We start from the raw sequence: 57,671 nt of genomic DNA on the forward strand, positions 1-57,671 counted from the left end.
GTGGTGCCGATCGACTACAACGACGACGATGCGCAGCGCGCCGAATTCTACAAGCTCGTCGCGGGCAAGTCGCTCGCGCAATTGCGCGCTTATTGGCCGAAGCTGATCTTCACGGGACGAGGCGTGCCGCCGCGCACGGCAGCGGACGCTCGGGCCGTCAAGAAGATCGTTGCCGCGTCGCCGAACGCGATCGGATATATCGACAGAAGCGAATTGGATTCAAGTGTGAAAGCAGTGCTGACCCTGCACTGACCGCTACGAATGGCGGAGAAGATGGAGACCTTGAAAACGGCTCGAGGTGGAAGCAAGGCCCGTATTGCAGGCCTTGCGCGCGACATGGCGCGGCGCGCGACGCGCCATGTGCCCCCGCGCTTTCTCGAGGCCTATGTTTTCTTTCCCTGCGTGACGCTGATCTTCCTGCTGGTCTTCTGGTGCTCGGTTGCTTACACGATCCGCATGGAATATGAGACAGCGGTGAGCGCCGCGGCGGAGTCGAGCCGCCAGCTGGCGGACACTTATGAAGCGCAGGCTGTGCGCAATCTCGCGGAAATCGACCGTACGTTGAAGATGGTGGCGTACGCCTACGCAACGAAAGGGGACCACGCGCTCGAAGAGATGGAGGACAGGCAAATGCTCCCTCCGGCAATCGTATTTCATGTGGCCATTGCAACGAGCCGCGGCGAGGTGATCGCGAGCTCGCGGAAGCTACCGGAGCCGCGCGTCGGCAGCGAGCCGTTCTTCAAGGCAATGTCAGGCAACGGCGGCGATGCGCTTTTCATCGGTCAGGTCGAGCGCAATGCTGGCTCGGGCGCCCCCGAGATCGTCTTCAGCCGACGACTTGCGGACGCGAGCGGCCGCTTCGCGGGCATCGTCATGTTGACCGTCGACCCATCGTACTTCGCGAGTGCTTATGACGCCGCTCAAATGGGCCGGCATGGCTTTCTGGGTCTGCTTGGCACGGACGGCATCATGCGCGTGGAGCGTGTGGGCGACGACATTTCGTGGGGCGCGGCGGTCGCGGTGCCGCCCGCCCGCGGCGTATCGGGCAAGCCCGGCGTCATGCCCTGGGATGCCGGCGTCGCACGTTTCACCAACGTGCGCGCGTTGCACGGCTTCCCGCTCGTCGCCATCGTCGGGCTTTCTCGCGAAGAGGCGCTGTCGCGTTTTCGCCGCGATCGGCAGCTCTATGTGTTGTCGAGCGCGGCCGGCAGCATGCTGTTGCTGGTTTTAACGGCGATCCTGAGTGCGAAGAGCTGGGCGCTCGCGCGCGACCGCGCGCGGACCGAGGAACGGATTCGCCATATGGCGACGCACGATGCGCTGACCGGATTACCGAACCGCTCGCTGCTGCGAGACCGCTTGGATCAGGAACTGGAGCACGCGCAACGGCACGGCTACGCCGTCACCGTCGTCTTCATCGACCTCGACAACTTCAAGCTGATCAACGACAGCCTTGGACACCGTGCCGGCGACGAGTTACTGAAGGCGGTATCGAGCCGCATGCGGTCGTGTCTGCGCCAGGCGGATACCGTCGTTCGCCTTGGCGGCGACGAGTTCGTGCTCGTGCTCGGCAACGAATCGGCGGATGGTCCGGGTGCCTACCTCGCGATCGAGCGCGTGCGCGAAGCGATTTCCGAGCCGGTCGAACTGGTCGGGCAGACGTACCAGGTGACCTGCAGCATGGGGATGGCGAGCTATCCGATCGACGGCAATGACGCGGAAACGTTGCTGAGTCACGCGGACGCCGCGATGTATCGCGCGAAGGAAGTGGGCCGCAACAATAGTCAATGGTATCGCCCGGAGATGAATGCCAGGCTGCGCGATCGCCTGCGTCGGCAAAAGCAGTTGGGCGAAGCGCTGACCCGCGACCAGTTTCGCGTCGTGTATCAACCGCAGGTCGACGCACGCACGCGGAACATCTTGGGTGTCGAAGCATTGCTGCGCTGGGACCATCCTGCCGACGGCCCCATATCGCCGATGACGTTCATCCCGTTGGCGGAGGAAACGGGGCTGATCGTGCCGATCGGCGAGTGGGTATTGCGTTCGGCGTGCCGCCAAGGCGTGCGGTGGCGGCGCGCTGGCTTGCCTCCCATCAGGATCTCGGTCAACGTATCGGCCAGACAGTTTCTGCACGACGGCTGGGCACAGACGGTGGCTAGTGCACTCGAGGACAGCGGATTCGATGCACGTCACCTCGAACTCGAGCTGACGGAGAGCCTCATCATGCAGGATCTGGACCGCTGCGTCGAAACGATGAAGCGGCTGCAGGAAATGGGCGTTCGATTCTCGATCGACGATTTCGGCACCGGATATTCGAGTCTCAGCGCGCTCAAGCATTTGCCGATCGCCCGGCTCAAAATCGACAAATCGTTCGTTCGCGAGCTGCCGCAACGTGAGGATGACAGGGCGATCGTCATGGCCGTGATTTCGATGAGCCGGCGCCTGAACTTGAACGTAATTGCGGAAGGGGTCGAGACTCAGGCTCAGGTCGACTTCCTTTGCGAGAACGGCTGCGACGAGATTCAGGGCTACTACTTCAGTCGGCCCGTGACGCCCGCCGAAATTGGGGCGATGCTGGCGGTGCAGCCCAGCATCGCAAGCACACGGGAAGATGCTTGATGGAAGCAGCCGCGCGGCGCGGCCTTCGCGATCGGCAAAAACGACGATGCCGCCCGAAGGCGGCATCGCTTCGCTCGGCCAACGTCAGCCTGGCGCTTACTGAATCTTTGCTTGTGCGCGCAGATTCTGTTCGAACGACTGCAGCTTCTCCTGCTGCATCTGCTGAACGATCTGCTGTTTGACCTGATCGAGCGGCGGAGGCGTGACGGGCCGCGAGTCGTCGAGACGAATGATGTGCCAGCCGAACTGCGTGTGCACCGGCTCTTGCGTCATCTGCCCCTTCTGCAGCTTCTCGGCCGCCTGGGCGAATTCGGGCACGTAGGCACTCGGGTTCGACCAGTCGAGATCGCCGCCGTTCTTGGCCGAGCCCGGGTCCTTCGAGTACTGCTTGGCGAGATCCTCGAACTTCGCGCCACCCTTGATCTTCGCGATGATGTCCTTCGCCTGCTGCTCGTTGTCTACGAGGATGTGGTGCAAATGCAGCTCGTTGCCGCCCACTTGCTTCACGAGCTCGTCGTAGCGCGCCTTGACTTCGGCATCGCTCGGCGTGTTTTTCTTCACGAAATCCTCGATGAGCGCGCGCAGCACGACGGTTTGCTGAGCCACGGCGACTTGCGCCTTCACGTCGGCGCGCGTCGGAATGCCTTCGCGAGCCGCTTCCTGCATGAGGATTTCACGATTGATGAGCTCGTCTCGCACGGCTTGCTGCAGTTGGGGGCTGTCTTGCTGGCCCTGCTTCACGAGCTGACCGATCAGCGCGTCGGCGCGCGATTTCGGAATGGGCGTGCCGTTGACGACGGCAATGTTCTGCGCGAAGGCCGGAGCAGCCGCGAACGCGGCAAGCAATACCCAAAGTCGGGTTTTGTTGTGGATCATCGGACGTTTCCTAGCGTTCCAAATGGGAAGGATTCGATCAGAGACAGCCCCCGGTGCTTTTGTTTCCTTCCTGATACGGGGGCGCTTATGACATTTCATCTATGACGCCGATGAAGGCGCATCGGGCAACTCGGCGAACTCTTCGGGCGTGTACGCCATGATCGCGAGCGCATGGATGCCGCGCTGCATCACGTCGGCCAGCGCATCATACACCAGGCGGTGCCGCGCGATGCGCGCCTTGCCGCCGAAGGCGGCCGCCACCACGGTGACGGTGTAATGCCCGCCCGCGGCCGCGCCCGCATGGCCCGCGTGCTGCGCGCTGTCGTCGCGGACAGCGAGCCGCGACGGTTCGAGCGCCGCGCCGATGCGCGCCTCGATGAACGCGGTGCGCTCGGCCGGGGTTGCCGTCATGAATTGCTCGGCGGACACAGCAGTCATCGTCACTCCTCCTTCATGTACTTCGCGAGCCACAGGCTCTGGGCAACGATGAAGAGCACCATCGCGCCCGTCGTACCGAAGAGCTTGAAGTTGACCCACTGCGACTCGGTGAAATTGCCGACGACGTAAAGGTTAACGATGCCGAGCGCAACGAAAAAGAGCGCCCAGGCGACATTGAGCTTATCCCAGACCGCGTGCGGCAGCGTGAGCTGCTTGCCCATCATCGTTTCGATCAGATTCTTGCGAAAGCCGTAGCGCGCGACGAAAAGCCCGGCGGCGAATAGCCAGTACAGCGCGGTCGGTTTCCATTGGATGAATTTCTGATCGTGCAGGACGAGCGTCGCTCCGCCGAAGACGACGATCACGCCCAGGCTGACCCAGAGCATCGTGTCGACTTTGCGGTGCCGAAAAGCCACCCACGCGACTTGCACGAGCGTCGCGGCGATCGCGACGGCCGTGGCCGTGAAGATGCCCCAGAGCTTGAACGCCACAAAAAAGAGGATGATCGGGAAGAGATCGAAGAGAAATTTCATCGGACTGTACGAAAGGCTTCGCTGTTCGGGCCGGGGCGGATTCGACGCACATTGTCGGCAAAAAGCCGCAGGCAGGCGCACGATTTCGTGCGCCTGCCCGCGGACTTGGGCCGCGCTATTACAGCGAAGCGTACGATCCGCGCTACTTGGGCTCGAATTGTAGCGCAGCCGAGTTGATGCAGTAGCGAAGGCCCGTGGGAGCGGGGCCGTCCTCGAATACATGGCCGAGGTGCGCGCCGCATTGCTTGCAGCGGACTTCGATCCGAAGCATCCCATGCGAGCGGTCGGTCCGCTCTTCGATCACCTCGCCGTTGATCGGCTTGAAGTAGCTGGGCCAGCCGCAGCCGGCGTCGAATTTCGTCGACGACTCGAAGAGCGGCGTGCCGCAGCAGACGCAGTCGTAGACGCCGCGCTCCCAATGATCCCAGTAGCGGCCCGTGAACGGGCGTTCGGTCGCGGCGTGCCGCGTGACTTCGTATTCGACGTCGCCGAGTTCGCTGCGCCAGTCGTCGTCGGACTTACGGACGGCATAGCCGTCACGGGGCGCTTCGCTCGTTTCGGGGAGATCGCGGGGATCGGTGTGTTCAGTCATGGTCGATATGTCTCCGTTTTGGCATGTTCGCCGCACGGTGCATATACGCACGCGAGCGGCGCATGGATGCGGTGCGGTCGTTGCGCCCTATGACGAGCAGCTGACCGACAGCGTGCCAGCCCAGTCGGGCGGCAGCGCCGCATAGGCCTCGAATTCGGGCTGCTCATCGAACGGGCGGCGCAGCACGGTCAAGAGGCGCTCCACCTCCGAGAAGTCCTTTTCCTTCGCGCGTCGGATCGCCGTTTCCGCCAAGTGGTTGCGCAAGACGTATTTCGGGTTCACGCGGTTCATCGCCTCGCGTCTCGCCGCGTCGTCGCGCGGATCGGTTGCGAGCCGCGCGCGGTAATCGGCCGCCCATCGATCGAATGCCTCACGGTCGATGAACAGGTCGCGTACCGGTCCGTCGCTGCTCGCGTCGTGCTTGGACATCGTCGAAAGACGACGGAACGTCGCCGTGAAGTCCGCACGGTTCTTGTGCATGAGCTCGAGCAGGCGGTCGGCGAGCACATTGTCGCCGGGCTGCGCTTCGGACAAGCCCAGCTTGTCGCGCAAGCGGCGCTCCAGCGCGGGCCCGAAGCGCGCCTTGAACGTTTCGAGAGCCTGTTGCGCATCGGCAACCGACCGTTCGGGCCGCACCGATTCGTCATGGTGCGCGCCGATCAGCGGCAGCAGGCCTTGCGCGAGACAGAAGCAGTTCCAGTACGCGATCTGCGGCTGCATGCGGTACGCGTAGCGCCCCTGCGTGTCCGAGTGATTGCAAATGTGGTTCGCATCGAATGCATCGACGAAGCCGAACGGTCCATAGTCGATCGTCAGGCCGAGGATCGACATGTTGTCCGTGTTCATGACGCCGTGGCAAAAGCCGACCGCCTGCCATTGCGCGATCAGCTCGGCCGTGCGAATGACTACCGCATCGAGCAAGGCGAGGTAGGGATCCTTCGCTTCGCGACACGCCGGGTAAAAGCGATCGATCACATGGTCGGCGAGCTTACGCAATTCGTCGACGCGATCCGCGGCGTAAAAATGCTCGAAGTGTCCGAATCGGACAAAGCTCGGCGAAACGCGCGTGACGACGGCGGCCGTTTCGATCTCCTCACGCCGCACCGGCTGGTCCGACCCGATCACGCAGAGTGCACGCGTCGTCGGGATACCCAGGTGGTGCATCGCTTCGGAGCAGAGGAATTCGCGGATCGACGAACGCAGCACGGCGCGGCCGTCGCCCATGCGCGAGTAGGGCGTGCGCCCGCTGCCCTTCAATTGCAGCTCATTGCGCACGCCGCGGTGTTCGAGCTCGCCGAGCGTGAGCGCACGGCCGTCGCCGAGCTGGCCGGCCCAGACGCCGAATTGGTGGCCGGAATAGACAGACGCGTAGGGCAGGGCCTGCGCGGGCCATTCGCGCGTCGGATTGCCGCAGAAGAACGCGGCGAAATCGGGCTCGCCCACCATCGACGGATCGAGACCGAGCGTCGTCGCGGCATCGGCCGAGACACCCACGACATAGGGATCGGGCAGCGGCGCGGCAGGCAAACGCGTGTAAAAAGCGGTGCCCAGACCGGCGAACGAGCCAGGGCGTGCCGCCGCCAACGACTCGGCCAATCTCGCCAACACCCCGGTGGGCTCGGCAACGGTTGCGGAAAAAGACATGAGTGAGACCTCTCGACTTCCTCGTATTGTAAGCGGCTGCTTCGCGACGCGTATTCGAGCCGGACGGCCCGTCGCACCATCGAATCGCACGAAAGCCAGCCGTGGCCGGAGCGGATGTCGTCGCGGTAAACGCTCAATAAACGCTCGCTTGGCAAGATGCGCGGCGGTAGGCGTACGCGCCGCTCGCTCGTGCCGCCACTCGGCCAACGCGACCGAGTCGACTTCCAGGACCGTCGTCGATGAAAGAAAAGACCGGAAACCGGCACGAATATCCACGCAAAACGGGGCGGGGAAAGCACCATGCGCACGCACATGAACATGTGCAGACAGACGCGCATGGTGAAGGGCCGTTCCCGCTGCGGCCGATCGTCGCCGCCGCGTTCGCCGCGGCGAGCGCGCTCGGCTGCTTGCACGCCGCGGCCGCGCCAGCGGGCGGCCAGATCACTGCCGGCGCCGGCACCATCAATGCCGCGCCCAATGCAGCGGGCGGAGCCACCACCATCATTCAGCAAGGCAGCAATCGTCTCGCCATCAATTGGACCAGCTTCGATATCGGCAGTCAGGACTCCGTGACATTCGCGCAGCCGGGGAGCAGTGCGATCGCGCTCAATCGCGTGACAGGCCAAAGCCCTACCCAGATCCTCGGCACGCTCAACGCGAACGGACAGGTCTTCATCCTCAACCCGAACGGCGTGCTCTTCGGGAAATCGGCGCAAGTCAACGTCGGCGGGCTGCTTGCATCGACGCTGAACCTGTCCGACAGCGATTTCCTCGCTGGAAAATTCCGCTTCACCGATAGCGGCGGCACCGGGCGCATCGTCAACGAAGGACAGATCACGGCGAACGGCGGCTATATCGCGTTCATCGCGCCGCACGTATCGAACCAGGGTTCGCTCATCGCCGATAAAGGCACAGTCGAACTCGCGGCCGGCTCCGCAGCCACCGTGACGCTCGCCGGCGATCAACTCGTCTCGCTGACGATCGACCAAGGCACGCTCGACGCCCTTGCCGAAAACGGCGACTTGATCCGCGCGGACGGTGGCGTCGTCATCCTCACGAGCAAGGGAAAAGACGCCGTTTTGTCGGGCGTCGTCAACAACACGGGCGAAATCGTTGCGCGCACAGCCCTCAACGTGGGCGGCACCATCAAGCTGATCGCCGACGGCGGCACGGCGCTCGTGGGCGGAACACTCGACGCATCCGCGCCGAACGGCGGCAACGGCGGCACGATCGAAACATCGGGCGAGGCTTTCCAGCTGCAACCGGGCGCGACCATCACGACGCATGCCACGAACGGCCAGAGCGGCACGTGGCTCATCGATCCGTCGGATATCGTCGTCGCCGCCTCGGGCGGCGATATGACAGGGGCCCAGCTCTCGACGCAACTCGGGAACACCAACATTCAACTGCAGACGAGCTCGGGCTCGGGCGGTGTTGGCGACATCACCATCAATGACGGCGTGGTGTGGAATTCAGGCAACATGCTCACGTTGACGGCCGACCACGATATCAAAATCAATGCTTCGTTGGACGGCGGCGCAACAGGCTCGATCGTGGCCAGCGCGACGCACGACATCGCTTTGGTGGCGCCGCTCGTCGCACGATCGCTCACTGCTGACGCCGGGGGAACGCTCGCGACGAACGAGCCCATTTCGCTAACCGGCACGGGGTCGCTGACGGCAAGCGGTGCCATCACGCTCGGCGCGTCGGTCACTGCGCTTCAATCGCTGAACGTAACGTCGGGCAGCAGCATCGCGATCGACGGGCCGATTATTCTCGATGCCGGCAGCGGCACGCTCACGCTCTCGGCCACCGGCACGATTTCCCCCTCGTCGATGGCTTCGATCACCACTCACACGTTCGACCTCCAGAATGGGGCATGGGTACAAGTGGGCGGCGGGTTCCTGCCGGGGTTCAACGCTTCGAATTTCGTTGTCGGCAATGGCGCATCGTTCCTGCGAGCACTGAGCGGCAGCGGGACGTCCGCCGACCCCTATATGATCGGCGACGTGTACGGTCTCCAAGGGATCGGCACTTCGGTGCCGTTGCTGGCCGATTCGTACAAGCTCGCGAACTCGATCGATGCGAGCGGCACATCGAATTGGAACGGCGGCCTCGGCTTCGCGCCCATCGGCAACGGTGTCGAAAACGCATTTCTAGGCACGTTCGACGGCAACGGCAAGACGATCACGGGGTTGACGATCAACAACCCCAACAACGAAAACATCGGCCTCTTCGGTTTCGTTCGAGACGGCTCGATATCGAACGTGTCGCTAACCCACTTCAACGTCACCGGCTCGCGGTTCGTCGGCGCGCTCGTCGGCATCAATCAAGGCGGAACGATCTTGAACGTCTCCGTCGACAACGGCACGGTAACGGCCACGTCGAACACGCTGCTCAACGATACCAGCGGCAATACGAACGTCGGCGGCTTGATTGGAGAGAATCTTAGCGACGGCTCGTCGTTTCCGGCAGCAATCACGAACGCGGCCGTGGGCTCAGGCGTGACGATCACGGCATCCGGCCTTGGCAGCATGATCGAAGGCCAGGCGGGAGGGCTCGTTGGCTGGAATAGGGGCGGGGTGATATCGCATTCGGGCTCGGCCGCTTCCGTCACGGGAGACAACCTCATCGGCGGCCTCGTCGGCCTGAACGACGGCTCGATCACGATGAGCAGCGCAAGCGGCGCGGTGACGGCCACCCAAAATGCCGCGGGCGGGCTGGTAGGCCAAAACACCGGAACGATCGCCGGATCGTCCGCCACAGGAACGGTCAACAGCAGTCAGTACGCAGGCGGCCTCGTTGGCCTCAACGGCACCGGTGGTCAAATCGTCTCATCATGGGCAACCGGCGCGGTATCGGACCTTCAGACCGCCGGCGGTCTCGCGGCCCAGAACGACGGATCGATCGTGCAATCGTTCTCGAGCTCGGCGGTCACCGCTTTCGCCGGTGACGTCGGCGGCCTCGTGGGCCTCAATAGCGGCACAATTGCCGACAGCTACGCGCTCGGCCTCAGCGCCGCCAGCAGCGGGGTGGCCGGCGGCCTCGTGGGCGACAATGAAGCGTCGATCGCAACGAGTTACGCGACGGGCTTCGTATCCGGGCGCGAAGCGTCGGGCGGCCTCGTGGCGCTCGCCGGTTTCGGGTCTTCGGTCACCCGCAGCTATTGGAACATCGATACGACGGGGCTCAGCACGAGCGCCGGCGGCACGGGGCTCACGAACGCCCAGATGTTGTCGAGCCAAACGTCGAGCTTTTCGGGGTTCGATTTCAGCAGCGTCTGGCGCTTCATTCCGGGCACATCCTATCCCTATCTCGTCTCGATCTTCTCGAGCACGCCCACGGTATTTTCCGGCACCTACACGAACACATCGGGCGCCGTGCAATCCGCCAAGACGCTCGACTTCGCCGCGCACGACCAATTGATCGCGAGCCTGACGACCGGGGCGAACGGTTTCTACTACCTGATGCCGCCTTCGACGGCATTCAACGGCACCACGGCGATCGTCGCGTTCTCGCCGACGAACGTGCCGGGCCCGGGAACCGCGCTCGGCGCGGCTGAGACCTCTGGCGCCAGCGTCTCGATGAATCTGCAGGACAACGTCGTCGCGTTGGCGGGATCGGGCGTGACGCTCGGCGATATCGCATCGGCGCTCGGCAACCCGTTCTCGGGCGGCGCCGTTTCGTCGGTCGCGTCGCTCGTACCGGCCGTTTTGACGAATCTGCAATCGAATGCATTGGCGACCGCAAACGGCGTATCGCTCGCATCCGCGCCCGGTACGGAGCTCGATCTGACCGTGGACACGTCGATCTCGGCCGCCGCAATCAGGCTCGGTTCAGTGAGCGGCAGCGGCGCCGCGCTCACGCTGCAGACCTCGGGCGGCGATATTACGCAAGGCGGCGCATTCACGCTCGGCACATTGGGCATTCCGAGCGCAGGCAATGTAACACTCGACGGTGCGAACCAGATCGGCACGGTGGCGGCGATGGTCAGCGGCTCGTTCAGCCTGAACAACGCAAGTCAGCTCACGGTGGGTCAGGCGGGATCGACGAGGGGTATTACCGCCGGAGGCACTGTCACGCTGACGAACCCCGGCTATACAACGACGCTCGCCCAATCGATCGACTCGTCGGCGAGCGGCGATGCGGTCATTCTCGTGAGCGCCGGCTTCGCGAACCTTTTTGGTCCGAGTGTCGTCACGACGAACGGCCGGTGGCTCATCTATACGACGAGTCCCGATGCCGATTCGTTCGGGGGGCTGCAAAGCGGCAACAGCGCGTTATGGGCCCAAACCTACAGCCCGGGCTCGAGTGTCTCGGCGAGCGGCAATCGGTATCTCTTCTCGACCGATCAAGTCATCCTCGTCAACGCGAATCCAAACCAGAAGATGGCCGGCCAGACCGCGCAGGAGAGCGCGACGTTGTCGCTCAAATACGCCGGTTCGAGCTACGGCGATGCATTCACCGATGCAACCGTGCCGTCGGGCGTGACGGTCAGCGTCTACAGCAACGGCGACGCGGCGAGCGCGACACGAGCAGGCGGCGACGACGGCGTGGGCCTCTATCGAATCCGCTATACGGCTTCCAACGTGCCGGCCGGCTACGCGGTGGCCGACGGAACGGTCGCTGATCTGACCGTCATCGACCCGCAGGCGAGCGCGCCGCCGTCTTCGACTGCGCCTTCGTCGACGCCGGCCGTGATCAACCAGGTCCAGGCAGTCATGAACAACGACGCCGACAGCGGCTCCGATGGAGACGGCAACGGGCGCCGAAAAGAGATTGGAGCCGTGTTGGCGGCGTTCGACGCGGCGCACGGCACCCCCGTCTCGAGCAACGGACGGTCGTCGACGTTGCCGGCATGGCCTGTCGCAAATGCGTGCGTGCCATGAGCGCGGGGCTCGGAAAAGACGATGCGACCGGCGTATCGAACATGCACCGCCACCGGCATCGCGGCGATAGCGGCGCCGCATTCCCGATTCCTTCGACAAGCGCAATGAACCCGCGTCGCCGCTCTCCATTGACCCTTCTCGCCGGCATGAGCGCGGCGCTCGCTTGCACGATGCCGGATGCTTGGGCGCAAGTGGCGTCGCCGATACCCGATGCGGGCAGCACACTGCGCAATCAGCTGCAGACGTTGCCTCCCGTCTCGCCGCCCGCGTCCAATGCCGAGATTCACATCGAGCGACCTGCCGCACCGGCGCCTTCCGCATCGGCGTTGCGGTTCGCCGTCAAAGGATTCCAGATAGACGGCAATACGAAGTTCAGCCGTGCCGAATTGATGCCGCTCCTGGAGCCCGCGCTAGGCGGCGCCCGGACGTTGGGCGACCTCGACGAAGCCGCGACTCGCGTCACGAATTTCTACCGCGCGCATGGCTATCTCGTCGCCCGCGCATACGTCCCCGCGCAGGACATCCGCGACGGTATCGTCGATATCGCTATCGTGGAAGGACGCTACGGCAAGGTTGAAGTTCGAAATGCCTCGCACGTGCGCGATGCCGTGCTTCAGCGCTATGTGAGCCCGAAGCATCTCGGCGACGTCATCGACGAGCGCCGCCTCGATCGCGCGGCGCTGCTGATGCAGGACGTGACCGGCGCAACGGCCGTCACCGGAAACCTGCAGGCGGGCGAGACGCCCGGCACCTCGGACCTGACGATCGACGTGCCTCCGACTCGCGCGCTGACCGCGAGCTTGCAGGCCGACAATTACGGAATCAGGCCAACGGGACGCTACCGTGTCGGCGGCGCGCTGCAGTGGTTGAGCCCGCTGGGTTTCGGCGATCGCCTCGATGCGCGCGCGCTGACCTCGATCACGGGCCAAACGTTCGGCCAACTCGGCTATAGCGCCCCGATCGGAAGCGACGGCCTGCGCACCAGCCTGTCCGTGACGGAATCGACCTACCGGCTCGGCGCCGACTTCTCTTCGCTCGATGCCTATGGCCACGCTACCGTGCTGTCGTGGGCGGCGAGCTACCCGCTGATCCGGTCGCGCACGTTGAACCTCAACGCTGAAGGCGGGTTTGATCGCGAGAACCTGACCGATCACGCGAACGGCACCGCCGAAGACAAGTTCGACAACGTATTCGGCGCGGGCTTCGACGGCAACGTGATCGCGGGCAAGACCCTCGTCACCTATGCGGTGCGGACCGAATCGGGCGACGTTCACATCGAGTCGGCCGATGCGCTGGCGATCGATCAGAGGTCGGCACAAACCGACGGCCACTATCGCAAGTACACCTATTCGATTGCGCTTTACGAGGCCGTCACGCCACGGCTTCAGTTCTATCTGTCGCTGAACGGCCAGCAAGCCTCGAAAAACCTGATCTCGTCCGAGAAGCTATCGCTCGGCGGCCCTTATGGCGTACGTGCCTATCCCACCGGCGAGGCGCCGGGCGACGACGGTTATCTCGCGACGGCCGAGTTGCGCTATGCCGTCGCGCAATCGCTGCTTCCAGGGCAGCTCGGCGTCTTCGGCTTCGTCGATACCGGGTTCGTGCGAAACAACGCCTATCCGTTTTCGACGGAATCCAACCATCAAAGACTGTCGGGAGCCGGCATCGGCGTCACGCTCTCCAAAGCGCCGGACTACGAAATCCGCCTCATCTATGCGCACAAGCTCGGCAATGCCACGGCCGTCGCCGATACCGATCATGCCGGGCGCGTATGGCTGCAATTGACAAAAGCATTTTGAGGGGAGATCGATGATTCCAATCACGCGCTTTCCCCGCTCGTTCGCAGCCCTTATCGTTGTCTCCGCCATTGCCGTGGTGTCCGCTCATGCGCGCGCGGCGGCGCCGGCCGGCACGGTGGCCTACACCGCCGGTGTCGTATCGATCGAGCCGGCGTCGCGCGCGAAGCGCTTCGCCGCGGCTGGGTCATCGGTCGAGTCGGGCGACACCATCGAGACATCGAAGGACGGTGAAGCTGTGCTGCTGATGGCCGATCACCAGCGGGTCTATCTCAAGGCCAATACTCGATACAGGATCGACGACTACCGCTTCGCCGAGAACGATGCAAAAAGTAACGTCAGCGTCTCATCGTTGCTGAAGGGCGGTCTGCGCGTGATCTCGGGCTTGATCGGCAAACAGGGCGTTCCGGACGCATACCGGCTCAACACGCAAACCGCGACGATCGGCATTCGCGGCACCGAGTGGTCGGTGCTCGACTGCGGGCTCGCGAGCCGGCTGCCGAGCGGCGAGGGCGCCGGCCCCATGAGCGTTCCGGCAAGCGAGCCGCAAGCGCTCGCGCTCGAGTGCCCGCGCGGCGAGGCGGGCGAGCACATCCGCGTCTATCACGGAACGATCGACGTCCGCACGGAAGTCGATCACCACGAACTATCCGAAGGCTTCGGCACGATCATCCGATCGCCGCGCTCGACGATCGGCCTCATGCCGGGCGCGAACGTCGAGCCGGTCGTGCCGTCGCCGGCTGCCTGCAAGTGAGGTCCCTACCATGACGGACAAGACTCTTTCGCTGAATACGACGACGCGCACGGACGCCGCGACGCCGCTCGCGCCGAACATCGTCGCGGGGCTTCTCTCGGGCCTCGTGACGCTTTGCTACTCGATCGGCTACGGGTCGATGATCTTCAGCGGCAACCTCTCGCACTTCGTCAACGTCGGCATGCCGATCACGCTCGTGAGCTGCGGCATCATCGCGCTCGTCGTCGCGCTGAAGAGCTCGCTGCCGTTTTCGATCGGCGGCCCGGACAGCAATGCGGTCGCACTGCTCGTCGGCCTCGCCGCAGGCGTCGCGGCGGATGCGACCGCGACCGGCCTTTCGCAAAACGGCGTACTCGTTACCGTGCTCGCGGCGCTCGCCGTCAGTACGCTCGTGACGGGGGCGGCGCTCTATCTCGTCGGCGTATCGCGACGCAGCTCGGTGATCCAGTTTCTGCCATACCCCGTGGTCGGCGGGTTTCTCGGCGGCACCGGCTATCTGCTGTTGTCGGGCGCGATGCGCATGCTGACCGGACACAGCCTGGGCTTGACGGCCATCGCGACATTGGGTGAGCTGCCATGGCTCGCGTGGGTGCCGGCGGTCGTCGTCTGCGCCACACTGCTCGCCGCGCAACGACGCGTGAAGCCGTATGCGCTTGCGCCGCTCGGCCTCGGCGCGGGCATCGTCGTCTTCTTCGTCGGCATGTCGGCAATCGGTCAGGCGCCCGAGCAATTGCGCGAGGCGGGACTGCTCTTTGCGCGCGAGCCGCTTTCGGCGCTGCAATTGCCGCTGATGTTGCCGCGCCAGCAGATCGACTGGGCGGCGATCGTCGCGCATCTTCCCGAGTGCCTCGCCGTGGCCGCGGTCTCCGCGTTGACGATCCTACTCAATTCGAGCGGTGCCAGCTTGGCGACGGGGCACGATGCCGACTTCAATCAGGAGATGCGGGCAGCCGGTCTCGCGAATCTGCTCGCGGGCTTGACGGGCGGCATCGTCGGCTATCAGTCGATGAGCCGCACGATGCTCAACACGCGCGCGGGCGCCACCGCTCGATTGAGCGGCGTCGTCGCGGGCCTTGGCTGCTTTGCCGTCATCGCGCTTTTCCCAGGCCTCATCGCCTGGTTTCCGAAGCCCGTGCTCGTCGGGCTGCAACTCTATCTTGCGTGGGGCCTGCTGCGCGAATGGCTGATCGCTTCCTATCGGAAGCTGGGTTTGGCCGATTACCTGCTGGTCTTGCTGATCGTCGCCGTCATCATCGTCGAAGGCGTGGTGGCCGGCATCGTGCTCGGCATCGCCGCGGCCTGCGCGCTGTTCGTTTTCAACTACGCGCGGATCAGCGCCATTTCGCGCGAGTTCGACGGACGCACCTATCACTCGAACGTAGAGCGCTCGATCGGCGACACAGAGCGGCTCATCGCTCATGCGGATGCCGTCGTCGGCACTTGCCTGCAAGGGTTCCTTTTCTTCGGTACGGCGAACCTGATGTTGCGCCGCGTGAGCGAGCGGCTCGCCGCGAGCAGCGGAGGGTCGCCGCGATTCATCGTGCTCGACTTCAGGAAGGTGAGCGGCCTCGATGTGTCGACGTCCGCAACGTTCCTGAGATTGAAGCAACGCGCCAAGGCATCCGGCGATACGCTCGTCTTTACCGGATTGCCCCCGCGCGCGCACGACATGCTGGCCCGCGCAGGCGTACTGACCGAGAACATCCATGTATTCGGCGACCTCGACAGCGGCCTCGAGTGGGTCGAAGACTTGTTGCTCATGCGGGCGGGCACTGCGCGCGAGCATTCGACGTTCCGCAGCCTCGCCGCGATCATGCCGCACTTGAGCGGCAAGGCGCTCGCCAGGCTCTCGGCCTATATGGAGCCGTGCCAGCTCAAGCAAGGGCAGTTGCTGTTCTCGCAAGGCGACGCAGCCGATGCGGTCTACATCATCGAGCGAGGGCGCGTCACCGTTTCGCTGCCGCTCGAAGACGGTAAATCGATGAGGCTGCGCTCGTACGGCTCGGGCACGATCGTGGGCGAGATGGCGCTCTATACGCAGCAGCCGCGCAGCGCCGACGTGCGAGCCGACGAGCCGACCGCCGCATGGCGCTTGACGTACTCGGCGCTGAATCAGCTCGAAATCGAAGACGCCGATACGGCGCGACAGTTTCATCGTTTCGTCGTCATGGTGCTGGCATCCCGGTTGACGGTGGCGAACGAAGCCGCGCGCGCGGCTTATTGACGGTCCCGTTGGAGGGCACGCGTAATCAAATGAAACGCCTTTTGCCGCGCTGGATCGCCGGTCTCGCCATTCTCGCCGTACTACTCGGCCACGTTGCGGGGTTCTACCGGCTGCTCGCCGTCGACGTGCTCGACAATCTCATCTACGACGCGCGATTGCGAATGACGATGCCCGGCACGCGCGACGATCGCATCGTGATCGTCGACATCGACGAGCGCAGTCTGGCCGCAATCGGCCGCTGGCCGTGGGGCAGGGACCGGATGGCCGAGCTCGTCGACAAGCTTTTCGCCGCGCGAGCGAAGGTCGTGGCTTTCGACATCGTCATGGCCGAGCCCGATGGCAGCTCGGGACTTGCTACGCTCGAGCAACTGGCCGCCGGCGATATGCGCGGCGACGCGCGATATTTGGCAGTCCTCAATGGTTTGCGGGCTCAGCTCGATTTCGATAACCGCTTCGCCGCCGCGCTGCGCGAGCGGCCCGTGGCGCTCGGGTATTACATGAGCGGCCGCGATGAAGCGAACGGCGCACTGCCGCCTCCCGTTCTGTCCGCCGCGGAATTCGCCGGTCACCGCGGTGGGCTGAGGCAGGCGTACGGTTATGGGGGCAACTTGGCCGTATTCCAACAGGCGGCGGTTAGCGCGGGATTCTTCAACCCGGTCGTCGACTTCGACGGCAACGTGCGACGCGTGCCGTTACTGATCCGGCATAAAGATAAGGTGTACGAATCGTTGTCGCTGGCGGTCGTACGGCTTTCGCTCGGCAATCCCGCGATCGCACCGGACTTCGGCGAACGAGCAGAGCGCGGCGACGATCCGCTCGAGTCGCTCCAGCTGGCGTTGCCGCACGGCACCGCGAAGATTCCCGTCGACGAGAATGGCGCCGCGCTCGTGCCTTACCGTGGCCGCGATCATAGCTTCCCATACGTGTCTGCGGTCGACGTGCTGGCGGGGCGCGTGCCGGCCACGCGGCTCGCGAATCGAATCGTGCTGATCGGCACCACTGCGCCGGGCCTGCTCGATATGCGCTCGACTCCGGTCGGCAGCGTCTATCCCGGTGTCGAAATTCACGCGAATCTGGTGAGCGGCATCCTCGATGGCACGATCAAGCACGTGCCTGCCTATGCGGATGCTATCCAACTCTTGGCGATGCTCGTCATTGGCCTATCGATGACCTTCGCCGTACCGTGGCGTGCGCCTTTGCGCGCGACGGCCATCACCGTCGCATTGCTCGGAGTCGCGATCGCAGGCGACATTGCGCTATGGACTTATGGCAACGCTGTACTGCCGCTCGCCGCGAGCATGTTGCTGATCGCGGCCCTCTTCGTGCTGAACATGTCGCTCGGGTTCTTCGTCGAGTCGCGCCATCGGCGACAGTTCGCCAATCTGTTCGGCCAGTATGTGCCGCCCGAGCTCGTCGAGCAGATGAGTCGCGAGCCGCATCGATACAGTATGGACGGCCGGCGTGCCGAGCTCACGGTGTTGTTCAGCGACGTGCGCAGCTTCACGGCGATCGCCGAAACGCTCGAACCCGAAGCGCTCGCGCGCTGGATGAACGAGTACCTCGGCGCAATGACGACGGTAATCCGTACACATCGCGGCACGCTCGACAAATACATCGGCGACGCGATCATGGCATTCTGGGGGGCGCCGCTCGCGGAGCCGCTGCATGCGCAGCAGGCCGTGCTGGCCGCATTGCGAATGCGCGAAGCGTTGAGGCCGCTCAACACGGCGCTCATGGAGCGCGACGAGCCGACGATTCAGATCGGCGTGGGTATCAATACGGGACCGATGACGGTCGGCGATATGGGTTCGCACGTGCGCCGCGCCTATACGGTAATGGGCGATGCGGTGAACCTCGGCGCGCGGCTCGAGGGAATCTCGAAGCATTACGGCGTCGATATCGTCGTCGGTGAAGCGACCCGCGGGCAGACCCCGAACATCGTCTATCGGGAACTCGACCGCGTGCGCGTAAAAGGCAAGCGCGAGGCCGTGGCGATCTACGAGCCCGTCGACGAAGCCTACAAGCTCTCTCATTCGGAGGTCGCGGAGCTCGCGCGCTGGCACGAAGCGCTGCAACAGTATCGCCGCGGCGAGTGGGACGCGGCCGAAGCTTCGTTGCGCGCGCTGCGGGATGCCGGCCCGCGGCGGCGCCTTTACACGCTCTATCTCGAGCGGATCGCCGCCATGCGTGCGTCGCGAGACGATGCCGATGCATGGGACGGCGTCCACGAGTTCGACGCCAAATGAGCCGACCGGGAACCCGTGCATGATGAAACTGACCGTTCTGGGCTGCAGTGGCGGCATAGGCGGGGAAGGGCACCGTACGACGGCGTTGCTCGTCGACGCGGACATCCTTATCGATGCGGGGACGGGCGTCGCCGACCTCGACATCGAAGCGCTTGCCCGCATCGATCATGTCTTCCTCACGCACGCTCACATTGACCACATCGCCTGCCTGCCGCTGATGCTCGATACGGTCGGGCCGCGGCGCGCGAAGCCGCTCGTCGTGCATTGCACGGCGGCAACGGAGGTCATCCTGCGTGCGCATCTGTTCAATGGCGTGTTGTGGCCGGATTTCACGCGGATACCTTCGCCCGCGAGACCGTTTCTGCGTTTCGCGCTGCTCGAAGAGGGAGAGTCCTGCGCAGTGGGCGAGCGAATCTTCGCACCGCTGCCTGCGGCTCACGGCGTGCCCGCGGTGGGGTACGAGGTGGCCACGCCTCGAGGCAGCCTGGCGTTCGGCGGCGACTCGTCCGTCTGCCCGGCGTTCTGGGATGCGGTCGCGCGGATTGCCGACTTGCGTTACCTGATCGTGGAGACGGCGTTTCCCGACGCGCAACGCAAGCTTGCCGTCGAATCGAAGCATCTATGCCCGGCGTTGCTCGCCGCGCAGTTGCCCGAACAGGCGGGCTCCTACCGATTGTTGATTTCGCATGTAAAGCCTGGCTACGAGAAGGAGACGATGGACGAACTGCGGAGTGCGGCGGGTCGCCATGCGCCGTCGATGCTGGCGCGAGGCGACGTCTATTGGCTTTAGGAAAAAAATGTAAAGCAAGCGACACCGGCGACGGCCAAAAAATATGACTTTTGTCTCGACACGCGCGACACATTCAGAAAGAATTGCGTGTGCCGTTAATGCCGTTAACCGCTAGTTAACGCAGCAAGTCAGAAGCTGCTCCCGCGCGTCAGGGCCGTCCATGTCCGCTTCGATGATCGAAATCTGCCTGCTGGGCGGTTGCCGCCTTTATGTCGACGGTCGCGAGGTCGACCTCCGTTACGACAAGGTGCGCCTCTTGCTCGCCTGGCTTGCGATGGAACCCGGGGTGCCCCAGCGGCGCGAGCGGCTCGCGAGCAGGCTTTGGCCGGATGCCGACGGGGATGCCGCGCGCCGCAGCCTGCGGCATGCCATCCATGTGCTGCGCGCGGCGTTGGGGACCGCTCACGATCGGCTCGAAGGCGATCGACAGACGCTGCTGCTCGCGGCCGATGGATGGCGCTGCGATGCGCTCGCGCTGGCCGCCGCGCAGACGCGCTTCGCGCGCGAGCTCAACGCGGCCGAGGACATCGTCGCGCTCGAGCAAGCGGCTTCTTTGTACGTCGGGGAATTCCTGGCTGGCGTCGATGCCGCCGAGGACTCCGAGCTCGAAGCGTGGCTGCGCGACCAGCGCGACGCCGCCGCGAGCCGGGCCGCACAGCTTTGGCGCAGGCTTGCCGCGCTGCGGCAGGCAAGCGGCATGATGCGCGAGGCGATGAGCGCGACGCAGCGACTGATCGAGCTGGCCCCGCTGGACGAGCCGGCGAACCGGACTTACATGGAGGCGCTGGCCGAAATCGACGGCATCGATGCCGCCCTCGCGCATTACGCCTCGTTTTGTCGGCGCCTGATGGAAGAATCGGATGCCGAGCCCGACGCCAAGACGCAGAGCCTCGCCGCGCGATTGCGGGCAAAGGCGGCGCCCGAGGCCGTTCTGCCGGAGCGACGGCCGATCGCGCTGCTGTGCGCGCAGTTGGTCGATTACGACCCGGACGGCGCATCGACGTGCCGCGACGGCCCCACGTTCTCGAGCTTGCTCGACCTCGTCCGGCAGCGCATCGGCGACGGCACCGCTCGGCTCGTCGTGCCGCACGAGGGGCTCGCGCTCGTTCATTTCGGCGTCCCGCTCGCGCTCGAAGAGTCGGCGCTCGCCGCCGCGCGACTGGCCGTCGAGCTGTCGGGCCACGCGGGACTCAGCGCATGCCTCGTTCAGGCCATCCATTGCGCGGTGCCGACCATGAGTGTTTCCGCAACCGGCCAGGAACCGCCGGGCGGTTTCGTCAACGCGGCTCTGCGTCTTTGCGCGCTCGGCCATGGCGGCGAAATTCTCGCGAGCGCCGAGGCGGCGAGCTGGCTGCGCCGCGATCTCGACCGTCGCGGCGGCGAAAGCTTCCGCTTGATCCCGCACCCGCAACATGCCGATCTCGTCGTCCTTCGACCGCGCGCGCGTCGCGCGCGGCCGCGCGGCGACGATCTCGAGCTTCCGCTCGTCGGTCGTCGCGCCGAGTTGGCGCAGTTGCTGCGCTACCTTCGCGCCGCGCGACGGACCGCGACGAGCGTCGCCGTCGTCGGCGAGGTCGGGCTCGGCAAGACGCGCCTCGCCTACGAAGTCGTGCGCCACGCGAGGCGACGCAGCTTGGCGGTCTGGCTTCGCTGCAGCCGCGAAACAGTCTACGAACCGCTCGCGCCGCTGCGCAGCTGGATCGGTGCGTTGATCGGCGCGGCGCCCGGTGTGCGCGACCCACGGGCCTTGAAGCGGCTCGCCCGGCTCGAGCGGCGCTGGCGCACGGAGGGGCTGCTGGCCGAGCTGTTCGCGCCGGCGATGGAGGGCGAAGCCGAGGGCATCGCGGCGACGCCGGCCTCGCTGAGCGGCACGTTCGCGCGCCTCATGGCGATGGCGGCCGCGGCTGCCGGCGCGCGCGGTCTCACGCTCGTCATCGACGACGTCCAATGGGCCGATGAGACGACGCGCGAGCTGCTCGACCAGTGGCTCGCGAACACGAGCGTCGCCGCTTTCACGCTGCTGCTCGCGCGCGAGCCCGGCAATGTGCCGGTCGGCGTTCCGGTCATGCAGCCGCCCCGGCTCGACGATGCCGCCTCGCGCGACCTGCTCGGGCTTGCCTCGCCGCAACGGCCGATGACGCGCGCCGAAGCCGAGGCCGGCTTGCGGCTCGCCGAGGGGCTGCCGCTCTTTCTGGTCGAGCTCAAGCGCCACTGGGCCGGGATCGGCTTCCCCCAACGGGATTTACTCCGAGGCAGCGGCGCCCAACGGCCTGCGCACGGGCGTGGCATTCAGGTTGCCGAGGCAGCGCGGCGGGGCGTCGACTTGCCGCGCAACCTGCACGACCTGCTCGCGGCGCGTCTCGACCGACTGTCGCCGAAGCTGAGACGCCTCGCCGGCTCGGCCGCCGTACTCGGCAACGAAGGCGATATCGTTCAGTTGTCGCGGGTCGTCGACGAGCCGCCCGCTCAACTGCTGCCGCAATTCGCGCGCTTCGTCGAAGCAGGCCTTCTCTATCCGCTCGAGCATGGCGCATATCAGTTTCGCCACCAGGCGTTGCATCGCGTCGCGCTCGAGCGTTTGCCGCTCGACGAGCGCCGGACCCTGCACGGCCGCGCCGCCGAGCGTCTCGCGGACTGTCTGCCGGCCGCGCGTGTCGCCTGGCATTGGGAGTCGGCCGGGGAACCCGGGAAAGCGATGCTCGCTCACGTGGCGGCGGGCCGGCAAGCATTTCTCCAGGGCGCCCAGCGCGATGCCATCAGTCATTTCGACAGCGCGCTGATGCACGGCGCACTGCAGCGGATCGAGGGCGCCACCATGCTTTCGGCCTGGATGGGCAAGGGCCTGGCGCTCGTCGAACTCGAGGGTTACGGCTCGCACGCCGCATCCGACTGTTTCCGCGAAGCACAGGAGCTCGCCGAGGCGAGCGGCGATCTCGAGATGCGGCTGCAGGTCGAGTGGGGGCTTTGGTTGCCCTCGTCTTCGCGCGTCGGCCATCGCGGTGCGTTGCATCGCCACAGTCGCGTGCTGATCGAGCTCGCGACGCGCCACGGCGATGCGGCATGGGTCGCGGCCGGTCACCAGGCCATGGGCAACAACCTTTATTTCATCGGCCGCTTCGCTGAGGCCGAACCGCATCTGCGGCTTGCCGCGGAGTTCGGCGAAAGCCCTGGCATGCGCCGGCGTATTCTCGAGCGGGTCGGCCAGGCCTCGGATATCTATGCGCTCGGCTTCCTGCTCTGGATCGCCTGCAAACAGGGGGATCCGGCAACGATCGACGCCGCGCTGACGCGCGCATTGGCGGCCGCCGACCAATTGCGCAATCCCGCCGCATCGGCCTATCTGTACGGTTTCACGGCCATCGCCATGCAGATCTGCGACCGCCCCGGCGAGGCGCTGGCGTGGACGGCGCGCGTGCGTGCCGTCGCGGAAGCCCGCGGTTACGATCTCTGGATCGCCGTCGCGGTGATGATCGAGAACTGGGCCCGAGTCCGCCTCGGCATGACCGTCGAGCTTTATGGGCTCGAAGCCACGCTCGATGCTGTCGATGTCGCGATGCCGAGCGTCGCCGTGATCTTCCTGATCCCGTACATCGACGCGCTGCGCCACCTCGAACGCTACGCCGACGCGCTCGCCGCGTTCGATCGTGCCATGTCGATCGTGCGCCGCTACCGCGACCGTCAAGGGCTCGATACGCTGTGGCGGTTGCGCGCGGCGTGCCTCGATGGACTCGGGACAGCGAAGGCAAGAGCCGATGCCGAAAAATGTCGAGCACGCGCACAACGCATACGAGCCTGCCAGCTCGGGCTGGCACGCAAGGAGGCCGTCGCCGCGTAGTGGCCGGCACGTCGGGCTGTCCCGCGGGGCTTGCCAGGGCGCCCGCTGGCCTGAGTTTCGTTTCCGAATGCTTCGTCGAACCGGGTCGGCACGGCTTGCCGAGCGCACGAGGCTGCGGTTAATGTCCTGAAAGCGAGACTCGGGCAAAACGGGGCATCCCGGAGGAGACAGCCGCCATGACGAAGCCAGTGCTGGGCCGGATGATGGATGTGCCGCTCAACGTGTCGATGCTGCTCAGGCATGCCGCGCGCTATGCGGCCGACACCGAGATCGTTTCGCGCCGCGTCGAAGGCGATATTCATCGCTACACCTATCGCGATTGCGAAAGGCGCGCGAAACAGCTTGCTCAGGCGTTGACGAAGCTCGGTGTCGGACAGGGCGAGCGCGTCGGCACGTTGGCATGGAACGGCTACCGGCACCTCGAGGCGTATTACGGGACTACGGGCATCGGGATCGTCTGTCATACGATCAATCCGCGGCTTTTTCTCGAGCAGATCGTCTACATCGTCAATCATGCCGACGATCGCTATGTCTTTTTCGACACGAGTTTCACGGCGCTCGTCGAGAAGCTCGCGCCGCTGTGCCCGAACGTGAAGGGATGGATCGCGCTTGCGGATGCGCAGTCGCGCCCCCCGACGATCGCGGCGCCGATCCTTTACTACGAAACGCTGCTCGCGGCCGAGAACGGTGAGTTAGACTGGCCCCAGCTCGACGAGCAAATTGCATCGAACCTCTGCTACACCTCGGGCACGACGGGGCATCCGAGGGGCGCGCTCTACTCGCAGCGCTCGACTGTCCTGCACGCATACGGGGCCGCGTTGCCTGATTCGATGGGGATTTCCGCGCGCGACGCGGTGCTGCCCGTCGTTCCGATGTTCCACGTCAACGCGTGGGGCATCCCGCATGCGGCGCCGCTCGCCGGGGCCAAGCTCGTATTGCCGGGCAAGGACCTCGACGGTCGGTCGCTCTACGAACTGATGGAAGCCGAGGGCGTCACGCTCTCGGCCGGCGTGCCGACCGTGTGGATGGGACTCCTCGCCTATGTGCGCGAGGCAGGCGTTCGCTTTACGTCACTCGAGCGAACCGTCATCGGCGGCTCATCGTGCCCGCCCGCCATGCTGCGCGCGTTCGAGGACGACTACGGCGTGCGTGTGATCCATGCCTGGGGCATGACGGAGATGTCGCCGCTCGGCTCGCTCGCGCGGCTCAACTGGGAGCAGGAGCGGCGCGCGCCCGAAGCGCGTCGCCATCTGCTCGAGAAGCAGGGCAGACCGATTTGCGGCGTCGATATGAAGATCGTCGGCGCCGACGGTAACGAGATGCGTCGCGACGGCGTCGCCTTCGGCGAGCTTCACGTGCGCGGGCCATGGGTCATCGGCAAATATTTCGGCAGCGAAGAATCGGCGCTCGTTCACGGCTGGTTCCCCACGGGCGACGTCGCAACGATCGATAGCGACGGCTTCCTGCAAATCACCGATCGCAGCAAGGACGTCATCAAGTCCGGCGGTGAGTGGATCAGTTCGAGCGACGTCGAGAACGTCGCCGTCGCCCATCCCGATGTCGCCGAGGCCGCCTGCATCGCATGTCCCCATCCGAAATGGGGCGAGCGGCCGCTCCTCGTCGTCGTCAGACGGCCGACGGGCCAGGGCCTGACACGCGAGGCGCTGCTCGCCTTTTACGAAGGCAAGGTGGCGAAATGGTGGATGCCCGACGATGTCGTATTCGTCGATGAGCTGCCGCACACGGCGACGGGCAAACTGATGAAAATAAAGCTGCGCGAGATGTTTCGCGATCACGTCTTGCCGACGGCCGGCGGCGACCGCCCGAGCTGAGCGCGCGATGCCGTTTCAACCTGTTCGAGGCTCATCATGAAAGGATCGACCGACGTACTCGTCATCGTCGACGTACAAAACGACTTTATGCCGGGCGGTGCGCTCGCCGTCGCGCGCGGGGACGAAGTAGTGCCGGTCGTCAACGCGCTTGCCAGCCGCTTCGAACACGTCGTGTTTACGCAGGACTGGCACCCGCTCGACCACATATCGTTCGCGGCCAACCATCCGGGGCGCCAGCCATTCGAAACGCTACGGCTGCCCTACGGCGAGCAGGTGCTCTGGCCCACGCACTGCGTGCAGGGCACGCCGGGCGCGGAGATGCATGCGGATCTGAAGGCGGCGCACGCGCGGCTCGTCATCCGCAAAGGCTACCGCCGCGACATCGACAGCTACTCGGGATTCGTCGAAGCGGATCGAAAGACGCCGACCGGCTTGGCCGGCTATCTGCGCGAGTCGGGCGTCAGGCGAGTATGGTGCTGCGGTCTCGCGACCGACTATTGCGTCGCGTGGACCGCACTCGACGCGCGCGCGGCCGGCTTCGACGCCGTCGTCGTCGAGGATGCCTGCCGGGCCATCGACCTCGACGGCTCCCTCGCGCGGGCCTGGCGCGATATGGAGGCGGCAGGCGTGGAGCGCACACGCGCCGACGAAGTGCGCTGAGGCGGGAGCGAGCGCGAACGGCATACGCTGCCGCTTCTTCTGAATTTTCATCCGAGCTTTCGTCCGAGAAATCCGGCGGCAGCGAATTTTGCACGACGGAACGTGTAGCGTCGACAGGTTGACTAGGACTCATCCCGTTGCCGTTAACCACCGATGCCGAAAATTCACCGCCGTACGCTCGTCGCCATATCGGGCGCAGCATTTCTGACCGCAGCCGCGGTTCTCTATCACTTCTATTTCGCGAAGGACGACCCGCCCAACTATCTGACGGCGCAAGTCGAGCGCGCGGACATCGAGGACGCCGTGCTTGCCACGGGCATGTTGCGGGCTCTCAAGGAGGTCGATGTCGGGGCGCAGGTTTCCGGCCAACTGAAGACACTCGAGGTCGCACTCGGCGACAAGGTGACGAAAGGGCAGACGCTCGCCCAGATCGATCCAACGTTGCCGCAATACGCGCTGCAGCAGGCGCGAGTCAATGAAGACGATCTGCGAGCCGAGCGGCAAGCCGCGTTGGCGCGGCTGCGGGAAGCCGAACTGGCGGATGAGCGCGAGCAGCAGTTGTTGCTCGCCGAAGCGACCTCGCGCGAAGCTGCGGCCACGGCCGCCGCGGCCCTCGCCGTCAGGCGCGCCGAACTGATCTCGCTCGACGCAAAGCTGAAGAAGGCACGCATCGAAGTCGAAAAGGCAATGGCGAGCGTGGCTTATACATGCATCGTTGCGCCGATGGACGGTGAAGTCGTCGCGCTGGTGACCCAGGAGGGGCAGACCGTCATCGCCGAGCAGCAGGCGCCCGTCATCCTCAAGCTCGCGGACCTCGACACGATGACGGTCAAGGCACAGATTTCGGAAGCCGATGTCGTGCGCGTCGCGCCCGGTCAGCCAGCCTATTTCACGATTCTCGGCGATCCCGACACGCGATACGAAGGCAAGCTGCGCGCGGTCGAGCCGGCCCCCCATGACTTCGCGGATATGCACAGCGGCGGTCCGGGCGGCAAGGACAAGAGCTCGCGGCCGAATACGGCCGTCTTCTACAACGCCCTCTTCGAAGTGCCGAATCCGGACCATCGGCTGCGCATCTCGATGACGGCGCAGGTGAGCGTCGTCCTCGGCAAGGCGTCGCATGCGCTTGCCATTCCGGCCTCCGCGCTCGGCGCCAAGGCGAGCGATGGCAGTCACAGCGTGCGCGTCCTGGCGAACGACGGCCGCGTCGAGACGCGCAACGTCCGCATTGGCATCAACAACAACGTGAAAGCCGAAGTATTCGCTGGCTTGAGCGAAGGGGAGCGCGTCATCGCCGGTACGGCCGCGAAATCGAGCGACGCGCCCCTGGACGCGGGAGCCTGACGATGCGCGAGCCGCTCATCGAGCTTACCGGCGTCACGCGGCGCTTTCGTGCCGGCGATGAAGAAACCACGGTGCTGCGCGATGTCGATCTTACGATCGAATCGGGCGAATTCGTCGCGATCGTCGGTGCCTCGGGCTCCGGCAAGTCGACGCTGATGAACATCCTCGGCTGCCTCGATCGGCCGAGCGCGGGCTCCTACAAGGTCGGCGGCGTGGACACCGGCACGCTCTCGCATGACGACCTGGCCCGGCTGCGCCGCGAGCGTTTCGGCTTCATCTTCCAGCGCTACCATCTGCTGCCGCGCGCTAACGCGATCGCCAATGTGGAAATGCCGGCGATCTACGTCGGCATGGCTCGCGAGGCTCGGCGCGAGCGCGCCCGGGCATTGCTCGCGCGGCTCGGGCTTGCGGAGCGCGGCTCGCACCGCCCGGCCGAACTTTCGGGCGGCCAGCAGCAGCGTGTCGGCATTGCACGCGCCCTAATGAACGGCGGCGACGTGATTCTTGCCGACGAGCCGACGGGCGCCCTCGATAGCGCGAGCGGCGATGAGGTCATCGCGATCTTGCGCGAGCTCAACGCGCTCGGTCACACCGTGATCGTCGTCACGCACGACCCCCACGTGGCAAGCCACGCGAGCCGCATCGTCGAAATCAGCGATGGCGCCGTCACAGCGGATGGCGCGAACGTCCCGTCGGCCGCGGCACCGCCGAAAGGGCGGACGTACCAAGGCGGGACGGCTCCACATGACGACGCGACGGCCGCGGCGGCGCGCGCCGTGCCGACGAGCGAACGGCTCGGACGAGGGCGGACCGGCGTGCTGGCCCGTTTCGCCGAGGCTGCCGCGATGGCTTGCTCGGCGCTCCTCGCTCATCGTTTGCGCACGCTGCTGACGATGCTCGGGATCGTGATCGGCGTTACTTCCGTCGTCTCGATCGTCGCGGCGGGCGAGGGCGCGAAACGCTACATGCTCGAAGAGATCAGCCGGATGGGTGCGAACACGATCAGCGTCTATCCCGGAAGAGACTGGGGCGACAGCCTCGCCGAATCGATCCAGACGCTCGTTGCGGCCGACGCGAACGCGTTGCGCGAAGAGCCGTACGTCGATAGCGTGACCCCGCTCACGAGCCGCTCGATGCTGTTGCGATATGGCAACGTCGACGTCAACGCGCGCGTCTCGGGCGTCAGCGAAAGCAACTTCCGTGTAAGCGGCGACGAATTGGCGGCCGGCATAGCGTTCGGCGCCGAGGAAGTCCGTCGCTACGCACAAGTCGTCGTCATCGATAGCAATACCCGTCGGAAGCTCTTCGGCGAGCACGTCGATCCGCTCGGGAAGGTGGTACTGATCGACAACGTGCCGTGCGTCGTCATCGGCGTCCGGGCGAATATGCGCGGGTCGTTCTTTATCGACAACACCACGCTCAACGTCTGGGTCCCTTACACGACGGCGAGCGCGCGGCTCTTCGGGCAACGCCACGTCGAGGGGATCGTCGTGAGAGTTCGCGCGGGGCAACCGAGCGAAGCGGCCGAGCAGAGCATCACCGAGCTGCTGACCCGGCGGCATGGCCGCAAGGACTTTTTCACCTACAACCTGGACAGCGTCATCAAGACGATGAACAAGACCGGCCAGGCGCTGACGCTGCTGCTGTCGCTGATTGCCGTCGTATCGCTCGTGGTGGGCGGCATCGGCGTCATGAACATCATGCTCGTATCGGTCACCGAGCGCACGCGCGAAATCGGCATTCGCATGGCGGTCGGTGCGCGGCGTGGCGACGTGATGTATCAGTTTCTCGTCGAGGCCGTTCTCGTCTGCCTGATGGGAGGCGCGATCGGCATTGCCTTGTCGTTCGGCGCGAGCTTCGTCCTCGAAGCGTTCGTCGACAACTGGCGAATGGTGTTTTCGGCGAACACGCTCGTCGCGGCCGTCGTCTCGTCGACGCTCGTCGGCGTGGTGTTCGGCTTTGCGCCGGCGCGCAATGCGGCGCGACTCGATCCGGTGGTCGCGCTGGCGCGCGATTGATGAGAACAACGAATGCATCGGGCACTCAAGATGAAATTCAAGCGACACGACATCCGCGTCCATGCCAGACGCCTCATTGGCGCGGTTTGCGTTAGTGCGCTGCTCACAGGCTGCATCTCGCCGAGCGGCGGTCGACTCCCCCCGGCCGTCGCGGTGCCGAGTCAATGGCTCGCCGCCTCTGACCGAGCCGCGGCACCGGCGGCTCGTCGCTGGTGGGTGGCGTTCGAGGACGCGACACTGACGGAGCTGATCGACGAAGCGCTCGCGACGAACAACGATCTGGCCATTGCCGCGATTCGCGTTCACCGGGCGCGGCTGCGAGCGGGACTCATCGCGATGCCGAGCGCGGAAGCGAACGCCGGCATCAATGTCTCGCGAGAGTTCGATTCGGCCGGAACGCGCCGTGTCGTCTATGTGAACGCGTCGCTTTCGTACGAAGCGGATCTTTGGGGCAAGCTCGCCGCGCAACGTAGCGAGGCCGCGTGGAAGGCGCGGGCGAGCGCAGCTGACCGCGAAGCGGCCGCGCTCGCGCTGATTGGTACGACGGCGAAGCTCTATTGGCAGATCGGCAATTTGAACGAGTTGCTCGCACGAGGCGAAGCAAGCATCGCCGATGCGGAGCGAATGGTCGAGCTTGCCAAAGCGCGCCATCGAGCCGGCGCGGCATCGGCACTCGACGTCGCTGAAGCGGAGCAGCAGGCGGCGCAGCAGCGCGCCGAACAATCGGGACTGCGGATGGAACGCGAAGCGAAGCGCAACGCACTCGCTGTTCTTTTCGATCGCGCGCCCGAGCAGCGCGCCGCCGAACCGATCGACCTCTCGACTGCCACGCTGCCGGCCGTGGGCGCAGGCTTGCCCTCGGAGGTGCTGGCGCGCCGTCCCGACCTGCGCGCGGCCGAATCCCGTCTGCGGGCTTCGCTCGCCAACATCGACGTTGCGCGCGCCAGCTTTTATCCGAGATTTGCGCTGACAGGCGAGTTCGGCACGAGCAGCGAGGCACTCGTGCGCACGCTTCAAAGCCCTGTCGCAGCGCTCGGGATTGGCCTTACGTTGCCATTCGTGCAATGGAAGACGAAGCAGTTGGAGCTTCGAGTCGCGCGCAGTGAATACGACGAAGCGGTCGCCGATTTCCGGCAAAAGCTTCACCGAGCCCTCGCCGATGTCGAAGATGCACTCTCGGCGCGGACTCAACTCGATGCGCAAGCCGTGGAGCGCGAGCGCGCGGTCGTCGAAGCGCAGCGGGCAGCGATGCTCGCGGAGACTCGCTTCCGCGCCGGCAAGACGAGTCTTGCGCCGTGGATCGAGGCGCAGCGCGCGCTGCGCCATTCGATGACGGCGAGCACGACGAACCGCCTTACGAGGCTCGAGAACCGCATGGATCTCTATCTCGCGCTTGGCGGGGGGGAAGGTTGAAACAATGAAGCGGACTCTATGTTCATGCGTTTTCCAAGCGCCAGATTCGCGCCAAGTGTTGACATGGTTGACAACATATCTGATGTGGTGTCAAGATGAAGGCTGTTCTACTGACGAGGGATCGCATCGCGCTCGGCCCAGATTCGTTCGTCGCGTCGGTGCTATGGCATGTTCCACTACCTGTTCTGGGAAGCTTGCACCAGTACAAATACAGTCTTGCCTACGTGGTTCGGGGCATATGCGAGGTTCGGTACGATAACGAGCGAGGAAAGGGCGATCATCGGCACATCGGGCATATCGAAAGTCCATACACTTTCACGACGATCGAGCAGTTGATTGCCGACTTCTGGTCGGATGTGAAGGGCTGGAGGGAACGAGAATGAGAACGGTAACGCTTGGCGTGTTGTCGCAAGACGACTTCTCGAAGCGCTTCATCGCGGCATCGAAGGGAGAACAGCAGGGCGAATACATCGGCTTTGCCACGCCCGCGCTGCTGTTTCAGACGATGACGCAACTTCGCTGGGAAATTCTCGAGGCTATGACGGGCGCCGGCCCGCTCGGTATGCGCGAGATAGCCCGGCGAGTCGGGCGCGACGTGCGCCGCGTGAGCGACGACGTCCACGCCTTGCTGAATGCTGGTGTTATCGACCGTAACGAAGACGGCGCTTTCGAGTTTCCGTACGATGCCGTTCATGTCGACTTCACCCTGAAAGCTGCGGCGTAGCCCCGCACCCATCTGCGCTCGAAGAGGGGCGGAAATTCTCAGACGCTTATCCTTACTTTGCCAGCGCGCACGCTCGGCCACGAGGTCCGCGGGCTTCCTGTAAACTGAGCCGCGGACTATACCGCGACCCTTTACCGTATAGGCGCACTTTGCCAGCGAGCTTATCGAAGACCGCTAATGCCCTGGCGGCGCCCCGCAGCAACCCTTTTTCCAAAAACCTTCAATTGAGGTCGACGAACCGTGATTAGACACATCGTGATGTGGAAGCTGAAAGAAACGGCCGAAGGCGCGACGCGCGCCGAAAACGCGCGCAAGCTCAAGGAAAAACTCGAGGGATGCCGGGACATCGTCCCCGGCATCGTGCGCCTGGAGGTCGGCATCGCCGCGCCGGGGCTCGAATCGACTTACGATGTCGTCCTCGTGTCCGATTTCGCCGACAAGGCGGCGCTCGACGCCTATCAGGTCCACCCGACGCACGAAGCACTGAAGGCATTCGTCGGCAAAGTGCGCGAAACGCGCGAGTGCGTCGACTACGAAATCTGACGAGCGGCCCGGCGCGCACTGAAATGTCCGAAAACCATTCCGCGAGTGCCGACTCGCATCCGCAGGCAATCGAGAGCCCGTTCGTCGACCACCTCGGGGTGCGCCTCGTCTCAGCCGCGGACGGCGTGAGCGAAGTCGTCCTCGCACTCGACGAATCGCATCTGAACACGTGGCGGATCGCGCACGGCGGCGTGACGATGACGCTTGCCGACGCCGCACTCGCCACGGCGGCGCGCAGCCTCGCCGATGATGGTGTCGGCGTCGTCACCGTCGAAATGAAAATCAACTTCATGCAGCCCGGGCGCGGCGAACTGCGTGCATACGGACGCGTGCTCCACCGCTCGACGACTATGGCCTATTGCGAAGGCGAAGTCCGTGACAGCGAGGGCCATTTCGTCGCAAAAGCGCTCGGTACCTTCAAATACACGCGCCGGCTCGCGATCGGGCGCGACGTCGTCGAGCAGCGACGCCGCCGGACGCCCGCGGGCAAGCCGGGACCGAGCGACGCCTGAGCCGTTCGATCGGCCTCGACAAAAGGGAAGAGCGGATGGACCATTTCGACGGCAAAGTTGCCGTCATCACCGGCGCCGCCAGCGGTCTCGGCCGCGCGTTTGCCGAAAAGGCCGCCGCGCTTGGCATGAAACTCGTGCTGGCCGACGTGGATGAGCAAGCACTCGCCGGCGTCGTCGATGCACTGACGGCGACGGGCGCGCACGCGATGGGCGTGCCGACCGACGTGTCCGACGGCAGCTCGGTCGAGGCGCTCGCCGAGCGCACGCTTTCGGTCTACGGCAAAGCTCACTTGCTGTTCAACAACGCAGGGGTAGGAGCGAGCGGCTTGATCTGGGAAATGAGCGCGAACGATTGGGCCTGGGTGATGGGCGTCAACGTGATGGGCGTGGCCCACGGAGTGCGCGTTTTCACGCCGATCATGTTGCGCCAGGACGAGCCCGCGCATATCGTCAACACCGCCTCCGTCGCCGGTTTTCTCGCGCCGCCGATGATGGGCGTCTACAATGCGTCGAAGCATGCCGTCGTCGGACTGACCGAGACGCTTTACCACGATTTGCGCCAGGTCGCGGCACCCATCGGGTGCTCGCTGCTGTGCCCGGCGTTCGTGCCCACGGGCATCGCCGATGCGGAGCGCGCGCGGCCGGCTCACTGGCGCAACAAAGGGGCGCGATCCGCCTCGCAAATCCTCGCGACCCGGGAACTGCGCAAGGCGGTGCGCGCGGGACGGCTGAGCGCGGCGGAAATTGCGGAGGCGGCGTTCGATGCCGTGCGCGAGCAACGGTTTTACGTGTTTCCGCAACCGGCCATCCTGTCCAGCATTCGGACGCGCCACGACGACATCGAGCAGTTTCGTGCGCCTAGCGATCCGCGCACCGACGAAAGATCTTGAGGCTCGAAATGCAATGAGCGAATTCCCGGTGGAGACAGGCGACTGGCCGAGGCTCGGCGCTGACGCGACGCTCGTGCGCAACGCCGTTTTCTTCCATGAGCAGCGTATCGCGGCGCTGCACGAGTGGGACGATGCCGACCTCGATGCGCTGCACGTCGTCGCGTATCGCGCTTCCGATCGCGGGCGCCGGCCCGTCGGCACGGGTCGGCTTTTGCCCGGCGGAGCGATCGGCCGGCTCGCAGTGCTCGCGGAAGCGCGCCACCGCGGAATCGGCTCAAGCATGCTGCGCACGTTGATCGCGCACGCGGCCGACCGGGGCGACGCGGCGGTATGGCTCTATTCGCAATCCCGCGTCGTGCCTTTCTATGAGCGGCATGGCTTTACCAGGATCGGTGAGCCGTTCGAAGAGGCCGGCGTAGAGCACGTCGAGATGCGGCGCCCTCTGACCATCCCGCCCGAAGCCCACAGCGCCTCGAATTTTCGCTAGCGCACCGAGTCGGCAACCGCAACATCGAAGCTGAAGCGCCGCTCGACGCCGCCGGGCCGCACGACGTGATGAGAGCCATCATCGTCGCTGCGTTCGACAATCTCCACCGCAAGGCGCGCGCCGTGCGCCGATACACGCAGGGCTGTCGTGCCGCGCGTACCGTAGTCGGGCGTTTCGATGAAGGCGGCCGAAAGCGCGCGCTCGCGCTCGATCGGAATGCCCGTTGCGGGCAACTCGTCGTCCCTCGCCATCCTCGTATCGCGCATCAACTCGATCAGCTCGGGCAGCTTCGCCTCCCGGTCGAGGGCGACGAGTTCGGCCAACTCGCCACGTTTGCGCACGAGCTTAGGCCAAGGCGTATCGAGCACCGCATTAGAGATGCCATGGGTCCCCGCGCGCACGAGTACGGGGGAAGCCTCGCCGCGGTTGCAGTACCAACCTAACTCGCGCCTGCGGAAATCGCCGACGATCAGATTGAACCCGTTGTACACGGCGCCTCGCTCGGCCACTTCTCGCAAGTAGTCGAGGGGCGGGAGCGCCGCACCCGCCAGAAAACCGGCGACGAGCGCGCCGCGTGTCGGCGCCCCGGGCCGAACGTCGCGCGGCGCCCGATAGTTCGTCAGCGCCGCGAAACGACCATCGCGCGACAGCCCGAGCCACGTACCGCCGCCTTCGAGATCGCGCCCTGCGAGCAGATGAGGCGCGTCCCGCCACCAGTCGAGTGGAGCGGTCGTGCGACGAAAAAACTCGTCGCGGTTGGCGGCCAACGTGAATAGCGGGCCGCGCTCGGCATCGGGCCGCCAGTCGAAGACGATAAGACACATGTGGGCAGGCGCGGCTCAGACCTCAGTCGGCAACGCGTACGGCAACGGCTCGAACGCGAGCATCGGGCCATCCGCCGAGCCGAGGTGGATAGACCCTTCGTCGAGCGCGGCCAGCTTGATTTCGACGAGCGCGTCGAAGCCGCCTTGCGGGGCTGCGGCAGCGTTGACGATCATGCCGCAAGGCTGAGCCGGATCGGCCGAGTGAAACACCTCGCGGCCAGGGACCACACCCGCCGTATCGCCGATATGCGCGAGGGCGGCACGCCGCTTGATCGTGCCGCGATAATGGCTGCGCGCGACGACTTCCTGCCCCGGATAACATCCCTTGCGGAAATTCACCGCGCCGATCACGTCGTAGTTGACCATCTGCGGCACGAACTGCTCGACCACGGCTTGCGTGATGCGCGCCTCGCCGGCGCGGATGTCGAGCCAGTCCCATACGGCAGGACTCACGCGCGTGAGCCGTTCCTCGAGCGCGGGCAGGCGCGCCTCGACCTCGTCCTTCGGTCCGACCCAGAGGTAGCGCGGGCGCGAGATCGCATCGGGCACGCGGATCAGGGCGCCGGCCGGTCCGCCGACTTGCACGTGCACGCCGTCGGGCAGCGCGTCGAAAACGGCCGAGAGCGCCGCGCGCACGTCACCCGCGAAGCCGACGACGGCTACGTTGCCGGTTACGTCGACGAGTTTTGCCTTCGCGCGCAGAACGAACATCGACAGACGCTTTTGCACGCTTGCGCACACGTCTCTCGCCAGCATCAGCCGAATCGCCTCGCCCGCGCGCCAGGCGAGCATCGTCGCGAGCAGCCGGCCCTTGGCCGAGCAGTAGCCGGCAAGCCGGGCGCTCGCCGCGTCGAGATGCTGGACGTCGTTCGTGAGCTGGCCGTGGAGGAATGTCGCGGCGTCGTCGCCCGTCGCCTCGATTACGCCGAATTGATCGAGCCGCATAAAGGCGCCGCGCGCGAGAACCGATTCGAATTCGGCCGATTGGGGCCGCGGCGCGGCGGGAAGCGTGGCGGCGTTCGGATGTGCGGGTACGGTGGGGGCGTTCATGGAATGGGACTTCAGTCAATCCTGACTTTGGCGGATGCGATCAAGTTATTATATGAGGTCTATCCGAGCCATGTTCCGCATGTCCCTTCTGAAGAAATGCCTCGCTCTCGGGGCAGTCGCAGTCGTTGCGCTTGCCGCGCTCGTTGCAGGCGGCTACTACTGGGCGATGAAGCCTGTCGCGCTCTCGGCCCCCGTCGTCGACGTAACGATCAAGCCGCACAGCAGCGTGCGCAGTGTCGCGCAACAATTGATTCGCGGTGGCGTGCCGTTCGCGCCCGAGCCTTTCATATTGATGACGCGCGCGCTCGGCCTGCAAAGCCGGCTGAAGTCGGGCAACTACGAGTTCAAGAGCGGCGTCACGCCCTACGAGGTCCTGCAAAAGCTCGCGCTCGGCGATACCAACGAGGACGTCGTCACGATCATCGAAGGCTGGACGTTCAAGCGGATGCGGGCCGAGCTCGACGCCGATCCGTCGCTCAAGCACGATACGGCCGGTATGAGCGACGCGCAGCTGCTGGCCGCGATCGGCGCATCTGAGACGGCCGTCACGAACGCCGAGGGACTGTTCTTCCCCGACACCTATCTTTTCGATAAGGGCGCGAGCGACCTCGACGTGTATCGCCGCGCCTATCGCCTGATGCAGCAGCAGCTTTTGCGGGCCTGGGCCGAGCGCGAGCCCGGCTTGCCCTATCAGTCGCCTTATGAGGCGCTGACGATGGCCTCGCTCGTCGAGAAAGAGACCGGCAAGTCGTCCGATCGTCCGCTCGTGGCCGCCGTGTTCGCGAACCGGCTGCGGCTCGGCATGCCGTTGCAGACGGACCCTGCGGTCATCTACGGCTTGGGCGACGAATACGCGGGCCACCTGCGCAAGCACGATCTGCAGAGCGACACGCCTTACAACACCTACACGCGCCGCGGCTTGCCGCCGACGCCGATCGCGCTGCCCGGCGCGGCGGCGCTCGAAGCGGCGATGCGCCCCGCGCAGACGAGCGCGCTTTACTTCGTCTCGCGAGGCGACGGGAGCAGTGTATTTTCCGATACGCTCGGCGACCACAACAAGGCCGTCGACAAGTACATTCGAGGTCAACAATAAATGGCGCGAGGCAAATTCATTACGTTCGAAGGGATCGACGGCGCGGGTAAGACCACCCATCTCGCCTGGTTTCGCGACCGGCTCGAGGAAAAGCTCGACGCGAGCGGGCGGACCGTCATCGTCACTCGCGAGCCTGGCGGCACACCGCTCGGCGAGTCCTTGCGCGAGCTCCTGTTGCATCGCCGGATGGATCTCGAGACCGAAGCGCTGCTCATGTTCGCCTCGCGGCGCGAGCACCTCGCGCAAGTGATCGAGCCGGCGCTGACGCGCGGCGACTGGGTGCTGAGCGACCGCTTCAGCGATGCGACCTTCGCCTACCAGGGCGGCGGGCGCGGCTTGCCGCGCGACAAGCTCGAGACACTCGAGCGCTGGGTGCAGGGCGGGTTTCAGCCGGACCTGACGGTGCTCTTCGACGTGCCGCCGCAGACGGCCAGCAAGCGGCGCAGTGCCGTACGCTCGCCGGACAAGTTCGAGAGCGAGACGGAGGCGTTTTTCGAGCGCACGCGCGCCGAGTACCTGCGGCGCGCGGACGAGGCGCCGTACCGGTTCGCGATCATCGATGCGACGCAAAGCATCGAGCGCATCCGCAAGACGCTCGACGAGCTCATCTCCACGATGTGAGCATGCCGCTTTCGAACCCCGAAGCAACGAGGCCCAACGGGAAGACCCGATCATGATTTACCCCTGGCAGCTCGACGACTGGAACCGCCTGCAACGGCTGCGCGCGCAATGGCCGCACGCGTTGCTGCTGCACGGGCAGGCAGGGATCGGCAAGCTGCATTTCGCGCAGCACCTCGCGCAGGGTCTCCTCTGCGAGGCGCCGCGCGAAAACGGCGAGCCATGTCGCGCTTGTCTCGCCTGCAACTGGTTCGTCCAAGGCAACCATCCCGACTACCGCGCGCTTGCACCGGAGGCGCTCGCGGCCGAGGTCGGCGTAGGCGGCGCCGCACCGTCCGACGAGAAAAGCGACGCCGACGAAGGCAAGAAGACTCGCACGCCGAGCAAGGAGATCAAGATCGAGCAAGTGCGCGCGCTGCTCGATTTTTGCGGCGTCGGCTCGCACCGGGGGGGCGCGCGCGTCGTGCTCGTCTATCCGGCCGAGGCGCTGAACGCGGCGGCGGCCAACGCACTTTTGAAAACACTCGAAGAACCGCCGCCCGGCGTCGTGTTCTTGCTCGTATCGGCACGTATCGACCGCCTGTTGCCGACGATCGTCAGCCGCTGCCGTCAATGGCCGATGCCCACACCCTCGGCCGACCTGGCAGCTGAATGGCTCGCGAGCCAAGGCGTCGAAGAGGCCGCCGCATTGCTCGCCGAAGCGGGCGGTGCGCCGCTCGCGGCGCTCGCACTCGCGGCCGACGAGAACCGTGCACTGCGCGATTTCGCGCTAAAGCAGCTCGCGGCGGGCGCCGAATGCGACGCGTTTGCCTGCGGCGAGGCACTGCAGAAACTACCGGTTCCGGTTGTGCTCGGCTGGCTCCAGCGTTGGCTGTACGATCTGCTCGCCGAGCGGACGGCTCGCCGTCCGCGCTACTTCCCGGCTGCCGAGCGCGAGCTCGCGCGCTGCGCCGCGCGCGTCGACGCCAACGCATTCGCGCGCTACCTGCGGACGGTCACGCGCGAGCGGGCGGTCGAAAATCATCCGCTCAACGCGCGCCTCGTATTCGAGGCGCTCTTCATCGGCTACCGGGAGCTGTTCGTCTGACGCGGCCTTTGCACCCCTTGACCAACACGAGCCCCTATCACGATGTTTGTCGATTCCCACTGCCACATCAATTTCGAGGGCCTCGGCGACCGCCTGCCGCAGGTGCTCGAGAACATGAAGGCGCATCAAGTGACGCATGCGCTTTGCGTGAGCGTCGATCTGGAGACGCTGCCCTCGGTGCTCGCGATCGCGGCCGAATACGAAAACGTCTTCGCTTCCGTCGGCGTGCACCCAGACCATGAAGACGCGCGCGAGCCGACCGTGGCCGAGCTCGTCGAGCTGGCCGAACATCCGAAAGTCGTCGCCATCGGCGAGACGGGCCTCGACTATTACCGTCTGGAAGGGCGTTCGATCGCCGACATGGAATGGCAGCGCGAGCGTTTTCGCACGCACATTCGCGCGGCGCGCGCGACGCAAAAGCCGCTCATCGTCCATACGCGCGCATCGGCCGACGATACCTTGCGCATCATGGCCGAAGAGCATGCGCACGAGCCCGGCGGCGTCATGCATTGCTTCACCGAGCCATGGCCCATCGCCGAGCGCGCGCTTGCGCAGAACTTCCATATTTCGCTCTCGGGCATCGTCACGTTCAAAAACGCGCTCGACGTGCAGGACGTCGCGCGCCGTGTTCCGCTCGAGCGGCTGCTCATCGAAACCGATTCGCCATATCTCGCTCCGGTGCCTCACCGGGGCAAGTCCAATGAACCTGCGTACGTCAGCCATGTCGGACGCTTCATCGCGCAGCTTCGCGCGATGCCCGAGGCGGAACTCGGTGCGGCGACGACGGGCAATTTCTTCCGGCTCTTCGCCGAGGCGGCGCCCCGCGCGGCCTGATCCTCGACACTCGACACTCGACGCCTGTCGTCAGGCAATTGAAAGGAAAAGATGGTGCAGATAAACACGCTTACGATGGTTTCGGCTATATCGCGCTTCGGAGTAACCGCCCCGCTGCGGCAGAATCAACGGTCGGGGAGGGCATCGAGCCTGCGCCGCCTGTTGATGGCTTGCGCGGCCCCGATTCTGGCTCTGACGATGGCGGGCCAAGCTCATGCGACGGATAAGGACGCGATCATCAAGGCGGTCAAGTTCGACGATGTCTCGGCCGTGACGAAGCTGCTCAAGCGCGGCATGGATCCCAATACGACCGACGACGAAGGCATGCCGCTCCTCGTGCTCGCGGCGCGCGAGAAATCGGACAACGTCGCCAAGCTGCTCATCGACAACCCGAACACCGATATCGAGAAGCTCGACGCCCACGACGAGAACGCGATGATGCTGGCCGCGCTGAACGGCGACACCGATCTCGTGAAGCTGCTCATCGCCAAGGGCGCGGAAATCAACAAGAAAGGCTGGGCGCCGCTGCACTATGCCGCCGCGAACGGTCACGACGACATCGCGAAGCTGCTGATCGACAATTCCGCCTATATCGACGCCGCGTCGCCGAACGGCACGACGCCGCTGATGATGGCGGCGCGCGGCAATCACGTGACGACGATGAAGGTACTGCTCGACGGCGGGGCCGATGCCAAGCTGAAGAACCAGATCGGCATGACGGCGCTCGATTTTGCCAAGCGCTATCAAGCCAAGGATGCCACCGCGGCGCTTCAGGACATGTTCGCGCGAGAGCAGGCGGCATCGAGTGGGGTGCCTGCCGCGGGGCAAAACAGTGCAAAATGAGCGTCCTGGCGCGGCGACTGCCGTGCCGTCACGGTGTCCCCGGCGGGCACGCGGCGCGGGGCTCGGGCCTTCCGCCGGGCTGAGGTGGCCGCACGTTCATCGCTCCGAGAAAAGGAAAACCATGTTGCGGGCTTTGATATGCCTCAGTGCGCTTGCCGCGCCGATTTCGGCCCTCGCGTTCACAGGAGCGCAACTCACTAAGCTATGCGCTCAGACGGACGTCGCTTCGCGCAATGCCTGCAAAGGCTATGTCCAGGGCGCGGCCGACGGTGTCTACAACACGATCGACGCGATCGGCGGCACCACGGGCCCCCGGGTCGGTCAGTACTTCTGCCTGCCGCCGAAGACAACGCCCCAATCGCTCGTCGACGCCATCCGCAAGTACGTGGCGGAGGACCCGCGGGCCGGCGATTACAACGCGAGCACGGTCGTCTCACTGGGTCTCGGCAAAGCCTATCCCTGCAAGGGACGCGACTGACGCGGGACGCACCCTCAAATTCGAATGCTGCCGATTGTTTCTCGACTGTAACAGCCGGGAGTAAGTGAAAAGGTGCATTTGCTTGCGGGAGCCGTACGGAATAATGGAGGTCAGGGCGCCGCGGACGGCGGGTGGGGCTCACGAAACCCGTGGCCCGCTCCCCGCTCGCGACGGTTGCGCCATCCCATGTTTGGCGCCATCAAATGTTTGCCGTATCGGCGAACCAACCTCGTTCGCATGGAGTGCAGGCAATGAAAATAGCGCAGATCGCACCGCTCACCGAATCGGTGCCGCCGCGGCTCTACGGCGGCACGGAGCGCGTCGTCTCCTACATCACCGAGGCGCTCGTCGAACTCGGTCATGAGGTCACGCTCTTCGCAAGCGGCGATTCGAAGACCACCGCCAAGCTGGAAGCGGTCTGGCCGCGCGCGCTGCGTCTCGATCCCGCGATCCGCGACCGCGTGGCGCCGCACATGCTGCTGATGGAGCTCGTGCGCCGCCGTGCCGAAGAGTTCGACGTGTTGCACTTCCACATGGATTACTACTCGTTTTCGTTGTTCAAGCGGCAGGAAACGCCGTTCGTCACGACGCTACACGGGCGGCTCGACTTGCCGGAACAGCAGCCGGTCTTCGATACGTTCAACACGGCGCCCGTCATTTCGATCTCGAACGCGCAGCGTCATCCGTTGCCGCAGGCGAAATGGCTGACGACCGTCTATCACGGCCTGCCTGAGCGGCTTTATCAGCCGCAGCCGACGGAGCAAAGGTATCTTGCGTTTCTCGGCCGCATCTCGCCCGAAAAGCGCGTCGATATCGCGATTCGCATCGCCGCCCATTGCGGTTTGCCGATCCGCATCGCGGCCAAGATCGACGCTGCCGATCGGGAGTACTTCGACCGTGAAATCAAGCCGCTTTTCGACTTGCCTCACGTCGAGTACATCGGCGAAATCGCCGACGATCAGAAGGCCGAATTCCTGTCGGGCGCGCACGCGCTTCTTTTTCCCGTCGATTGGCCCGAGCCGTTCGGGCTCGTCATGATCGAGGCGATGGCCTGCGGCACGCCCGTCATCGCGTTCAACCGCGGCTCGGTGCCCGAGGTCGTCGACGAGGGGGTGTCGGGCTTCATCGTGGAAGATGAAATCAGCGCGGTGGCGGCCGTCAACCGGCTCCACACGCTGCCGCGCGAAGGCGTGCGCAGGCGCTTCGAAGAGCGCTTCACCTCGCATCACATGGCGAGGCAGTATCTCGCCGCCTATCAGACGGTGATTCGCGCGCAGAAGCGCTCGCGCTTCAAAGTGATCGATTCGGCCTCGACCTGAGGCCGCGGCGCCGGCGGGTAGGGAAGCAGGAAAGGCGCGCGGCGCCTGCGCGCCGCGCGATGAGCACGCGCATCAGATGTTCATGCGCGTGATTTTCATGCCTTGCAGTGAGAGGTCGGCCATGAGGCCTGCATTCGTCAGGACGATGACCTGGACCGGCTTCGTCGCCGACGTCGTATCGACGGCCCCGTTGGCGCCCATCTTCAGCAGCGCAACCGACGCATCGCCGCCCGCTGACCAGCCTTGGCGCGACTCGAACGATTTCAGCGCATCGTCCGTCATGAAGAGGAAGACGACGGCCTTCGATTGCGCGCCGGCCTGCAGGCCGAACGAGCCGGAAACGAGGTTGTAGTAGGCGTAAGTCGTCCCGCCCGTACGCAGCGCGCCCTCGCCATATTCGCCCCCGACGACGAACCCGGCCTGGAGGACGCGGGGGAACACGAGGACGCCGCGGGCACGAGAGACGAGCTCGCGGGAGCCGGGCACTTGCGCATACATGCGCGAGAGCGTGGCATCGACGCCCGCATTGATGTCCTGGCGCTTGGACGCATTGCTGCCGGGGCTTTCGCCCACCGGATTGCCCTTATTGGTGGTTGCCGTACAGCCCGCGAGCACCAGGCTGCCGGCCACGACGGCACCCGCCGCCTTCAGTACGAAACTTCCTTTTTGCATGGCTCTCTCCGTGGGATCCGTCGGTCAAACCTGCAACGGCAGGTCTGGACGATAGTCGGAACGCATTCCATTAGTCACGCCTTCCCGCTCGCGCGAAAGAAGCGCTGACGAAGGAGGGCGAAGCACAGGCCATGCCTGGACCTGTCCCGAATTCGGCTCAGTGGTGTGCGGGGCTCTTCGGAATCGGCGGCCGCCTCAGCGCGCGTCGAATCCCCGCGATGACGAGTCCCAGCGCGAAGAGAAACGCCGCCGGCACGACCCAGTAGCCGACGAACGCGTGCCAGAGATAGCTCACGAGCGTCTCCCGCCTCAGCACGTACTCGTCGATCGCCGCTTGATGGCGCGGCGCGTTGGCCGCGAGGACGTCCGCCGGACAACCGGCCGCGCGCGCCTCGTCGGGCGTGCCATGACAGCGTGCGGGAGCGCCTGCCGCCCGCTGCCCGTCGGTGAATTCCCACGTCGTCAGCGCGCGGTCGCGATCGACGATGTTGTAGCTCATTTCCTCGCGGATTTCGTGAACCGCGACGATCGTCACCGGCACGGCCCAAACGAGGATCGTGACGATCCAGCGCTTGACCCACCGGTTGTGTCTCCATGCCATTCCTGCCTCCGCTATGCATTGCGCATCGACGACGAGAGGGCGGCCCTTGGCGTTTCTATTTTCGATTGGGAAAGCGGCCGTCTTGGCAGCCATCATAGAAGAAATGCGACGAATCGTCGCGGCCATGGGGAGGCAATGCCGACGAACCGGTAAATTCTTCAATGTTTCCGGCATTTGACGCACCGACCTCCGCCGTTCGCGCGCGGGCACTTGCGGCTGACGCGAAGGCGGTAAGCCGTGCCGGTTGCCCTTCGGGGAGGGAACGGGTCTTGCATCTGCCCAACCGGCCCGCCTACCACGCGGCGCGCGCGGGCCGGGGCGAAGCCGATGGCGCTCGACCGCTTCTTTGCGCCGAACCATTCCTATTCGTGCTGTGGCACCGGGGGTTCAAGCTATGTTGGAGCCGTTCACCGAGCAGTACAAGGGATACGCGATCGGCGTTCAAGCGTTGCGGCGGGCCAAGGAGCCCGACCAGCCGGCCGACGCGCCGCGTCGCTTCGACATCGTCGTGACGATCGCGCGCAAGTCGCGCGGCGAGCGCGCGAAGGCCGAAATGTTCGGTGTTCCCGAACACGATCCGCTCGACGACCAGCTGGAGGCACACAAGATCGGTCTGCAATACGCCCGTGACATCATCGACGGGAAGATCGACGGGTCTTCGGTCGATAAGCTCTAGGGGCCGCCTCATTCTCATTGAGTCGAATCCGCGGCAGGGCTCGGCGACTCGTGCATGTCTTCTTCGGGCTTCGGTCAGGGAAACCCCCGACCGATGCCAATTCAACTCTCCTTGCGTACGCTGCTAAAACGGTACAGCATAGGCGGGCCGGATCGCGCCTGTCGATGCGCGCCGGGCTCGGCGCCTGGCTCACTTAGCGCAGCCGCAAACGTTTCCCGCCGGCGTCCGAATCAAAAACCGCGGCTCTCGCGAGCCCGAATAAAAGGAAAAGGAGAACCTCATGAATGATCGCACCCGTCGCCGCTTCATTGCCGCCGCCGCGACCCTCTTCGCCGTCGCGCTCACGCCGCTCGGCACGACCGAGGCCGTGGCGCAGGCGGCGAAGAAGCCCAAGGTCGCACTCGTGATGAAATCGCTTGCCAACGAATTCTTCCTCACGATGGAGACCGGCGCGAAGGACTATCAGAAGCACAATTCCAGCAAGTTCGATCTGATCACGAACGGCATCAAGAACGAAACCGACACGGCGGCGCAAATCAACATCGTCGAGCAGATGATCAATTCGCACGTCGATGCGATCGTGCTCGCGCCGGCGGATTCGAAGGCGCTCGTGCCCGTCGTCAAAAAGGCGGTCGATGCCGGCATCATCGTCGTCAATATCGACAACCGGCTCGATCCGGACGTGCTGAAATCGAAGGATCTGAACGTACCGTTCGTCGGTCCGGACAACGCGAAAGGCGCGGAGGAGGTGGGCGACTATCTCGCGAAGAAGCTGAAGGCCGGCGACGAAGTCGGCATCATCGAGGGCGTCTCGACGACGACGAACGCGCAACAGCGCACGGCCGGCTTCAAGGCCGCGATGCAGAAGGTCGGCGCGAAGATCGATTCGGTCCAGTCCGGCGAGTGGGAAATCGACAAGGGCAATGCGATCGCCTCCGCGATGCTGAATCAATATCCGAACTTGAAGGCGCTGCTCTGCGGCAACGACAATATGGCGATCGGCGCCGTCTCGGCCGTGCGCGCGGCCGGCAAGCAGGGCAAGGTCTACGTGGTCGGCTACGACAACATCGGCGCGATCAAGCCGATGCTCAAGGACGGCCGAGTGCTCGCGACAGCGGATCAGTACGCGGCCAAGCAAGCCGTATTCGGAATCGACGTCGCGCTGAAGGCGATCCAGGAGCACAAGAAGCAGTCCGAGCTGTCACAAGTCGTCGAGACACCGGTCGACCTGGTGACGAAGGCGGGTACGCAGACGGCCTCGAAGTAATCGCCCGGAGGGAGTTGCGGCCGGCGCGGCGCGGCCTCGCCCGGCACGCGGCAGGGCGGGGGCCGCGGTCGCTGCCCAGCCCAACTCCGCCATCTGAGTTAGGGAAGCGTTCCGGCGGATTCGCGACGCCGCGCCGAATTCGTCAGCCAATTGACTCAAGAAATGCCCGCCACTGCCGTTAGCGTTGTATAGGGCCGGAGGGGCGCGAACCGGACGCGCTCACTTTGGCCGGCCCAACCCGGGACCGAGCAAGTCATGCGGCAGCGCGACGCGCGATGTCGCCGGCGACCACGGCGGCCTCGAGAACACGGATGATGGATTCGATCGACCACGACGAAACGAACGCAGTGCTCGAAGTGATCGGCATCGGCAAAACCTACGCCGAGCCCGTTCTCGCCGACGTGACGCTCGCGCTTCATGCGGGCGAGGTGCTCGCCCTGACCGGGGAGAACGGCGCCGGCAAAAGCACGCTGTCCAAGATCGTAGGCGGGCTGGTGACGCCGACCACGGGCACGATGCGCCTGGGCGGCCGGCCCTATGCGCCGGCGAGCCGCCAGCAAGCCGAAGCGCTCGGCGTGCGCATGGTGATGCAGGAGTTGAACCTGCTGCCGACGCTGTCGGTGGCCGAGAACCTCTTTTTCGATTGCCTGCCGCGGCGCGGACCGCGTGCGCTGGGCTGGGTCGATCGCCGTCGGCTTGCCGACGACGCGCGCGCCGCGATGGCGCGAGTAGGACTCGACACGATCGACCCCGGCACGCCGGTCAGCTCCCTCGGCATCGGCCATCAGCAGATGGTCGAGATCGCGCGCAACCTGATCGGCGAGACGCGCGTACTGATTTTCGACGAGCCGACCGCGATGCTGACCGCGCGCGAGGTCGACCTGCTGTTCGAGCAGATCGAGCGATTGAAGGCAAGCGGCGTCGCGGTCGTCTACATTTCACACAGGCTGGAGGAGCTTGCGCGGATTGCCGAGCGTGTAGCCGTATTGCGCGACGGTCGGCTCGTCCACGCGGGAGCGATGGCCGACGTCACGACCGACCGGCTGGTGACGAAGATGGTGGGACGCGAGATCGGCGAGCGCATCGAGTTGGGCGTTCGCAAGCTCGGCGCGCCGCTGCTCAGGGTCGAAGGGCTCGGGCGCGGCGACGTCGTCCGCGACGTGTCGTTCGAGGTGCGCGAGGGTGAAATCTTTGGCGTGAGCGGGTTGATCGGAGCCGGTCGCACCGAATTGATGCGGCTCATCTACGGCGCCGACACCGCCGATCGCGGCACCGTGTCGGTCGGCCGACCTCCCATGCCCGTGCGCATCGGCTCGCCCGCCGATGCGGTCCGGCACGGCATCGTCCTCATTACCGAGGACCGAAAAGGCGAGGGCCTGCTGCTGCCGCACTCGATCGCCGCGAATGTGTCGCTCGGCAATACGACGAGCGTGGCGAGTTGGGGACTCATCGACGGGCGCCGAGAGACCGCACTTGCGCGGCGTCAAATGGAAGCGTTGCGCGTGCGTGCCGCGGGGCCCGCGCAGCCGGTCGCCGAGCTCTCGGGCGGGAACCAGCAGAAGGTGGTGATCGGCCGGTGGCTCGCGCGCGACGCGGACGTCCTGCTCTTCGACGAGCCGACGCGCGGCATCGACGTAGGCGCCAAGTTCGACATCTACGGGCTGATGGGAGCGCTTTCGCGCGAACGACGCGCACTCGTCGTCGTCTCGAGCGACCTGCGCGAGCTGATGCTGATTTGCGACCGCATCGCCGTGATGTCGGCCGGACGTCTCACCGGCATCTTCGAGCGTGACGGCTGGACACAGGATGCGCTGCTCGCGGCGGCTTTCGCCGGACATCTGGGCAATGGGGGCGCGCCGCAAGCGCCCGCCAACGCGTTGAACGCACGGAGACCGTCATGACCGAACAATCGGCGCGCCCCGACGGCGCGCAGGCCGAACCGTCCCGCATGCGGCAAGAAACCGCGGCCGGGCTCCTGACTGAAGCGGCGAGCGCGCGGCCGACCGGCACGCGGCTCGGCTTTTCGAACTATCTTGGGCTCGCCGGTGCGCTCTTTGCGATGATCGCGCTGTTCTCGCTGTTGAGCTCGCATTTCCTGACGTATGAAACGTTCAGTACGATCGCCAACCAGATCCCTGACCTGGTCGTCATGTCGGTCGGCATGACCTTCGTGCTGATCATCGCGGGAATCGACTTGTCCGTCGGCTCGGTGCTCGCCCTCGCGGCCTCGGTCGTGAGCGTGGCTTCGCTCAAATGGGGATGGGCGGCACTGCCGGCGGCGGTCGTCGGCATGGCGGCGGCGGCGCTGACCGGGGCGATCACAGGTGGCGTGACAGTCGGTTGGCGCATTCCCTCGTTCATCGTCTCGCTCGGCGTGCTCGAGGCGGCGCGCGGGCTGGCCTATCAGATGACGAATTCGCGCACCGCCTATATCGGCGATGCGTTCGATTTCCTGTCGAATCCGATCGCGGTGGGGATCTCTCCCGCGTTCCTGCTCGCGGTGGCCGTCATGATCGTCGCTCAGCTCGCGCTGACGCGCACCGTGTTCGGCCGCCATCTCGTCGGCATCGGCACGAACGAGGAGGCCGTGCGGCTGGCGGGCGTCGATCCGCGACCTTACAAGGTCGCCGTGTTCGCCCTGATGGGCGCGCTTTCGGGGCTGGCGGCGCTTTTTCAGGTGTCGCGCCTCGAGGCAGCCGATCCGAATGCCGGCGTCGGGCTCGAGCTGCAGGTCATCGCGGCAGTCGTGATCGGCGGCACGAGCCTGATGGGCGGCCGCGGATCCGTGATCAGCACTTTCTTCGGCGTGCTGATCATCTCGGTGCTGGCGGCGGGGCTTGCGCAGATCGGCGCGAACGAGCCGACCAAGCGGATCATCACGGGCGCCGTGATCGTCGTCGCGGTCGTGCTCGACACCTACCGCAGCCGGCGCAAGCGCGGTTGATGGAAAGGCGTCTTTGCCCGCCACGCGGGGAACGTGGCGGACAAAGACGGAAGAAACAAGCACAATCGGGGTTGCCGGCCATCGTTGCGCCGGTCAAGAAAAACAAGCGAGAGAGAAACGGGTTATGGCGACGATCAAGGATGTGGCAGCCATGGCTGGTGTGTCGTTCACGACGGTATCGCACGTGGTCAACAACACGCGGCCGGTATCGGCCGACGTGCGCGCGAAAGTCGAGCGCGCCATCCGCCAGCTCAACTACGTGCCGTCGGCGGTGGCGCGCTCATTGAAGGCGCGCTCGACGGCGACGATCGGGCTCGTCGTGCCGAACAGCACCAATCCTTACTTTGCCGAGCTCGCGCGCGGCATCGAGGATGGCTGCGCGCGCGCGGGCTATTGCATGTTCTTCTGCAATTCCGACGACGAGCCGGCCAAGCAGCGCAACTACCTGCGCGTGCTGCAGGAAAAGCGCACGGACGGAATCATTGTGGCGTCCGCCGGGGACGATGCGGTGCTGGCGGAAAGCCTCGCGGACGCGCGCGAGCCGCTCGTCGTCGTCGATCGCAACATCGAGGGCCTCGCCGCCGACCTGGTTCAGATCGATCACGAGCGCGGCGCCTATCTGGCGACGCGGCATCTGCTCGAGCTCGGACACGTCAGGATCGGATGCATTACCGGGCCGGTGACGACGGCGGTCAGCGCCATGCGCGTGCACGGCTTCATCCGGGCCATGGCGGAACGCGGCATCGAAATCGAGCCGAGTGCGATCGTGGAAAGCGATTTTTCGGCCGGCGGCGGGCAGGAAGCGGCGGGAAAGCTCTTCGATACGGTCAAGCCGACCGCCATCTTCGCTTGCAACGACATGATGGGAATCGGCGCGCTGCGCGTCGCGGCCGTGCGGGGCATTCGCGTGCCGGAGCAGTGCTCGATCATCGGCTTCGACGACATCGAGTTGAGCGGCTACACCTATCCGGCGCTTTCGACCGTCGGCCAATCGGTGCGCGCGCTGGGCGAGGCGGCGGCCAAGATGCTGATCGAGCGCATCTGCGGCGAACTCACCGGGCCGACGCGCCGGCGCGTCATCACGCCACGCCTGGTGCTGCGCGAGTCGACGGCCGTCTGCATGAGCGTCGCGCTCGATGCATGACGGCGCGTAGCGCCCCCGAGGCGCGGGTTTCCTCGGGGGGCTCAGGACACGAAATGCCTTAAGCGCACCGATGACAACGCCGTTAAACACGGTATGAACGACGCATGTGCGCCGCGAATGTTGCACCGGAGGCGACGCACGTGCTCCCCATCCAAACCGATCCCCCGCAGAGACTCTCCTCGCCGAGCTTCTTCTTTTTGCTTTTGCTCGAGAAGACGATCTGGCGCGAATCGATGCAAAGCGCCACGCGTTACCGCCCCGCACCGTCGCAGGCTGCGTCCATTCACGCGCGACTTGAATTAGGGGCCGAACGCGCACACACATACTGTGTGTGGCTTTGCCGAGCAGTCGACGCCTGTCCCTCGAAAAAAAGTTGTAACGGTCGCGTACGAATGTCGTCGCACAGGCCACCCAGCACGTATACGTACGGTAGGAGCGATGACGCGGCGAAGAAAGCGGCACGTCGGCCGCGACGCGAATCCGGGCGGCCGCATACAAGGGCGCCGCGCAGCAGAAAGACCGCTATTTGGGAGATGCACGCTTTGAGAGCAAAGATGCCCCTTGATCGGTTCGCCAACGTACGAGAGACCAAGGTCGCGGTGTGCGCGCTTGCGCTTCGAGGCACTACGATGTGCTTGGAGCTTGGCGTATGGCACGCAACGAGCTTCCCTCGCAGCGCGGACGAAGATTGTAGGCGACTGTCGCCGTATCTCCAAGATGGGAGTCACGTGAACAACGCAAGCCGTGAAAAATAATTTAAAAGGGTTTAGGATGAAATCGAGCGAGGTCGTCTCGGTATAGGGTTCCGTGAACGGCATCGACCGCAGACTTGGGCGAGGAGGTAGCATGGATATTTACAGCAGCTTCGCGAACCGCTTCGAAAAGACGCGAGAAGAAGAGTTCTCGCTCGAGGAGTATCTCGCGCTCTGCAAAGAAAACCCCGCAGCATATGCCACAGCTGCCGAACGGATGTTAGCGGCCATCGGCGATCCGGAGCAGATCGACACCCGCAACGAGCCTCGCCTGTCGCGAATCTTCGCGAACAAGGTCATCAAGGTGTACCCCGCGTTCCGCGAGTTCTACGGAATGGAAGACGTGATCGAGCAGGTCGTCTCGTACTTCCGCCACGCGGCGCAAGGGCTCGAAGAGAAAAAGCAAATTCTCTATCTGCTGGGTCCCGTGGGGGGCGGCAAGTCGTCGATCGCAGAGCGACTGAAGCAGCTCATGGAGCGTGTGCCGTTCTATGCCATCAAAGGGTCGCCCGTCAACGAATCGCCGCTCGGCCTCTTCGACTACGACGAAGACGGCCCGATCCTCGAGGATCAGTACGGCATTCCGCGGCGCTACCTGAAGAGCATCCTGAGCCCGTGGGCCGTCAAGCGCCTGCACGAGTACAACGGCGACATCCGCAAGTTCCGCGTGGTGCGCCGCTACCCGTCGATCCTGCGCCAGATCGGCATTGCAAAGACAGAGCCTGGCGACGAAAACAATCAGGACATTTCGTCGCTCGTCGGCAAGGTCGACATTCGCAAGCTCGAGCAGTACGCGCAAGACGATGCGGACGCCTACAGCTACTCAGGCGGCCTTTGCCTCGCCAATCAGGGCCTGCTCGAGTTCGTCGAAATGTTCAAGGCCCCGATCAAGGTGCTGCACCCGCTGCTCACCGCGACGCAGGAAGGCAACTTCAAGGGCACGGAAGGCTTCGGCGCGATACCGTTCGACGGCATCATCCTCGCGCACTCGAACGAGTCGGAATGGAAGGCGTTCAAGAACAACCGCAACAACGAGGCGTTGCTCGACCGGATCTTCGTCGTGAAGGTGCCGTACTGCCTGCGTGTGTCCGAAGAGATCAAGATCTACGAGAAGCTGATCCGCAATTCGTCGCTGGCCGACGCCGTCTGCGCGCCGGGCACACTGAAGATGATGTCGCAGTTCTCGGTGCTTACCCGTCTGCAGGAACCGGAGAACTCGAACCTGTTCTCGAAGATGCAGGTCTACGACGGGGAAAACCTGAAGGATACCGATCCCAAGGCGAAGTCGTATCAGGAATACCGCGACTATGCCGGCGTGGACGAAGGCATGACGGGCGTCTCGACGCGGTTCGCGTTCAAGATCCTGTCGCGCGTGTTCAACTTCGATTCGACCGAAGTCGCGGCGAACCCGGTGCACCTGATGTATGTGCTCGAGCAGCAGATCGAACGCGAGCAGTTCCCGCCCGAAACGGAGCAGAAATACCTGTCCTTCGTGAAGGACCTGCTGGCTTCGCGCTACGCGGAGTTCATCGGCAAGGAGATTCAGACTGCTTATCTGGAGTCGTATTCGGAATACGGTCAAAACATCTTCGATCGCTACGTCACCTATGCCGACTTCTGGATCCAGGATCAGGAGTTCCGCGATCACGACACGGGAGAGAGCTTCGACCGCGCCGCGCTCAATGCGGAGCTCGAAAAGATCGAGAAGCCGGCCGGCATCAGCAACCCGAAGGATTTCCGCAACGAGATCGTCAATTTCGTGCTGCGGGCGAGGGCGGCGAACGGCGGCAAGAACCCGGCTTGGATCAGCTACGAGAAGCTGCGCGTCGTGATCGAAAAGAAGATGTTCTCGAACACGGAGGAACTGTTGCCGGTGATTTCCTTCAATGCCAAAGGGTCGGCGGAGGAACAGCGCAAGCACGAAGATTTCGTCAATCGGATGGTTGCGAAAGGTTACACGCCGAAGCAAGTACGCCTGCTCTGCGATTGGTACTTGCGGGTACGCAAGTCGTCGTAAAGTAAAAGGCAGCGCGCTCGCCTGGCTGGCGTTGGCCGGGCGAGCGCTCCGCGATGCGCGGGATGCGCGGGCACGACACCTGCGCATTGTCTCGTCGCGTCGTTTCAGGCAACGAAAAGCGGGAGACTGGATGTGCTTCACCAAATCATCGACCGCAGGTTGGCAGGGAAGAACAAGAGCATTGCGAATCGCGAGCGCTTCCTGCGCCGCGTAAAGAATTACATTCGGCGTGCCGTGTCCGAGGCGGTGCGCGACCGCAGTATCAAGGACATCCAAAGCACGCAGAGCATCACCATTCCGCGTAAGGACATTGCCGAACCGATGTTCCGCCATGGGCCCGGCGGCAAGCGCGAGCTCGTGCATCCGGGCAACGAGGATTACATCCGCGGCGACAAGATTCCACGACCGAACGGCGGCTCCGGCGGTGGGGGAAGTCAGGCCAGCAACGAAGGAGAAGGGCAGGACGACTTCGTCTTCGAGCTCTCGCGCGAAGAGTTCATGCAGTATTTCTTCGACGATCTCGAGCTGCCGCGGCTCGTGAAGACGCATCTGCTCGCCGTGCCGACATGGAAGAACATCCGTGCCGGATGGGCGGCCGAGGGCACGCCGAACAACATCGACGTGGTGCGCTCGCTGCGCAGCGCGCTCGGCAGGCGCATCGCGCTCGGCGCGCCGCTCGTCAACGATCTGCGCGAACTCGAGCGCCAGCTCGAGGCGCTCAAGCTGGAGCCCGGCGACAACAGTGAGGAAATCAAGCGCCTCGAAGAGGACATCCATCACTTGCGCGGACGCATCTGGCGGATTCCGTTCATCGATCCGTTCGATCTGCGCTACATCAACCGCGTCAAGCAGCCTCAGCCGTCGAGCCAGGCCGTCATGTTCTGTCTGATGGACGTTTCGGGCTCGATGGACGAGCAGCGCAAGGACTTGGCGAAGCGCTTCTTCATCCTGCTTTATCTATTCCTGAAGCGCAATTACGAGAAGATCGAAGTCGTGTTCATCCGGCACCATACGCGTGCGGAGGAGGTCGACGAAGACACCTTCTTCCATTCCACGGAGAGCGGCGGCACGGTCGTCTCCAGCGCGCTCGAACTCATGCGCAAGGTCATGGACGAGCGCTACTCGCCCACTGAATGGAATATTTACGGAGCACAGGCGTCCGACGGAGACAATTGGACTGATGATTCGCCCAAGTGCCGGCGCCTCTTGCACGATGACATCCTGCCCAAAACGCGCTACTTCGCGTATATTCAAGTCGCGCCGGAAGAGCAGAACCTCTGGCTCGAGTACGCGCAACTCGCGATGACGCAGCCGCATCTCGCGATGAAGAAAGTGGACGCGGCGGCCGATATCTATCCTGTGTTCCGGGAACTGTTCGAAAAGCAGGCGGCTCAATCATGAGTACGAAGCACCTGCATAATGAATCGCGCGGATATCAGCCGGAGCGCCGCCGTAAGGGTGCACACGGGCAGAACGGCAATGTGCCGCGCGAAAGCGGCAAACGAGCGGACGTCGAGCCGACGCAAGCCCACGCCGACGTACCTGTCGTGGCCCCAAAGGAACTTCGTATGAACGCTGCCGACCGCAGACCGCTGCCGTGGCCGTCCGACTGGACCTTCGAGCTGATCGAGGAATACGACACGCATATTTCTCATGTCGCCGAGCAGTACGAGCTCGACGTCTATCCGATCCAGCTCGAGCTCATCAGTGCCGAACAGATGATGGATGCCTATGCATCGGTCGGCATGCCGGTCAACTATCGGCACTGGTCGTTCGGCAAACACTTTCTTTCCACCGAAAAGAGCTACCGCCGCGGGCAGATGGGCCTTGCCTACGAGATCGTCATCAACTCGAATCCATGCATCGCCTACCTCATGGAAGAGAACACGATGACGATGCAGGCGCTCGTCATGGCGCATGCCGCATACGGCCACAACTCGTTTTTCAAGGGCAACTACCTGTTCCGGCTGTGGACTGACGCGCACGCGATCATCGATTACCTCGTCTACGCGAAGAATTACATCGCGGAGTGCGAGGAGCGGTTCGGCTTGGACCGCGTCGAAGAGCTGCTCGACTCGTGCCATGCACTGATGAATTACGGTGTGGACCGGTACAAGCGGCCGCAAAAGCCCTCGCTTTCGAAGGAAGCCGAGCTGAGGCGCGAACGCGAGGCGTATCTGCAATCGCAGGTCAACGAGCTATGGCGAACGCTGCCCGTGAAGGAAAGGCCGCTCGAGACGGAGGAGGAAGAGCGCTATCCGCCCGAGCCGCAGGAGAATCTGCTTTATTTTGCCGAGAAGAATGCGCCGCTTCTGGAGCCGTGGGAGCGCGAAGTGATACGCATCGTGCGCAAGATCGGCCAATATTTCTATCCGCAGCGGCAGACGCAGGTGATGAACGAGGGGTGGGCGACGTTCTGGCACTACACGTTGCTCAACACGATGTACAACCAGGGGCTTCTCGAAGACGGCTTCATGATGGAGTTCCTCCATTCGCACAGCAACGTCATCTATCAACCACCCGTCACCAAGCCCTATTACAGCGGCATCAACCCGTATGCGCTCGGCTTCTCGATGATGAGCGACATTCGGCGCATCTGCGAATCGCCAACGGACGAAGACCGCAAGTGGTTTCCCGACATCGCCGGATCGCCATGGCTGCCGGCGATGCATTATGCGATGCGCAATTTCAAGGACGAGAGCTTCATCGCGCAGTACCTGTCCCCGCATTTGATCCGCGACATGCGGCTCTTTTCCGTGCTCGACGACGATACGCGCGACGCGCTGGAAGTCTCCGCGATCCACGACGACAGCGGCTACCAGTACGTGCGCCACGCGCTGGCACGTCAGTACGACATGCATCACCGCGAGCCGAACATTCAAGTATGGTCGGTCAACACGCGCGGCGACCGCAGCCTGACGCTGCGGCATTTTATGACGGACAACCGCCATTTGTCGAACGATACCGAGGAAGTGCTCAAGCATATGGCTCGACTTTGGCAGTTCGACGTCTATCTCGAGAGCGTCGACGAGAACGGCACGATCCGCAAGCGCTACGAGTGCCGGTATGCGGCGCCTGCGCTGCGGCTGTAAGCGGTACGTGACCCAGGGGTACCTCAGCCACCGGGTTCGTTGCTAGTCGCGCCGTCACTTCCCTCCGGCCCGTGCGCGTTCCAGCAGATCGCGCACTTCTTCATCCGTCGTCTGCCCGAAATTGTCGTAGTGTTGGCCGACGCTGAAAAAAAGCGCCGGTTGAGCGACGCAGACGAATTCGTCGACGATGGCGGCAAAATCGGTCTCGGCACCTGTCGGAGCGACCGGCACGGCGACGACGATGCGCGCCGGTCGACGCTCGCGCAGTGCCTTGACGGCGGCCTGCATCGTCGCACCTGTCGCGATGCCGTCATCGACGAGAATCGCCGTGCGGCCCTCGACCGCGGACGGCGCTCGCTCGCCCCGGTATGACGTTTCCCGACGCGCCAGTTCCGATTGCTCCTGCGCCAGAACAGCGTCGAACTGCGCCTGGCCGACGTGTGCAGCGCGCATCGTCTGTGTATCGACGAATAGCGCGCCCCCGGGAGCGATAGCGCCCATCGCCAACTCCGGCTGGCTTGGCACGCCGAGCTTGCGCACGGGCATGATGTCGAGTTCGGCCCCGAGTGCGATGGCAAGCTCGAACCCTACGGGTACGCCGCCACGCGGCAACGCGAGGACCACCGTGCCCGGACCCGCGTACTCCTTGAGGCGCTCGGCCAACATTCGGCCGGCCTCTGCGCGATCGGTGAACAATGAATACATGGCAGTCATCGCATCAGGTATGGGCGACTGACCTGCCTCCGAATATCGACGACGGTCACAGCGCGTCGTGAAAGATGATCCCGAGCGTGTGGCGCTCGCCCGAAAGCAGGCGGCTGACGCCGTGTCGCATGTTTACGCGATATGCACCTCTCGTGCCTTGCACCGGACGATGGCTCACGGCAAAAACCACCGCGTCGCCTTGCCCGAGCGGAACGACCTCGACGCGCGACTGCATGCGCGGGCGCTGCTCCGTCAGCACGAATTCGCCGCCGGAAAAGTCGCGGCCGGGCTCGGACAGCAACACGGCCACCTGCAGCGGGAAGACATGTTCGCCGTACAAGTCCTGATGCAGACAATTGTAGTCACCTGAGGCGTAACGCAGCAGCAGAGGAGTAGGGCGGCGCTGCCCCGCGGCATGGCAGCGCCGGATGAAAGCGGCATGCGTTGCTGGATAGCGGACGTCGATGTCCAGCGCGCTCATCCACCGGTTGGCGATCGGGGCGAGGTGAGGGTACAGCGCCTCTCGAAAAGAAGCGACGAGCTCGGGCAACGGATAGCCGAAGTACTTGTATTCGCCTTTGCCGAAACCGTGCCGCGTCATGACGACGCGGCTACGGAACCGGGCGTCGTCCGGATAAAGCGAGGCGAGCGCCCGACATTGCGACGGCGATAAAAGGCGAGGGATGATGGCGCATCCGTACTCGTCGAGCGCAGCTTCGACGCTGGACCAGTCGACGTTATGGAGGTCTGCGTCGAGTGGTCTGTTCCCCGTATCTTCGCTGCCCTCGAAAAGGGGGTGACTTCGAGTCGACGGTCTTTCACGCAGATTGCGCACCGGTTGCTCCGCTCTTCGTATATGGACGAATCTCCACTTTACTGAGCTTAGGGTTGCGGGACTTCTCGGTTCTTGCGGTCAGATTGACGGCATACATCGCCCCGCCCGAGCGTCAGCTGCGGGTTCTGGACGGGTGGCCGACGTGCCGACCTGCATTCGCTCTGAATTGGCGGCAGCTCATCGTCATGCCGCATTGCGGTGCCATCGGCCCGATAGGCGTTTCGGCGCAGTCTAAGCCTTGTAGCCGATTTCGCGCAGAAACGTCTTGCGGGCTTCGATTTCGACCTCGTTCTCGATGCCGAGCGGCGTGAAACCGTCGACGACGCCGAGGATGCTTCGCCCCTGATTTGTCTCGGCGATCACGACTTCGGTCGGATTGGCCGTGGCGCAAAAGATCCGGCAGACCTCGGACACGCCTTTGATCGCGTTGAGTACGTTGACCGGATAGAAACCTTGGCCAAGAAAGACGATGAAGCTATGACCGGCGCCGATCGTCATGGCGTTATCACAGGCAAGCTGGGTGAGCTCGGGATCGGTGCCTGAGCGACGCACGAGTCGTTTACCGGATGCTTCGCAGAACGCCAGCCCGAACTTGATGCCGGGTACGGAGGCGACGAGCGCTTCGTGAATGTCGTCGACGGACTTGATGAAATGCGTTTGCCCGAGGATGAAATTGACGCTGTCGGGGTTCGAGATTGTGACGGTAAGCAACTGAACCATGATGAACCTCGCAAAGGTTGAGAGGCAAGCATCGAGATCGCTTGTGCTGCTGTCCGCCAATAGTCTGTGCTTGAGAAGCCGGGTTGCGCAAGTAGGAGTTCCGCACCGGCTTAGCTACGGATTTGACATAACATGAATTATCACCCGGACCCCCTAGCTTGCTTCTTTCCAACTGACGATTACGGTGCATCTTGCACGTGTTACCAGATGTTGCCAACTATTGCGACATTGAGGTAATAGCTATGAGCTATCTATGTGCGGTTTCCCACGCAAAAACAAGGCTTTACGCGAAACCTAGGGGAAACCCTGTGTGCGGAAAATCTGACAGTCATCGTCTGAATAGACCACACGTTCCAGGTCATTTCTCGCTTTTGGTCCGCCACCGCGCGGCGCACACTTTGTTTCCTACACCCTTACTAAACGTTACCGAGCCGTGCAATC

47 protein-coding genes (1 of these 47 cut by a window edge) are annotated in these 57,671 nt (G+C 64.5%); 35 read left to right on the forward strand and 12 right to left on the reverse strand.

What is annotated here, in order from left to right; genetic code table 11:
- Window positions 1-252, forward strand: partial view of a phosphate ABC transporter substrate-binding protein gene (locus AB4Y31_RS07560; protein ID WP_368673347.1) — the 3' portion only. 186 nt of this gene lie to the left of the window's left edge; only the last 252 of its 438 coding nucleotides appear in the window; its start codon lies beyond the left edge, outside the window; it ends in the stop codon at window positions 250-252.
- A gap of 21 nt (window positions 253-273) precedes the next feature.
- Window positions 274-2,619, forward strand: coding sequence for an EAL domain-containing protein (locus tag AB4Y31_RS07565; protein WP_368673348.1), 2,346 nt, complete (start codon window positions 274-276; stop codon window positions 2,617-2,619).
- A gap of 96 nt (window positions 2,620-2,715) precedes the next feature.
- Here the strand turns inward: AB4Y31_RS07565 and AB4Y31_RS07570 are convergent, their stop codons facing one another.
- The 5 genes from AB4Y31_RS07570 to AB4Y31_RS07590 form a co-directional block, all read right to left on the reverse strand.
- On the reverse strand, window positions 2,716-3,495 hold the full coding sequence (locus AB4Y31_RS07570) for a peptidylprolyl isomerase (RefSeq protein WP_368673349.1): 780 nt from the start codon (window positions 3,493-3,495) through the stop codon (window positions 2,716-2,718).
- 99 nt (window positions 3,496-3,594) lie between these two features.
- Complete coding sequence (locus AB4Y31_RS07575) at window positions 3,595-3,933, reverse strand: BolA family protein (protein ID WP_368673350.1); 339 nt, start codon at window positions 3,931-3,933, stop codon at window positions 3,595-3,597.
- Between the two features lie 2 nt (window positions 3,934-3,935).
- A complete protein-coding gene (locus AB4Y31_RS07580; protein ID WP_368673351.1) occupies window positions 3,936-4,466 on the reverse strand; it encodes a septation protein A in 531 nt (176 codons plus the stop codon).
- Between the two features lie 142 nt (window positions 4,467-4,608).
- A complete protein-coding gene (gene msrB, locus AB4Y31_RS07585) occupies window positions 4,609-5,058 on the reverse strand; it encodes a peptide-methionine (R)-S-oxide reductase MsrB (protein ID WP_018443393.1) in 450 nt (149 codons plus the stop codon).
- A gap of 87 nt (window positions 5,059-5,145) precedes the next feature.
- Window positions 5,146-6,702, reverse strand: a complete 1,557-nt coding sequence (locus tag AB4Y31_RS07590) for a YdiU family protein (RefSeq protein ID WP_368673352.1) — start codon at window positions 6,700-6,702, stop codon at window positions 5,146-5,148.
- 239 nt (window positions 6,703-6,941) lie between these two features.
- Between AB4Y31_RS07590 and AB4Y31_RS07595 the strand changes: the two genes are divergently transcribed.
- From AB4Y31_RS07595 to AB4Y31_RS07680, 18 genes are all read left to right on the forward strand, one after another.
- Window positions 6,942-11,591, forward strand: coding sequence for a beta strand repeat-containing protein (locus AB4Y31_RS07595; RefSeq protein ID WP_368673353.1), 4,650 nt, complete (start codon window positions 6,942-6,944; stop codon window positions 11,589-11,591).
- Window positions 11,588-13,390, forward strand: a complete 1,803-nt coding sequence (locus tag AB4Y31_RS07600; protein WP_368673354.1) for a ShlB/FhaC/HecB family hemolysin secretion/activation protein — start codon at window positions 11,588-11,590, stop codon at window positions 13,388-13,390. The genes AB4Y31_RS07595 and AB4Y31_RS07600 overlap by 4 nt, the downstream gene beginning before the upstream one ends.
- Before the next feature lie 10 nt (window positions 13,391-13,400).
- Window positions 13,401-14,141 carry a FecR domain-containing protein gene (locus tag AB4Y31_RS07605; RefSeq protein WP_368673355.1) on the forward strand — a complete coding sequence of 247 codons (741 nt, stop codon included), beginning with the start codon at window positions 13,401-13,403 and terminating at the stop codon, window positions 14,139-14,141.
- A gap of 10 nt (window positions 14,142-14,151) precedes the next feature.
- Window positions 14,152-16,365 (forward strand): SulP family inorganic anion transporter, encoded by a 2,214-nt coding sequence (locus AB4Y31_RS07610; RefSeq protein WP_368673356.1) that lies wholly within the window; start codon window positions 14,152-14,154, stop codon window positions 16,363-16,365.
- A 29-nt stretch (window positions 16,366-16,394) separates the two neighbouring features.
- Complete coding sequence (locus AB4Y31_RS07615) at window positions 16,395-18,611, forward strand: CHASE2 domain-containing protein (protein WP_368673357.1); 2,217 nt, start codon at window positions 16,395-16,397, stop codon at window positions 18,609-18,611.
- A 19-nt stretch (window positions 18,612-18,630) separates the two neighbouring features.
- Complete coding sequence (locus AB4Y31_RS07620) at window positions 18,631-19,401, forward strand: MBL fold metallo-hydrolase (protein ID WP_368673358.1); 771 nt, start codon at window positions 18,631-18,633, stop codon at window positions 19,399-19,401.
- A gap of 160 nt (window positions 19,402-19,561) precedes the next feature.
- The gene (locus tag AB4Y31_RS07625; protein ID WP_368673359.1) at window positions 19,562-23,236 is read left to right on the forward strand and encodes an AAA family ATPase; all 3,675 of its coding nucleotides are present in this window, start codon (window positions 19,562-19,564) and stop codon (window positions 23,234-23,236) included.
- A gap of 176 nt (window positions 23,237-23,412) precedes the next feature.
- Window positions 23,413-25,068 (forward strand): 3-(methylthio)propionyl-CoA ligase, encoded by a 1,656-nt coding sequence (locus AB4Y31_RS07630; protein ID WP_368673360.1) that lies wholly within the window; start codon window positions 23,413-23,415, stop codon window positions 25,066-25,068.
- A 36-nt stretch (window positions 25,069-25,104) separates the two neighbouring features.
- Window positions 25,105-25,728 carry a bifunctional nicotinamidase/pyrazinamidase gene (gene pncA / locus AB4Y31_RS07635; RefSeq protein ID WP_368673361.1) on the forward strand — a complete coding sequence of 208 codons (624 nt, stop codon included), beginning with the start codon at window positions 25,105-25,107 and terminating at the stop codon, window positions 25,726-25,728.
- A gap of 153 nt (window positions 25,729-25,881) precedes the next feature.
- Window positions 25,882-27,072 carry an efflux RND transporter periplasmic adaptor subunit gene (locus AB4Y31_RS07640; protein WP_368673362.1) on the forward strand — a complete coding sequence of 397 codons (1,191 nt, stop codon included), beginning with the start codon at window positions 25,882-25,884 and terminating at the stop codon, window positions 27,070-27,072.
- Between the two features lie 2 nt (window positions 27,073-27,074).
- The gene (locus tag AB4Y31_RS07645) at window positions 27,075-29,090 is read left to right on the forward strand and encodes a MacB family efflux pump subunit (protein WP_368673363.1); all 2,016 of its coding nucleotides are present in this window, start codon (window positions 27,075-27,077) and stop codon (window positions 29,088-29,090) included.
- Window positions 29,091-29,120: 30 nt separating this feature from the next.
- On the forward strand, window positions 29,121-30,503 hold the full coding sequence (locus AB4Y31_RS07650) for an efflux transporter outer membrane subunit (protein ID WP_368673364.1): 1,383 nt from the start codon (window positions 29,121-29,123) through the stop codon (window positions 30,501-30,503).
- 95 nt (window positions 30,504-30,598) lie between these two features.
- On the forward strand, window positions 30,599-30,886 hold the full coding sequence (locus AB4Y31_RS07655) for a DUF6516 family protein (RefSeq protein ID WP_018443379.1): 288 nt from the start codon (window positions 30,599-30,601) through the stop codon (window positions 30,884-30,886).
- Complete coding sequence (locus tag AB4Y31_RS07660) at window positions 30,883-31,227, forward strand: transcriptional regulator (protein WP_368673365.1); 345 nt, start codon at window positions 30,883-30,885, stop codon at window positions 31,225-31,227. The genes AB4Y31_RS07655 and AB4Y31_RS07660 overlap by 4 nt, the downstream gene beginning before the upstream one ends.
- Before the next feature lie 240 nt (window positions 31,228-31,467).
- Window positions 31,468-31,770, forward strand: a complete 303-nt coding sequence (locus tag AB4Y31_RS07665; RefSeq protein ID WP_026230170.1) for a Dabb family protein — start codon at window positions 31,468-31,470, stop codon at window positions 31,768-31,770.
- A 23-nt stretch (window positions 31,771-31,793) separates the two neighbouring features.
- Window positions 31,794-32,282 carry a PaaI family thioesterase gene (locus AB4Y31_RS07670; RefSeq protein WP_368673366.1) on the forward strand — a complete coding sequence of 163 codons (489 nt, stop codon included), beginning with the start codon at window positions 31,794-31,796 and terminating at the stop codon, window positions 32,280-32,282.
- A 35-nt stretch (window positions 32,283-32,317) separates the two neighbouring features.
- Window positions 32,318-33,172 (forward strand): SDR family oxidoreductase, encoded by an 855-nt coding sequence (locus AB4Y31_RS07675; protein WP_368673367.1) that lies wholly within the window; start codon window positions 32,318-32,320, stop codon window positions 33,170-33,172.
- A 13-nt stretch (window positions 33,173-33,185) separates the two neighbouring features.
- On the forward strand, window positions 33,186-33,659 hold the full coding sequence (locus AB4Y31_RS07680) for a GNAT family N-acetyltransferase (protein WP_368673368.1): 474 nt from the start codon (window positions 33,186-33,188) through the stop codon (window positions 33,657-33,659).
- On the opposite strand, the gene AB4Y31_RS07685 is transcribed toward AB4Y31_RS07680, so the two are convergent.
- Complete coding sequence (locus tag AB4Y31_RS07685) at window positions 33,656-34,483, reverse strand: NRDE family protein (protein WP_368673369.1); 828 nt, start codon at window positions 34,481-34,483, stop codon at window positions 33,656-33,658. The two genes, AB4Y31_RS07680 and AB4Y31_RS07685, sit on opposite strands and share 4 nt — an antisense overlap.
- Before the next feature lie 15 nt (window positions 34,484-34,498).
- Window positions 34,499-35,533 (reverse strand): folate-binding protein YgfZ, encoded by a 1,035-nt coding sequence (locus tag AB4Y31_RS07690; protein ID WP_368673370.1) that lies wholly within the window; start codon window positions 35,531-35,533, stop codon window positions 34,499-34,501.
- Between the two features lie 79 nt (window positions 35,534-35,612).
- Here AB4Y31_RS07690 and mltG point away from each other — a divergent pair, with 79 nt between their 5' ends.
- The 7 genes from mltG to AB4Y31_RS07725 all read left to right on the forward strand — a co-directional run bounded on the left by mltG (window position 35,613) and on the right by AB4Y31_RS07725 (window position 41,805).
- Window positions 35,613-36,626, forward strand: a complete 1,014-nt coding sequence (mltG, locus tag AB4Y31_RS07695; protein ID WP_368673371.1) for an endolytic transglycosylase MltG — start codon at window positions 35,613-35,615, stop codon at window positions 36,624-36,626.
- Entirely contained in the window at window positions 36,627-37,247 is a 621-nt protein-coding gene (gene tmk, locus AB4Y31_RS07700) for a dTMP kinase (RefSeq protein ID WP_368673372.1), read from the forward strand.
- Window positions 37,248-37,299: 52 nt separating this feature from the next.
- On the forward strand, window positions 37,300-38,331 hold the full coding sequence (locus AB4Y31_RS07705) for a DNA polymerase III subunit delta' (RefSeq protein ID WP_368673373.1): 1,032 nt from the start codon (window positions 37,300-37,302) through the stop codon (window positions 38,329-38,331).
- 42 nt (window positions 38,332-38,373) lie between these two features.
- Window positions 38,374-39,165, forward strand: coding sequence for a TatD family hydrolase (locus AB4Y31_RS07710; RefSeq protein ID WP_368673374.1), 792 nt, complete (start codon window positions 38,374-38,376; stop codon window positions 39,163-39,165).
- A gap of 198 nt (window positions 39,166-39,363) precedes the next feature.
- Window positions 39,364-40,008, forward strand: coding sequence for an ankyrin repeat domain-containing protein (locus AB4Y31_RS07715; protein ID WP_368673375.1), 645 nt, complete (start codon window positions 39,364-39,366; stop codon window positions 40,006-40,008).
- A 121-nt stretch (window positions 40,009-40,129) separates the two neighbouring features.
- Window positions 40,130-40,486, forward strand: coding sequence for a Rap1a/Tai family immunity protein (locus AB4Y31_RS07720; RefSeq protein ID WP_018443366.1), 357 nt, complete (start codon window positions 40,130-40,132; stop codon window positions 40,484-40,486).
- Window positions 40,487-40,737: 251 nt separating this feature from the next.
- Window positions 40,738-41,805 carry a glycosyltransferase family 4 protein gene (locus AB4Y31_RS07725; protein ID WP_368673376.1) on the forward strand — a complete coding sequence of 356 codons (1,068 nt, stop codon included), beginning with the start codon at window positions 40,738-40,740 and terminating at the stop codon, window positions 41,803-41,805.
- A 72-nt stretch (window positions 41,806-41,877) separates the two neighbouring features.
- On the opposite strand, the gene AB4Y31_RS07730 is transcribed toward AB4Y31_RS07725, so the two are convergent.
- Together AB4Y31_RS07730 and AB4Y31_RS07735 are read right to left on the reverse strand one after the other, a co-directional pair.
- Complete coding sequence (locus AB4Y31_RS07730; RefSeq protein ID WP_018443364.1) at window positions 41,878-42,477, reverse strand: YSC84-related protein; 600 nt, start codon at window positions 42,475-42,477, stop codon at window positions 41,878-41,880.
- A gap of 157 nt (window positions 42,478-42,634) precedes the next feature.
- A complete protein-coding gene (locus tag AB4Y31_RS07735; RefSeq protein WP_368673377.1) occupies window positions 42,635-43,078 on the reverse strand; it encodes a hypothetical protein in 444 nt (147 codons plus the stop codon).
- A 394-nt stretch (window positions 43,079-43,472) separates the two neighbouring features.
- On the opposite strand from AB4Y31_RS07735, the gene AB4Y31_RS07740 reads away from it, so the two are divergent.
- The 8 genes from AB4Y31_RS07740 (at window position 43,473) to AB4Y31_RS07775 (ending at window position 54,970) form a co-directional block, all read left to right on the forward strand.
- A complete protein-coding gene (locus AB4Y31_RS07740) occupies window positions 43,473-43,754 on the forward strand; it encodes a hypothetical protein (RefSeq protein WP_018443362.1) in 282 nt (93 codons plus the stop codon).
- Window positions 43,755-44,034: 280 nt separating this feature from the next.
- Entirely contained in the window at window positions 44,035-45,021 is a 987-nt protein-coding gene (locus AB4Y31_RS07745) for a sugar ABC transporter substrate-binding protein (RefSeq protein WP_018443361.1), read from the forward strand.
- A 314-nt stretch (window positions 45,022-45,335) separates the two neighbouring features.
- Window positions 45,336-46,922 (forward strand): sugar ABC transporter ATP-binding protein, encoded by a 1,587-nt coding sequence (locus tag AB4Y31_RS07750; protein WP_368673474.1) that lies wholly within the window; start codon window positions 45,336-45,338, stop codon window positions 46,920-46,922.
- Window positions 46,919-47,965, forward strand: coding sequence for an ABC transporter permease (locus AB4Y31_RS07755; RefSeq protein WP_368673378.1), 1,047 nt, complete (start codon window positions 46,919-46,921; stop codon window positions 47,963-47,965). The genes AB4Y31_RS07750 and AB4Y31_RS07755 overlap by 4 nt, the downstream gene beginning before the upstream one ends.
- 124 nt (window positions 47,966-48,089) lie before the next feature.
- Window positions 48,090-49,109 carry a LacI family DNA-binding transcriptional regulator gene (locus AB4Y31_RS07760; protein WP_368673379.1) on the forward strand — a complete coding sequence of 340 codons (1,020 nt, stop codon included), beginning with the start codon at window positions 48,090-48,092 and terminating at the stop codon, window positions 49,107-49,109.
- Between the two features lie 846 nt (window positions 49,110-49,955).
- Window positions 49,956-51,878 (forward strand): PrkA family serine protein kinase, encoded by a 1,923-nt coding sequence (locus AB4Y31_RS07765; protein ID WP_368673380.1) that lies wholly within the window; start codon window positions 49,956-49,958, stop codon window positions 51,876-51,878.
- A gap of 132 nt (window positions 51,879-52,010) precedes the next feature.
- Complete coding sequence (locus tag AB4Y31_RS07770; RefSeq protein WP_020566511.1) at window positions 52,011-53,279, forward strand: YeaH/YhbH family protein; 1,269 nt, start codon at window positions 52,011-52,013, stop codon at window positions 53,277-53,279.
- Entirely contained in the window at window positions 53,276-54,970 is a 1,695-nt protein-coding gene (locus AB4Y31_RS07775) for a SpoVR family protein (RefSeq protein WP_018443354.1), read from the forward strand. Before AB4Y31_RS07770 ends, AB4Y31_RS07775 begins: the two co-directional genes overlap by 4 nt.
- Window positions 54,971-55,024: 54 nt before the next feature.
- On the opposite strand, the gene AB4Y31_RS07780 is transcribed toward AB4Y31_RS07775, so the two are convergent.
- The 3 genes from AB4Y31_RS07780 to AB4Y31_RS07790 form a co-directional block, all read right to left on the reverse strand.
- Window positions 55,025-55,675, reverse strand: coding sequence for a phosphoribosyltransferase (locus AB4Y31_RS07780; RefSeq protein ID WP_368673381.1), 651 nt, complete (start codon window positions 55,673-55,675; stop codon window positions 55,025-55,027).
- A 55-nt stretch (window positions 55,676-55,730) separates the two neighbouring features.
- On the reverse strand, window positions 55,731-56,501 hold the full coding sequence (locus AB4Y31_RS07785; protein WP_368673475.1) for a 2OG-Fe(II) oxygenase: 771 nt from the start codon (window positions 56,499-56,501) through the stop codon (window positions 55,731-55,733).
- A gap of 240 nt (window positions 56,502-56,741) precedes the next feature.
- On the reverse strand, window positions 56,742-57,230 hold the full coding sequence (locus tag AB4Y31_RS07790; protein ID WP_368673382.1) for an adenosine-specific kinase: 489 nt from the start codon (window positions 57,228-57,230) through the stop codon (window positions 56,742-56,744).
- Window positions 57,231-57,671 lie beyond the last annotated feature (441 nt).

The sequence above is a fragment of the Trinickia sp. EG282A genome (genome assembly GCF_040965455.1).
In the GTDB taxonomy this organism is placed as follows: Bacteria; Pseudomonadota; Gammaproteobacteria; order Burkholderiales; family Burkholderiaceae; genus Trinickia; species Trinickia symbiotica.

Coding starts and splice junctions, on each gene's coding strand:
- AB4Y31_RS07680 (WP_368673368.1), top strand. CDS start 33,186: ATGAGCGAATTCCCGGTGGAGACAGGCGACTGGCCGAGGCTCGGCGCT.
- AB4Y31_RS07565 (WP_368673348.1), top strand. CDS start 274: ATGGAGACCTTGAAAACGGCTCGAGGTGGAAGCAAGGCCCGTATTGCA.
- AB4Y31_RS07690 (WP_368673370.1), bottom strand. CDS start 35,533: ATGAACGCCCCCACCGTACCCGCACATCCGAACGCCGCCACGCTTCCC.
- AB4Y31_RS07630 (WP_368673360.1), top strand. CDS start 23,413: ATGACGAAGCCAGTGCTGGGCCGGATGATGGATGTGCCGCTCAACGTG.
- AB4Y31_RS07725 (WP_368673376.1), top strand. CDS start 40,738: ATGAAAATAGCGCAGATCGCACCGCTCACCGAATCGGTGCCGCCGCGG.
- AB4Y31_RS07625 (WP_368673359.1), top strand. CDS start 19,562: ATGTCCGCTTCGATGATCGAAATCTGCCTGCTGGGCGGTTGCCGCCTT.
- AB4Y31_RS07655 (WP_018443379.1), top strand. CDS start 30,599: ATGAAGGCTGTTCTACTGACGAGGGATCGCATCGCGCTCGGCCCAGAT.
- AB4Y31_RS07710 (WP_368673374.1), top strand. CDS start 38,374: ATGTTTGTCGATTCCCACTGCCACATCAATTTCGAGGGCCTCGGCGAC.
- AB4Y31_RS07640 (WP_368673362.1), top strand. CDS start 25,882: ATGCCGAAAATTCACCGCCGTACGCTCGTCGCCATATCGGGCGCAGCA.
- AB4Y31_RS07615 (WP_368673357.1), top strand. CDS start 16,395: ATGAAACGCCTTTTGCCGCGCTGGATCGCCGGTCTCGCCATTCTCGCC.
- AB4Y31_RS07645 (WP_368673363.1), top strand. CDS start 27,075: ATGCGCGAGCCGCTCATCGAGCTTACCGGCGTCACGCGGCGCTTTCGT.
- AB4Y31_RS07580 (WP_368673351.1), bottom strand. CDS start 4,466: ATGAAATTTCTCTTCGATCTCTTCCCGATCATCCTCTTTTTTGTGGCG.
- AB4Y31_RS07595 (WP_368673353.1), top strand. CDS start 6,942: ATGAAAGAAAAGACCGGAAACCGGCACGAATATCCACGCAAAACGGGG.
- AB4Y31_RS07610 (WP_368673356.1), top strand. CDS start 14,152: ATGACGGACAAGACTCTTTCGCTGAATACGACGACGCGCACGGACGCC.
- AB4Y31_RS07675 (WP_368673367.1), top strand. CDS start 32,318: ATGGACCATTTCGACGGCAAAGTTGCCGTCATCACCGGCGCCGCCAGC.
- AB4Y31_RS07590 (WP_368673352.1), bottom strand. CDS start 6,702: ATGTCTTTTTCCGCAACCGTTGCCGAGCCCACCGGGGTGTTGGCGAGA.
- mltG (WP_368673371.1), top strand. CDS start 35,613: ATGTCCCTTCTGAAGAAATGCCTCGCTCTCGGGGCAGTCGCAGTCGTT.
- AB4Y31_RS07780 (WP_368673381.1), bottom strand. CDS start 55,675: ATGTATTCATTGTTCACCGATCGCGCAGAGGCCGGCCGAATGTTGGCC.
- AB4Y31_RS07670 (WP_368673366.1), top strand. CDS start 31,794: ATGTCCGAAAACCATTCCGCGAGTGCCGACTCGCATCCGCAGGCAATC.
- AB4Y31_RS07600 (WP_368673354.1), top strand. CDS start 11,588: ATGAGCGCGGGGCTCGGAAAAGACGATGCGACCGGCGTATCGAACATG.
- AB4Y31_RS07735 (WP_368673377.1), bottom strand. CDS start 43,078: ATGGCATGGAGACACAACCGGTGGGTCAAGCGCTGGATCGTCACGATC.
- tmk (WP_368673372.1), top strand. CDS start 36,627: ATGGCGCGAGGCAAATTCATTACGTTCGAAGGGATCGACGGCGCGGGT.
- AB4Y31_RS07660 (WP_368673365.1), top strand. CDS start 30,883: ATGAGAACGGTAACGCTTGGCGTGTTGTCGCAAGACGACTTCTCGAAG.
- AB4Y31_RS07720 (WP_018443366.1), top strand. CDS start 40,130: ATGTTGCGGGCTTTGATATGCCTCAGTGCGCTTGCCGCGCCGATTTCG.
- AB4Y31_RS07620 (WP_368673358.1), top strand. CDS start 18,631: ATGATGAAACTGACCGTTCTGGGCTGCAGTGGCGGCATAGGCGGGGAA.
- AB4Y31_RS07605 (WP_368673355.1), top strand. CDS start 13,401: ATGATTCCAATCACGCGCTTTCCCCGCTCGTTCGCAGCCCTTATCGTT.
- AB4Y31_RS07575 (WP_368673350.1), bottom strand. CDS start 3,933: ATGACTGCTGTGTCCGCCGAGCAATTCATGACGGCAACCCCGGCCGAG.
- AB4Y31_RS07730 (WP_018443364.1), bottom strand. CDS start 42,477: ATGCAAAAAGGAAGTTTCGTACTGAAGGCGGCGGGTGCCGTCGTGGCC.
- AB4Y31_RS07745 (WP_018443361.1), top strand. CDS start 44,035: ATGAATGATCGCACCCGTCGCCGCTTCATTGCCGCCGCCGCGACCCTC.
- AB4Y31_RS07740 (WP_018443362.1), top strand. CDS start 43,473: ATGTTGGAGCCGTTCACCGAGCAGTACAAGGGATACGCGATCGGCGTT.
- AB4Y31_RS07705 (WP_368673373.1), top strand. CDS start 37,300: ATGATTTACCCCTGGCAGCTCGACGACTGGAACCGCCTGCAACGGCTG.
- pncA (WP_368673361.1), top strand. CDS start 25,105: ATGAAAGGATCGACCGACGTACTCGTCATCGTCGACGTACAAAACGAC.
- AB4Y31_RS07760 (WP_368673379.1), top strand. CDS start 48,090: ATGGCGACGATCAAGGATGTGGCAGCCATGGCTGGTGTGTCGTTCACG.
- AB4Y31_RS07755 (WP_368673378.1), top strand. CDS start 46,919: ATGACCGAACAATCGGCGCGCCCCGACGGCGCGCAGGCCGAACCGTCC.
- AB4Y31_RS07765 (WP_368673380.1), top strand. CDS start 49,956: ATGGATATTTACAGCAGCTTCGCGAACCGCTTCGAAAAGACGCGAGAA.
- AB4Y31_RS07790 (WP_368673382.1), bottom strand. CDS start 57,230: ATGGTTCAGTTGCTTACCGTCACAATCTCGAACCCCGACAGCGTCAAT.
- AB4Y31_RS07570 (WP_368673349.1), bottom strand. CDS start 3,495: ATGATCCACAACAAAACCCGACTTTGGGTATTGCTTGCCGCGTTCGCG.
- AB4Y31_RS07685 (WP_368673369.1), bottom strand. CDS start 34,483: ATGTGTCTTATCGTCTTCGACTGGCGGCCCGATGCCGAGCGCGGCCCG.
- msrB (WP_018443393.1), bottom strand. CDS start 5,058: ATGACTGAACACACCGATCCCCGCGATCTCCCCGAAACGAGCGAAGCG.
- AB4Y31_RS07750 (WP_368673474.1), top strand. CDS start 45,336: ATGGATTCGATCGACCACGACGAAACGAACGCAGTGCTCGAAGTGATC.
- AB4Y31_RS07775 (WP_018443354.1), top strand. CDS start 53,276: ATGAGTACGAAGCACCTGCATAATGAATCGCGCGGATATCAGCCGGAG.
- AB4Y31_RS07650 (WP_368673364.1), top strand. CDS start 29,121: ATGAAATTCAAGCGACACGACATCCGCGTCCATGCCAGACGCCTCATT.
- AB4Y31_RS07715 (WP_368673375.1), top strand. CDS start 39,364: ATGGCGGGCCAAGCTCATGCGACGGATAAGGACGCGATCATCAAGGCG.